The organism is Micromonospora sp. RTBAU3-60 (assembly GCF_054963695.1).
This window is the reverse complement of sequence record NZ_JBUEGB010000015.1, coordinates 113,581-171,062: the sequence shown is the minus strand read 5'-3', so window position 1 is coordinate 171,062 and position 57,482 is coordinate 113,581. Positions and strand designations below refer to the sequence as shown.

The window sequence follows — 57,482 nt, the reverse complement described above, 5'->3', positions numbered from 1 at the left end:
TCCGCCCGCTCGGTGTGCTCGATGTCCATGCCGGTGCCAACGCGCCACCGCCGGCGCCCATGCCCCGATCCGCTCACAGCGAACGGTGGTCAGGCGGGGCCCCTCCGCTACCTAAGGCGTTAAGGTGCCCTTCGTTACCTGGGCCGGGCGTAGCGGAGCTGGGGGACCCGGGCGGGGCCGATCCGCTCCTCGCGCCGCTCGCCCGTGGCGGTCCAGCCGCCGCGCTCGTAGAACCGGCGGGCGTGCGCGTTTCGCTCCAGCACCCAGAGCGCCGCCCGGGTCCAGCCCCGCGCCCGCATCGCGGCCAGCGCGTCGACCATCAGCGCCCGCCCGGTGCCCCGGCCCCGCTCGTCCGGCTCGAGGTGGATCGCGTTGAGCAGGCCGGTGGCGGGGTCGCCCGCGTCGTCCGGGCCCAGGTAGCTGAAGCCGACGAGCCGGCCGTCGCGCTCGGCGACGGTCATCCGGTGGTCGGTCCGCTCCCACCGCCAGCGTTCGACCCAGTAGCGGCCCATCGTCTCCGGCGTCGGCTCGGCCAGCGCCTCGGCCGGCAGGAATGACGCGTACGCCGCCACCCGGGAGCGCTGGTGCAGGGCACCGACCGCCATCAGGTCGGCCTCGGTGGCGGGGCGCAGCGAGACGGTCACCGGGTCGACGCTACCCGCCGGGGCGGCACCGGAACGGTCATCAGGTCCTCGGCGATCACCAGCTCGCCGGTGAAGTGGGCGCGGGCCTCGTCGGCGAACCGGCGCGGATCGGCGTACCGCTGGGAGAAGTGGGTGAGCACGAGGGTGCGTACCCCGGACTCGGCCGCCACCCGCGCGGCCTGCGCCGCGGTCAGGTGGCCGACCTCGGCGGCGAGCGCGGCCTCCGACTCCAGGAACGTCGACTCGATGACCAGCAGGTCGGCGTGCTCGGCCAGGGCCCACACCCCGTCGCAGAGGCCGGTGTCCATCACGAAGGCGAACCGCTGGCCCGGGCGGGTCACGCTCACCTCGTCCCGGGTGACGCGGCGTCCGTCCAGGTCCAGGTGGCCGACGCGGAGCAGCTCGCCGACCGCCGGGCCGGCGATGCCGTACGCGGCCAGCTTCTCCGGCAGCATCCGGCAGCCGTCCGGCTCGACGAGCCGGTAGCCGTAGGTCTCGATCGGGTGCCGCAGCCGGCGGGCCTCCAGCGTGCCGGCGCCCAGGCTGATCCGCTGCCCGTCGGTGTGGACCGGCTGCACGGTCAGGTCGGCGGCCTCGTAGAAGCTGGAGGCGTGGCGCAGGCGGGCGAAATACTCGGCGCCGCCAGCCGGGAAGGTGACGGCCACCGGGTGCGGTACCCGGTCCAGGGAGAGCCGCTGGATCACGCCGGGCAGGCCCAGGCAGTGATCGCCGTGGAAGTGGGTGACGCAGATCCGGGTGAGGTCGGTGGCGGAGATCCCGGTGTGCAGCATCTGCCGCTGGGTGCCCTCGCCGGGGTCGAAGAGGAGCACCTCGTCGTCCCAGCGCAGCAGGTAGCCGTTGTGGTTGCGGTGTCGGGTGGGGGCCTGGCTGGCCGTACCGAGCACCACCAGCTCACGCATGGACACCGGAGACCCCCTGGAGCATAAAGCGACCCCCGGGGCTTCCGCGCTCGCGCGCGGGCCGGCTGGACTGGGCCGGCACCCCGGGGGTCGGGTGGCTGTCGTGAATTCGCCGCACCGCTGCCACACGGTCTCGACGATGGTGCCTGTGCCCGCCTCGCGGCGGACGGGATTTACTGTCGAGGACAGCGGCTAGCGGACAGCCACCTCACGAGTCCGATTGCTATACAAGTCTGGACCACCTCCTTTCCCGTGTACCGCCACGCTATCCACTTCCCGGCGACCCCGGCAACGGATTTCGATCACAGCCCCGGCCGGGAATCCGGCGCGCCCGGCGCACGGGGCGATCAGTCCAGGCCGATCGGGCCCTCCCGGGGGCCCTCCGGCGACGCCGGCTGGACGGCCAGCGACGGGAAGTCGGCCAGGTCGCCCGCCGGCTCGGCGTCCCACTCGGGGAAGACCAGCGGGCTCTGCAGGTAGAGGCAGAGCAGCTGGGCCAGGTGGCGCAGCCCGTCGAGGTGGGTGCGCTCGTGCCCGTGGGTGGCGTCCACGCCGAAGCCGAGCAGCGCCACCCGGGCGTGCGCGCCCGCCTCGACCGCGGCCGCCACGTCCGACCGGTAGTAGTCGAACACGTCCCGGACCAGGTCGACGCCGTGTTCCCGGGCGATCGACGCCAGGTTGCGGGTGAGGTGGTAGTCGAACGGACCCACCCCGTCGCCCATGGCCAGGGTGGCCGCGTCCTCCCGGGACTGCTGCCCCGGGGCGACCACCGCCGCGTCCACCGAGACGATCTCCGCCACGTCCGGGTCGAGGCCGTGGCTGGCCCCGTGCCCGAGCTCCTCGGTGACGGTGACCAGCAGGTGCGCGGTCACCGCCGGGGTGACGCCCGCGTCGACCAGCGCCTTGAACGCGGTCAGCACGGCGGCCACGCCGGCCTTGTCGTCCAGGTGGCGGGACTTGACGTAGCCGCTCGGGGTGATCGCCGGGTCGGCCAGGAGCGCGACGAAGTCCCCCGCGTCGATGCCGAGCGCCCGCAGGCCGGCGACGTCGGCGACCGGCTCGTCCACCCGTACCTCGACCAGCTCCCAGCCGACGCCCTGCAGGTCGACCGCCTCGTTGTAGCGGTGCCCGCTGGCCTTCAGCGGCAGCACCTGGCCGGTGATCACCCGGTCGAGGTCGTCGGTGAAGATCCGGACCTGGGCGCCCTCGGCGAACCGGGCGCTGTGCGTCCCGATCGGCTTCAGCTCCAGCCGGCCGTTGCGCTTGAGCCGCTTCACCATGCCGCCGATGGTGTCGGTGTGCACCACGATCGCCCGGTCGGCGCCGGTCGCCCGGGGGCCGGGGAGGCTGGCGCTGAGCGCCCCGCGCCGGGTCAGCGTGGAGCCGATGCCGAGCGCGGCGAGGCGTTCGCCCACGTACTGCTGGATGTGGTCGGTACGTCCCGCCGGGCTGGGGATCTCCAGCAGCTCCACCAGCACCTGGCGCAGGTAGTCGAGGTCGAGCGGCAGCGGCGCCGGGCTCACGGGGCGCCTCCCGTGCCGGGCGGCGACCAGAGCCGCTGCGGCGCCCGGGTGCCGGGGAAGAGCAGGTCCACGAAGCGTTCGGCGGTGGGCTGCGGCTCGTGGTTGGCCAGGCCGGGCCGTTCGTTCGCCTCGATGAACACGTGCTCCGGCTGGTCGGGGGCGGGCACCAGCAGGTCCAGCCCGGTGACCGGGATGTCCAGCGCCCGGCTGGCCGCCACGCACGCCTCGGCGATCGCCGGGTGCAGCTCGGCGGTGACGTCGTGGATGGTGCCGCCGGTGTGCAGGTTGGCGGTCCGGCGAACGGCGAGCACCCGCCCCTCGGGGAGCACGTCGTGCATCCGGTAGCCCGCCTCGGCCACCACCTCCCGGGTCATGCCGTCGACGGGGATGCGGGATTCGCCGCCGGTGGCGGCGGCCCGCCGCCGGCTCTGCCGCTCGATCAGTTCGGTGACGTCGTGCAGCCCGTCCCCGGTGATCTGGGCGGGCCGGCGTAGGGCCGCGGCCACCACCTCGTGGTCGATGACGACCACCCGCAGGTCCTCGCCCTCGCGGAGCTCCTCGATCAGCACGTCCGGGCAGAACCGCCGGGCCAGCGCGACCGCCGCGCTGAGCGCCTCGGGCGTACGCACCCCGACGGTGATGCCGTTGCCCTGCTCGCCACGGGCCGGCTTGACCACCACCGGGCCGGTGTCCGCCAGGAAGGCCAGGTCGTCGGCGTCGCCGGTGGCGGTGCGGCCCCGCGGCACGGAGAGCCCCGCCTGGGTGAGGATCCGCCGGGTCACCCGCTTGTCGTCGCAGCGGCTCATCGCCACCGCCGAGGTCAGCTCGGACAGCGACTCCCGGGTGTGTACGGTCCGGCCGCCGCTGGTCAGCCTCAGCTCACCCCAGCGCGGGTCGGTGACCTCCACCCGGATGCCACGCCGCATCGCCTCGTCGGCCACGATCTTCGCGTACGGGTTGAGGCCGTCGTACCCCTCCGGGGTGGCGGGCAGGAAGAGACGTTCGTTGATCGGGTTCTTCCGCTTCACACAGAGCGTCCCGGTGCGGTGGAAGCCCAGCCGCTCGTAGAGCCGGATCGCCCCCGAGTTCTCGGCCAGCACCGACAGGTCCACGAAGGCCCGGCCCCGCTCGTCGAGCCGGTCGGCCAGCGCGTTGAGCAGGGCCTGGCCGGTGCCGGGCGGCGCGGTGTTGAAGTCCACGGTCAGGCACCAGAGGCTGGCGCCCCGCTCGGGGTCGGCGAAGACCGCGACGTGGTCCACGCCGGTGATGGTGCCGACCACCTCGCCGGTGGCCGCCTCGGCGACCAGGTGCAGGAACCGGTCGCTGGCGGCGTTGGCGACCAGCACCTCGACCGGGGCGGTGACCATGCCGTTGCGGGCGTAGATCCGGTTCACCGCGTCCGCGTCGTCGGCGTCCCGCAGCGGCCGGATGGTCAGGCCGGAGACCTCGCCGCTCGCGGCGGCGGCCGGCCGGCGTTCGCCCAGCGGCAGCCGGTAGGTCAGCGACGGGTCGATGAACAGCTCGTCCGGCAGCCGGGAGACCAGCACGTGCGGGTCGCGCAGGTAGATGCAGATGTCCCGGGCGCCGACCGCCTCGGAACGCAGCACGTCGGCGACGTCGACCTGCTCGCCGAAGGTCTGCCCGAAGACCAGCCGGCCCCAGCCGCAGTCCAGCACCACCCCGTCCGAGCTGGTCTCGTCGCGCGGCTCGGCGGTGCCGGGGGCGACCGGGTCGCCGCCCGGTCCGACGCGTTCCCGGCGGCGACCCAGCATCCGTTCCCGGTCGGTACGGGCCGTGCCGGTGGCGAGGGTGTCGGTCACGGTCAGTCGATTCCGTGGCTCTGGAGCCACATTTCCAGGAGTCCGAGTTGCCACAGCTTGTTTCCGTTCAACGGGGTCAGTTCGGCGTTCGGGTCGGCGAGCAGTGCGTCGACGTACTCCGCGCGGAACAGGTCGCGGCGCCGGGCCTCGGGCGCGGTGAGGGCATCGCGTACCCGGTCGAGGAGCTTGCCCTCGAGATGGGTGAGGCCCGGCACCGGGAAGTAGCCCTTCGGGCGGTCGATGACCTCGTGGGGGAGGAGCCGTCGGCCGATCTCCTTGAGCACGCCCTTGCCGCCCTGGGCCAGCTTCAGCTCCGGCGGGCAGCTCGCGGCCAGCGCCACGAACTCGTGGTCGAGGAACGGCACCCGGGCCTCCAGCCCGTGCGCCATGGTCATGTTGTCCACCCGCTTCACCGGGTCGTCGGTCAGCATGACCTGGGTGTCGATCCGCAGGCCGGCGTCGACCGCGGTCTGCGCGCCGGGCCGGGCCAGGTGCGCGGCGACGAACTCCCGTGCCGGGTCGCCGCCGACCAGCCACGCCGGGGTGAGCACCCGGGCCAGGCCGGCCGCGTCGCGGTCGAAGAAAGCCTTCGCGTACGTCTCGAGTGCCCGCTCGCGGTCGACCCCGGCGAGCGGCGGGTACCAGTGGTAGCCGCCCAGGATCTCGTCCGCGCCCTGGCCGGACTGGACCACCTTGACGTGCCGGGCCACCTCCTGGCTGAGCAGCCAGAACGCCACGCAGTCGTGGCTGACCATGGGTTCGCTCATCGCCGCGACGGCGGCCTCCAGCGGCGGCACCAGGTCACCGGTGGGCACCCTGATCTGGTGGTGATCGGTGTCGAAGGTCCTGGCGACCAGGTCGGAGTAGACGAACTCGTCACCCGCCCGGCCGCCGACCGCGTCGAAGCCGATCGAGAAGGTGGCCAGGCCGGACTGTCCCTGGCCGGCGAGGAGCGCGACCACGAGGCTGGAATCCAGGCCGCCGGAGAGCAGCACGCCCACCGGCACGTCGGCCACCATCCGCCGGCGTACCGCGGTGGTCAGCGACTCCAGCAGCGCGTCCTGCCAGTCCCGCGCCGACCAACCGGCCCACTCGGCGGCCCGGGTGAAGGACGGATCCCAGTAGACCCGCTCGTGGCGGGAGCCGTCCGGCTCGTACACCCGGACGGTGGCCGGGGGCAGCTTGGTGACGCCGCGGAGGATGGTCCGCGGCGGCGGCACGATGCTGTGGAAACTCAGGTAGTGGGCCAGCGCCACCGGGTCGATCGAGGTGTCCACGCCGCCGCCGGCCAGCAGCGCCGGCAGGGTGCTGGCGAAGCGGACCACACCTGGGGCCTCGGCCAGATAGAGCGGCTTGATGCCGAGGCGGTCCCGGGCCAGCACCAGCCGCCCGCTGTCCCGCTCGCTGATCGCCACCGCGAACATGCCGACCAGGTGGTCGACGAAGTCGAGTCCCCACTCGGCGTACGCCTTGACCACGACCTCGCTGTCGCCGGAGGAGAAGAAGCGGTGCCCCCTGGCCTGCAACTCCGCCCGCAGCTCCCGGTAGTTGTAGATGCAGCCGTTGAAGACGCCGGTGAGGCCGGCGGCGGCGTCGACCAGGGGCTGGCCGCTCGCGGCGGACAGGTCGATGATCTTCAGGCGTCGGTGCCCCAGGGCGATCGGGCCCTGCGACCAGATCCCGTTGTCGTCCGGTCCTCGGTCACTCATGGTGGCCGCCATCCGCTCCACCGCCGCGACATCGGCGCGTGAACCGTCATGGCGGAACTCCCCAGCCAGTCCGCACATGCCGGGCAATGCTGCCAGAGGTCGGTCCAGCTCGCCTGTTGAGCTGATGTCCGGGAAGTCTGGTCTTTGCTAGAATGCGCGGCCGCTCCGTGGCGGGGCGCAGGCCATGCCCGTATTTCGCGCCGGGCCCGGTCGGCTGACCGGAATGAGCCGGGCCCACGGTGTGACAAACACCGCAGGCCCGGAAACGGACACCCGGTCGGTCAACCGGCGGTACGGGCCACGCCCACCGGGCAGCTGAGCCCGTTCGGGCCGTGGTTGCAGTACCCGCCCGGGTTCTTGGTCGGCGCCAGGTACTGCTGGTGGTAGTCCTCGGCGAAGTAGTAGTCACCGAGCCGGGCGATCTCCGTGGTGATCTCGCCCTTGCCGGCCCGCGCCACGATCGGCGCGAACGCGTCCCGGGACGCCTGCGCCGTGGCGAGCTGCTCGTCGGTGGTGGCGTAGATCGCCGAACGGTACTGGGTCCCGACGTCGTTGCCCTGGCGCATGCCCTGGGTCGGGTCGTGGTTCTCCCAGAAAACCTTCAGCAGGTCCTCGTAGCTGATCCGGCTGGGGTCGTAGACCACCTGGACCACCTCGGCGTGCCCGGTCATCCCCGAGCAGACCTCCTCGTAGGTCGGGTTCGGGGTGTAGCCACCCGCGTAGCCGGCCGAAGTGGTGATCACGCCCGGGAGGGTCCAGAACAGCCGCTCGGCACCCCAGAAACAACCCATCCCGAACACGGCGACCTGCGCGCCCTCGGGGAACGGGCCCTTGAGCGAGGACGGCAGCACCTCGTGCCGGTCGGAGATCGGCATCGCGATGGCGCGGCCCGGCAGGGCCTGGTCGGGAGAGATCATCTCGGCCTTCATGCGGCGAAGGAACACGGTGGGACTCCTCTCTTGGCTTTCTCAGCCTGTGCAACACCGCCGGGCCCCGCTTCCTTACCCGCCCGTCCCGCGGTCAGGCCAGGGCGACGGCGATCCGGTCGGCGTACTCCTGGGCCTCCGTGTCGTCGGTGTAGCGGGTCCGCGGCCAGAAGAAGCCGCGCAACCCGTCGCCCTTCGTCCGGGGCACCACGTGGGTGTGCAGGTGCGGGACGGACTGGGACACCTTGTTGTTGACCGCCACGAACGTCCCACCGGACCCCAGCCCGGTCTCCACCGCCACGATGAGCCGCTGCACCAGCCGGAAGTAGCCCGGGATCGCCTCGGTCGGCAGCGTGTCAAGGGTGACCAGGTGGGTGCGCGGCACCACCAGCACGTGCCCCTTGAAGACCGGCCGGGTGTCCAGGAAGGCCACCCCGTCCGGCTCGTCGGCGACGGTGAACGCGGGCACCTCGCCCGCCACGATCCCGCAGAACACGCACCCGCTCACCCGGCCAGGGTAGGCGCTCCGGCGGACGGCCGACTCGCGCCCGGCTTCCATCCGATGCGACGGGTGGGCGGACTAACGTCTCGGGAATGAGTCACGGCTTCGAGACGCTCGCCATCCACGCCGGTCAGGACCCGGAGGCCCGCACCGGCGCGGTGATCCCGCCGATCTATCAGACCAGCACCTACGCCCAGGACGCCGTCGGCGCGCCCCGGCAGGGCTACGAATACAGCCGATCCGGCAACCCCACCCGCGACGCGCTCCAGGAGTGCCTGGCCGCGCTGGAGGGCGGGCCGGTGGGGCTCGCCTTCGCCAGCGGCCTGGCCGCCGAGGACACCCTGCTGCGCACGGTCTGCAAGCCGGGCGACCACGTGGTGATCCCGGACGACGCGTACGGCGGCACCTACCGGCTCTTCGCCCGGGTCGCCGAGCGCTGGGGGCTGACGTACACCCCGGCGAAGGTCTCCGACCCGGACGCCGTTCGGGCCGCGATCCGCCCCGGCGCCACGAAGATCATCTGGGTGGAGACGCCCACCAATCCGCTGCTCGGCATCGCCGACATCGCCACCCTGGCCGCCGTCGCGCACGACGCCGACGCGCTGCTGGTGGTCGACAACACCTTCGCGTCGCCGTACCTTCAGCAGCCGATCGCGCACGGAGCCGACGTGGTGGTCCACTCCACCACCAAGTACATCGGCGGACACTCCGACGTGGTCGGTGGCGCGCTGGTCGTCGCCGACAGCGGGCTCGGCGACGAGTTGCGCTACCACCAGAACGCGATGGGCGCGGTCAACGGGCCGTTCGACGCCTGGCTCACCCTGCGCGGCATCAAAACCCTCGGGGTACGCATGGACCGACACTGCGACAACGCCGAGCGGATCGCGGCCTACCTGGACGGTCACGCCAAGGTCGGCCAGGTCATCTACCCCGGCCTGCCCGCACACCCCGGGCACGAGGTGGCCGCCAAGCAGATGCGCCGGTTCGGCGGCATGATCTCCTTCCGCGCCGCGGGCGGCGAGGAGCACGCCGTGGAGATCTGCAACCGGGCCAAGCTCTTCGTGCTCGCCGAGTCGCTCGGCGGCGTCGAGTCCCTGATCGAGCACCCGGGACGGATGACACACGCGAGCGCTGCCGGCTCGCCGCTTGAAGTTCCCGGCGATCTCGTGCGACTGTCTGTCGGCATCGAGACGGTCGACGACCTGCTCGCCGATCTGGAGCAGGCACTGGGCTGACCGCTGGCTGGGGAGGATGGCCGTGCCGGAGATCATGCCGACGACCTGGGTGGGGGCGACCGCCAAGCAGATCGCCCGGGGCGTACGCCGGGGTGACGTCTCCGCCACCCAGGTCGTGGCCGACCACCTCGACCACATCGCCCGCGCCGACGCCGACCTCGCCGCGTTCCGCACGGTACGCGGCGGGGAGGCGATCACCGAGGCGGAGAAGGTCGACGAGCAGGAGGACCTGGCCAACCTCCCGCTGGCCGGGGTGCCGGTCGCGGTCAAGGAGAACACCCCGGTGGCCGGCCTGCCCACCTGGAACGGCTCGGCCGCCGTGCGTACCCCCGTGGCGGAGGCCGACCACGAGGTGGTCCGGCGGCTGCGCGGCGCGGGCGCGGTGATCCTCGGGGTGACCCGGATGCCGGAGCTCGGCCTCTGGGCGGTCACCGACGACGAGACCGGGGTGACCCGGAACCCGTGGGACTTGCGGCGTACCCCGGGCGGCTCGTCCGGCGGCGCCGCCGCCGCGGTCGCCGCCGGCCTGGTGCCGATGGCGCACGGCAACGACGGCCTCGGCTCGATCCGCATCCCGGCCGCGTGCTGCGGCCTGGTCGGGCTCAAGCCCGGCCGGGGCGTGATCCCCTACCAGCTCGGCGCGGACGACTGGTTCGGCCTCGCCGAGCACGGCGTGCTGACCGGCACGGTCGCCGACGCGGTGGTCGGCTTCTCGGTGCTGGCCGGCCGCCGCCCCGACAAGCTGGTGCCGCCGCAGCGGCTGCGGGTGGGCGTCTCGCTGCGCTCGCCGGTCCGCGGCGTCTCGCCGGACGCGCCCAACCGGGACGCGGTGGCCGCCGCCGGCCGGCTGCTGGCCGCCGCCGGGCACGACACCGTCCCCGCCGAACCGGTCTACCCGACCTCGCTCGGCCTCAAGGGACTCGCCACCTGGTTCGCCGCGGCCGCCGCCGACGCACACGCCGCCGGGCTTCAGCGGGGCGGACTCCAGCGGCGCAGCCGCCGGCACATCGCGCTCGGCGAGTGGGCGCAGCGCCGGGGATACGTCCGCGAGGCGGACCGGATCGCCTGGCGCGAGCGTTCGGTGAACTTCTTCGCCGACCACTCGGTCGACCTGCTGCTCACCCCGGCGCTGGCCGGCCCGCCGCCGGAGGCCGAGGGCTGGTCCGGCCGGTCCTGGCTGGCCAACATGAAGGCCAACATCCGGTACGCCCCGTACGCCGCGCCGTGGAACATCGCCGGGCTGCCGGCGATCGTGGTGCCGGTCGGCCGCCGCCCGGACGGCCTGCCCGTCGCCGTGCAGTTCATCGGCCCGCCCGGCTCGGAGCTGCTTCTGCTCGGCGTCGCCGGCCAGTTCGAGATGCAGGCGCCGTGGCAGCGACACGCCCCCGACTACCCCCGGATCGGCACGGGGTCGCCGGCCCACGCTTGATCGTCTAGCGTGTGCGCACCCACGCACCCCTGGACGGTCACCGATGCGCTGCCACACCTGCGGGGACGAGACGTCTCCCAGCGACAACGAGTGCCAGAACTGCCACACCCCACACGGCCAGCCCGCCCTCACCCCGGGCGTGCCGACCTACTCGGTGCGGGGCATCGGCCTGGCCGCCTCGATCGCGGTCGGTGCGACCGCGCTGCTGTACCTGGTGGTGGCGCTCTTTCCGCTGGTCGGTGCCGTGCTGGCCGAGCGCGCGAGGGAGAGCCAGGACCCGGACGTGCTGCTCGGCGCGGTGCTGATCGAGGTGGTGCTCTCGCTGCCGTTCCTGCTGGCCTACCTGACCGCCGCCGTGCTGGTGATCATCTGGACCTGGCGGGCCCGGAAGAACCTGGACGCCTTCCCGGGCGCGCTGCCCCACCTCGGCGCCGGCTGGGCGATCGCCGGCTGGCTGGTGCCGTTCGCCAACTTCGTGGTGCCCGCCCGGGTGGTCGCCAACCTCGCCCGGGACAGCCTCTGGAAGCGGTTCACCCCCGGGCTGGTCTTCGTCTGGTGGGTGGCGTGGCTGGCCTTCAGCTTCGGGGAGCGCCTGGTCAGCCGGCGCGACGACCAGGCGTACGGCCGGCTGCCCGAGCAGCCCATGTTCGACACCGAGTTCAAGTGGTACGCCGACTACTACCGGGAGGCGCTGGGGTGGCACCTGATCCCGCTGGTCGCCTGCCTGGTCGCTGCGGGGTCGCTGATCGTGCTGATCCGGCGGATCTCCACCGCCCAGGAACAGCGGATCGCCCTCGGCCGGCCGGCCTGGCCCGCCCACCCCGGCTGGCCGGTGCCCGGCGCGCCGCAAAGCTACGCCTACCCGGCGCAGCCGGTCACCGGGCCGTCGCCGCAGGGAGTGACCGATCCGACGGTGGCGTCGCCGCAGGTTCCGCCGGGGGTGGGTGGCACGATCGGGGCATGACGGAACTGGTCGGTCTCGCCGACGTACGGGCCGCGCGGGAACTGCTCGCCGGCGTCACCCGCACCACCCCGCTGGAGCCCTCCCGGCCGCTCAGCGCCGCGCTCGGCGGGCCGGCGTGGCTGAAGTGCGAGAACGTGCAACGCGCCGGGTCGTACAAGGTGCGCGGGGCGTACGTGCGGATCTCGCGGCTGTCGGCGGAGGAGCGGGAACGCGGCGTGGTCGCGGCGAGCGCCGGCAACCACGCGCAGGGGGTGGCGCTCGCCGCCGGCCTGGTCGGCACCCACGCCACCGTCTTCATGCCGGTGAACGCGCCGCTGCCCAAGGTGGCCGCCACCAAGGGGTACGGCGCCACGGTCGAGCTGGTCGGCAACACGGTGGACGAGTCGCTGGTGGCGGCGCAGACCTTCGCCGAGCGGACCGGGGCCGTGTTCATCCACCCGTTCGACCATCCGGACGTCATCGCCGGCCAGGGCACGGTGGCGCTGGAGATCCTCGAACAGTGCCCGGACGTGAAGACCATCGTCACCGGGGTGGGTGGTGGCGGTCTGATCTCCGGCATCGCGGTGGTGGCCAAGGCGCTGCGTCCCGATGTACGGGTGATCGGGGTCCAGGCGGCCACCGCCGCCGCCTTCCCGCCCTCGCTCAAGGCCGGTGAGCCGGTCCGCCTGTCGTCGTTCTCGACGATCGCCGACGGCATCGCCGTCGGCCGTCCCGGCGAGCTGACCTTCACCCACGTCCGCAAGCTCGTCGACGACGTCGTCACCGTCTCCGAGGAGGACATCTCCCGGGCCCTGCTGATGCTGCTGGAGCGCGGCAAGCAGGTGGTGGAGCCGGCCGGCGCGGTCGGCGTGGCCGCGCTGCTGGCCGGGGTGGTCCAGGTGGAGGCACCGGTGGTGGCGGTGCTCTCCGGCGGCAACATCGACCCGCTGCTCATGCTCCGGGTGATCGAGCACGGCCTGGCGGCGGCCGGCCGCTACCTGCGCGTGACCGTCCGTTGCACGGATCGGCCGGGTCAGCTCGCCTCGCTGCTGCACGAGATCGCCGAGCACCGGGCCAACGTGGTCGACGTGGAACACCAGCGGGCCAACCCGCACCTGCGTCTCGGCGAGGTGGAGGTGGCGCTGTCGGTGGAGACCCGCGGCGTGGAGCACTCGGACACGCTGATCAGCGCCCTGCGGGCCAGCGGCTACCAGGTGGTGTTCGCCGGCGAGTCGTGATCTCGGTCCTGTCCCGACCGGCGACGGGACCGGCCGGATGAGCCCGCCCGGGGCCTGCTGCCACGGGACGGCCCGGCCGGATGAGCCCGCCTGGGGCCTGAGAAGACGCGACCGCCCCGGCCGGTGGGCCGGGGCGGTCGAAGGTGGCTCGGGTCCGAGGAGCCTGTCAGCCTCGGTCGGGTCGAACCCGAGCCGTCCGGCGCGGGTCCGGTTGGCTCTTAGCCGGAGAACGGCTCGAACTTGACGACAGTCACCTTGATATCGGCGCCGCTCGGCGCCGTGTAGGTGCAGGTCTGGCCCGACTTACCGCCCAGGATCGCCTTGCCGAGCGCGGACTCGGGGCTGTAGACGGTCAGGTCGGTGGTGGAGGCGATCTCCCGGGAGCCGAGCAGGAAGGTCTCGGTGTCGTCGGCGTCGTCGTCGAAGTAGATCGTCACGACCATGCCGGGCGACACGGCGTCGGCCGTCGGCGCCTCGCCGACCTTGGCGGTGCGGAGCAGCTCCTTCAGGTAGAGGATGCGGCCCTCCGCCTTGCCCTGCTCTTCGCGGGCGGCGTGGTAGCCCCCGTTCTCCCGCAGGTCGCCCTCCTCCCGCCGGGCGTTGATCTCGGCGGCGATGACCGGCCGGTTGGCGATCAGCTCATCGAGCTCGGCCTGCAGGCGGTCGAAAGCGTCCTGGGACAGCCAGGTGGCGGGCGCCTCGTTGCCATTGGTGGACACAGGCGTTCTCCTCGGTTGGTGCGGACTGGCTGACAGGTGAACTATCAAGTTACCAGTGCCGGACCGATCCGGGTGTCGACGATCACGACGGGTGCCGGTGGCGGGACCCGTCGTAAGGGTTCGAGCAGGTGGGAGCGGGCGGCTCAGCCGGCCGGCCGGCAGCGCAGGACCTCGCCGATGAACGGGCGGGCGGTGGTGGGCACCTCGTGCCGGGCGGTGACGTGTCGCTCACCGGGACGGGCGGCCACGGTGGCCTCGACGCGACCCACCTCGACCCCGTCGTGTGCGCGGGCTCGCAGCACGCAGGTCGCCGAGCCGCCCGGGGGCACGGTGACCCGGAAGTCGACGACCACCCGCGAGTCGGTGATTCCGGTGTACGTGATCATCTGGGCCCGGTAGTCGGGGTCGCCGTACTGGGCGTAGAGCTTGGTGGCGGCCAGCCCGAGCACCGCCAGCAGGACGGCCGCGGACAGGGCCAGCAGGAGCGGACGGCGGCGCCCCGGCTCCCGGCGACGGCCGTAGCGGCCGGGCGGGAAGACCGGCGTACCCGGTGCGATTGTGGCGTGCGTCTCGCTCACCGGCGGGTATCTCCTGGCGTTGTTGTCGTGGGCATCGGCAAGAATGGCAGAGTCCATCTTCCCAGCCCGGGCACTCAACCAAGGATGGCAGGTCGGCGGGGCCGCCGACCGGCCGGTACGGGGTTTCCGCGGGCACGGGGGGAGATTCCGGCAGGTCAGCCGGTCGACCCCGACGGGTCCGGCCGGTCGGCACAGACGAGGAGCACCGAAGGTGGCAGAGCAGCTGCGTCTGATGGCCGTGCACGCCCATCCCGACGACGAGTCGAGCAAGGGCGCCGCGACCATGGCGAAATACGTCGCCGAGGGGGTGGATGTCCTGGTCGTGACCTGCACCGGCGGCGAGCGCGGCAGCGTGCTCAACCCCAAGATGGACCGGCCGGACGTCTGGGCCAACATCGGCGAGATCCGCCGCGCCGAGATGGACGCGGCCCGGGCGATCCTCGGCGTCGAGCAGGCCTGGCTGGGCTTCGTCGACTCCGGGCTGCCCGAGGGCGACCCGCTGCCGCCGCTGCCGGAAGGCTGCTTCGCCCTCCAGGACGTCGAGGTGGCCGCCGCGCCGCTGGTGCGGCTGATGCGCCAGTTCCGTCCGCACGTCGTCACCACGTACGACGAGGAGGGCGGCTACCCGCACCCCGACCACATCATGACCCACAAGGTGACCGTCGCCGCGTTCGAGGCGGCCGGCGACCCGGATCGCCACCCGGACCTCGGCGAGCCGTGGCAGCCGCTGAAGCTCTACTACGACATCGGCTTCTCCCGCGGCAAGATCATGGCCCTGCACGAGGCGATGCTCGCCGCCGGGCTCGAGTCGCCGTACGAGGACTGGCTCAAGCGCTGGGAGGATCGCCCGGACAAGGGGCCGCGGATCACCACCCGGGTGGAGTGCGCGGAATACTTCCCGGTGCGCGACGACGCCCTGCGCGCCCACGCCACCCAGATCGACCCGGACGGCTTCTGGTTCCACGTGCCGATGGAGCTCCAGCGGCGTGCCTGGCCGACCGAGGACTTCCAGCTCGCCCGCTCCCTGGTCGACAGCCCGCTGCCCGAGTCCGACCTCTTCGCCGGGGTCCGCGAGACGTGCGATGCCCACTGATCTCCCCGCGGGCTACCCTGGTCAGCAACCGCACATCGGAGGAACGCCATGTTGACCACCGCCCAGGTGCTCGCGGAGAACAACTTCGGTGACACCCGCACGGGTGGCCTGGCCGGTCCGATGGGCCTCTTCCTCATCGTGCTGCTGGCCATCGTCACCATCCTGCTGATCCGCAACATGAACGCCCGGCTGCGCCGACTGCCCGACCGCTTCCCGCAGCAGGCCGGTCCGGCCGACCGGGACCGGACCGATGCGACGGTCGCCGATCCGACAGACGGGATCGCCTCGCAGGAATCACCGACGAATGCTCCCAACGGCTCTCAGCAGCGCCGGAACGGGTAGTCGGCACGTGAATCACGCCGAAGCCGGTGGTCGCCCCCTGTTGCGACCACCGGCTTTGGCTTAGCCTTCCGCCGGGGGGACCGAAAGGCCCCAGCCGTGCGCGGAAGGGGGGCGCCGATGTCCTTGGCAGCCGTGGCCGCCCACCGTGCCCTCGGACCGCCCGTGGACGGGGTGGGCCGGTGACCTCCGGCCGGGACGGTCACCCTCCGGATCGGTGGGGCCTGCGCGGCACCCCCTCCGGGGTGCTTCTGCTGACCTGTGCCGTCGCGGTGACCGCCCTGGTGGCCGCCGTGCTCGGCCTCACCGTGCCCGCATCCCTCCCGGCGGGCAACCCGCTGCCGGCCCCCGCCCGGTTCGGCATCGCGGTCGCCGCGTTCGCCGTCGCCCAGCTCGCCCGCCTGCGCTTCCGGACCGCAGCCGGGATGGTCAGCATCACCTGGGGCGAGGCAGCCCTCATCGTCTGCCTCTATCTCGTACCGGCCGGGTGGCTGCCGGCCGCGGCCCTGCTCGGCACCGGGGCCGCCTGGACCGCGATGTCCCTGCTCGCCGACCGCCGGCCGGTGCTGGAACTGGTCCGGATCGCCGGTTCGCTGACCGCCGCCACCGCGCTCGCGGCCGCAGTGGCCAGTGCGCTCGGCCGGCCGCTGCTCGCCGCGCCGACCCCCGAGCTCGCCCTCGCGCTGACCGCCGGCTCGGTCACCTACCTGCTCACCACCGCCTGGCTCGGCGCGGCCACCGTGGCGCTGCGGCACGGGGTGCCGATCGGGCCGCCGCTGCTCGCGGCGCTCCGGGGCAAGCTGCTCATGTTCGTCGGCAACGTGGCCGTCGGCCTGGTGGTGGTCGCGCTGCTGGAGATCGACGCCCGCTGGCTGCTGCTCCTGCCCCCGCCGCTCTGGCTGCTCCAGCAGACCTACCGCCACCGGCTCCGGTCCGACCAGGAACGGCGCACCTGGCGGGCGTTCGCCGAGGCCACCGCCGCGCTGAACCAGCTCGACGAGCGGGGTGTGGCGACCGCCGCGGTGACCGGGGCGCTCACCCTCTTCGGCGCCGAGCTGGTCGAGGTGGACGTGGCCCGGGGCGACGGCCGGTGGCGGCGCTACCGGGCGGACACCGGCGGCCAGGTACGCGACCGCGAGGTGCCGCCCCCGGCGCCTACCGAGTCGAGCGATCACGAGTTGATCCGGCCGCTGACCGTGGGCAGCGCCGCGGTCGGCCAGCTGCGGATCCTGTTTCCCCGGTCGGCCCCGCCCAGCGCCCGGGAGCGGGACGCCGTCGCCGCGTTCGGCGACGCCCTGGCCGCCGCCCTGCACGACGCGGCGACCCACCGCGAGCTGCGGCTGGTCACCGCCCGGTCGTCGTACGAGGCGGTGCACGACCAGCTCACCGGGCTGTTCAACCGGGCCGCCCTGCTCACCAAGGGCGACCAGACGCTGCGGCAGCTCGCCCACGACCACCCGGTGGCGCTGCTGCTGCTCGACGTCAACCAGTTCAAGGAGGTCAACGACACGCTCGGGCACGCGGCCGGGGACCAGCTGCTGCGGCTGACCGCCAACCGGCTGGCCGCCCTGACCCGCCCCGGTGACCTGCTCGGCCGGCTCGGCGGCGACGAGTTCGCCCTGCTGCTGACCGAGGTTCCGGTGGTCGACGACCGGACCGCTCCGCTGGCGTACGCGCTGCGCCAGGCCCGGGAGATCGCCGAGCGGCTCGCCACCCCGACCGAGGTGGCGGGCGTTCGGATGTCCGTCGAGGTGGCGGTCGGTGTGGTGGTCGCCGACGCGGGCACCGCGGACCTGACCGAGCTGCTGCGCCGGGCCGACATCGCCATGTACCAGGCGAAGGAGGGCGGCGGCAGCGTCGCCGCGTACGACAGCTCCCGGGACGCGGCGAGCACCGACCACCTGGCGCTCCTCGCGGAGCTGCGGGAGGCCCTGGAGGCCGACGACCAGCTGGTGCTGGCGTTGCAGCCGGCGGTGGACCTGGCCACCGGCGCCCCGACCGGGGTGGAGGCGTTGATCCGCTGGCGGCACCCGCGGCGGGGGTGGCTCGGGCCGGCCGACTTCATCCGCCCCGTGGAGAACAGCGAGCAGCTGGGCAGCTTCACCCGGTACGTGCTGGACAAGGCGCTGGGGGTGGCCGCCGAGTGGGGCCGGGCGGGCCTGGACGTGCCGATCTCGGTCAACCTGTCGGCGCGCAGCCTGCTCGATCCGCGGCTGCCGGCGGAGATCGGCGAGGCGTTGCGCCGGCACCAGGTTCCGCCGCACCGGCTGGTCCTGGAGATCACCGAGACGGTGGTGATGAGCGAGCTGGAGGTCATCGACGAGGTGCTCGCCATGCTGCGGTCCATGGGGGTGCAGCTTGCCGTCGACGACTTCGGCACCGGCTTCTCGTCGCTGACCTTCCTGACCCGGATCGCCGTCGATGAACTCAAGGTCGACCGCTCCTTCGTGATCCGGATGGCCGACTCGCCGGAGGCGGCGGCGATCGTCCGGACCACCGTCGGGCTCGCCCATGAGCTGGGCCTGCGGGTGGTGGCCGAGGGCGTGGAGACGGCCGAGCAGCGGACCGCGCTGGCCGAGCTGGGCTGCACCGCCGCCCAGGGTTACCACTTCTTCAAGCCGATGCCGGCGGAGAAGATCGGGGCGGTGCTGGGCTCGCTGCTAGACACCGCCCGCGGCAACGTTCTCCCGCTGCGCGCCGACGGCGCCTCCTGACGCCTCGTCGGCTCCCGGGCGGCGTCGCCTGATCGGGCGCCGGTCGGGTCGGGGCCGCATCCCCGGCCCGGCGGTCCGCTCCCGCAGCAACGGCGGGGCGCGCTCGATATGGTCGTCGGGTGAACCGACTCGCCAACGCCACCTCGCCGTACCTGCTCCAGCACGCCGACAACCCGGTCGACTGGTGGCCCTGGTGTGACGAGGCGTTCTCGGAGGCGAAGCGGCGGGACGTCCCGGTGATCATCTCGGTCGGATACGCGGCCTGCCACTGGTGCCACGTGATGGCGCACGAGTCGTTCGAGAACGAGGCCGTCGCCCGGCTCATGAACGAGGACTTCGTCTCGATCAAGGTGGACCGGGAGGAACGCCCCGACGTCGACGCTGTCTACATGACCGCCACCCAGGCGATGACCGGCCAGGGTGGCTGGCCGATGACCGTCTTCGCCGCCCCGGACGGCACGCCCTTCTTCTGCGGCACCTACTTCCCGCGGCCGAACTTCATTCGCCTCCTCGGCTCGGTCGCCACGGCGTGGCGGGACCAGCGGGAAGACGTCCTGCGGCAGGGCGCTGCCGTGGTGGAGGCGATCGGCGGCGCCCAGGCCGTGGGTGGCCTGACCGCCCCGCTCACCGCCGAGCTGCTGGACGCCGCCGCGGACCAGCTCGCCCGGGAGTACGACGAGACGAACGGCGGGTTCGGTGGAGCGCCCAAGTTCCCGCCGCACATGAACCTGCTCTTCCTGCTCCGGCACCACCAGCGCACCGGCTCGGCGCGGAGCCTGGAGATCGTCCGGCACACCGCCGAGGCGATGGCCCGGGGCGGCATCTACGACCAGCTCGCCGGCGGCTTTGCCCGCTACTCTGTGGACGGCCACTGGACGGTGCCGCACTTCGAGAAGATGCTCTACGACAACGCGCTGCTGCTGCGGGTCTACACGCAGCTCTGGCGGCTCACCGGCGACCCGCTGGCCCGCCGGGTGGCCCGGGACACCGCGCGGTTCCTCGCCGACGAGCTGCACCGGCCCGGCGAGGGCTTCGCCTCCGCGCTGGACGCGGACACCCAGGGCGTGGAGGGCCTCACCTACGTCTGGACCCCGGCCCAACTGGTCGAGGTGCTGGGGGAGGAGGACGGCCGCTTCGCCGCCGATCTGTTCGGGGTGACCGAGCAGGGCACCTTTGAGCACGGCACCAGCGTGCTGCGGCTGGCCCGGGACGTGGACGCCGCCGACCCGGAGATCCGGGCCCGCTGGCAGGACGTGGTGGGACGGTTGCTGGCCGCTCGGGACACCCGCCCCCAGCCGGCCCGGGACGACAAGGTGGTGGCCGCCTGGAACGGCCTGGCGATCACCGCGATCGCCGAGTTCCAGCAGGTCGCCGCGCTGTACGCGTCCCCGGACGACGAGGACGCGAACCTGATGGAGGGCGTCACCATCGTGTCCGACGGCGCGATGCGGGACGCCGCCGAGCACCTGGCCACCGTGCACGTCGTAAACGGCCGGCTGCGCCGGGTCTCCCGGGACAAGGTCGTCGGCGAGCCGGCCGGCGTGCTGGAGGACTACGGCTGCGTGGCCGAGGCGTTCTGCGCGCTGCACCAGCTCACCGGTGAGGGGCGCTGGCTGACGCTGGCCGGCCAGCTCCTGGACGTGGCGCTGGCCCGGTTCGCCGCCCCCGACGGCGGCTTCTACGACACCGCCGACGACGCGGAGCGGCTGGTCACCCGGCCGGCCGACCCCACCGACAACGCCACCCCGTCCGGCCGGTCGGCGATCGTCGCGGCGCTCGTGGCGTACGCGGCGTTGAGCGGTGAGACCCGGTACCGGGAGGCCGCCGAGGCCACCCTGTCGACGGTCGCGCCGATCGTCGGGCGGCACGCCCGGTTCACCGGGTACGCGGCCACCGTCGGCGAGGCGCTGCTCTCCGGGCCGTACGAGATCGCGGTGGTGACCGACGACCGGGCGGGCGACCCGCTGGTGGCCGCCGCCCACCGGCACGCCCCGCCCGGTGCGGTGGTGGTGGCCGGCCGCGCCGACCAGCCCGGCGTGCCGCTGCTGGCCGAGCGGCCGGCGGTGGACGGGGGCTCCACCGCGTACGTCTGCCGGGGGTTTGTCTGCGATCGGCCGGTAACCTCCGTCGACGACCTGGTTGCCCAGCTCGGCGGCTGACTCCGGCGGCGGGGCCGGGCAGCCGCCCCGATAGGCTGGTGGCGCTATGGATTCCCGTACCGGACTGCCTGTCGTCGGCATGGTGGGCGGTGGCCAGCTGGCCCGAATGACCCACCAGGCCGCCATCGCCCTCGGCCAGTCGCTGCGCGTGCTGGCTCTCGCCCCGGACGACGGCGCGGCCCTGGTCGCGGCCGACGTCCAGTACGGCGACCACACCGACCTCGCCGCGCTGCGCACCTTCGCCAAGGGCTGCGATGTGGTCACCTTCGACCACGAGCATGTGCCCACCGGGCACATCCGCACCCTCGCCGAGGAGGGGGTGAAGCTCTTCCCGCCGGCCGAGGCGCTGGTGCACGCGCAGGACAAGCGGGTGATGCGCGAGCGGCTCGGCGAGCTGGGCGCGCCGAACCCGGCCTGGCGTCCCGTCGAGGCGCCCGCCGACCTGGTCGCCTTCGGTGAGGAGACCGGCTGGCCGGTGGTGCTGAAGGCGGCCCGGGGCGGTTACGACGGGCGGGGTGTCTGGCTGGTGGACGATGCCGGCCAGGCCGCCGAGCTGGCCACGACCCTGCTCGCCGGGGGCACCCGGCTGATCGTCGAGGAGCGGGTCGCGCTGCGGCGGGAGCTGGCGGTGCAGGTGGCCCGGTCGCCGTTCGGGCAGGTCGCCGTGTACCCGGTGGTGGAGACCGTGCAGCGGGACGGGATCTGCGTCGAGGTGCTCGCCCCGGCACCCGACCTGCCCGAGGAACTGGCGGTCGCGGCCCAGCAGCTCGCCATCGACCTGGCCACCGCGCTCGGCGTGGTCGGGCTGCTCGCCGTGGAGCTGTTCGAGACGCCCGATGGGCTGGTGGTGAACGAGCTGGCCATGCGCCCACACAATTCTGGGCACTGGACCATCGAGGGCGCCCGGACCTCCCAGTTCGAGCAGCACCTGCGGGCCGTGCTCGACTACCCGATGGGGGACACCTCGCTGACCGCGCCCGTCGTGGTGATGGCGAACGTGCTCGGTGGCGAGCCGGGCGGGATGCCCATCGACGAGCGGCTGCACCACCTCTTCGCCGCCGAGCCCGGGGCCAAGGTCCACCTGTACGGCAAGCAGGTCCGGCCCGGCCGCAAGATCGGACACGTCACGGTGCTGGGCAACGACCTGGACGACGTACGGGCCCGGGCCGCGCGAGCCGCCCGCTGGCTGCGGGAGGGGAAACAGTGAGCACGGTCGGGCTGATCATGGGCAGCGACTCGGACTGGCCGACCATGCAGGCCGCCGCCGAGGCACTCGCGGAGTTCGAGGTGCCGTACGAGGTCGGCGTGGTGTCTGCGCACCGCACCCCGGCCAAGATGATCGAGTACGGCCGGACCGCCGCCGAGCGGAGGCTCAAGGTGATCATCGCCGGGGCCGGTGGGGCGGCCCACCTGCCCGGCATGGTCGCCTCGGTCACGCCGTTGCCGGTCATCGGCGTGCCGGTGCCCCTCAAGTACCTCGACGGGATGGACTCGCTGCTCTCCATCGTGCAGATGCCGGCCGGCGTGCCGGTCGCCACGGTGTCGATCGGCAACGCGCGCAACGCCGGGCTGCTCGCCGTGCGGATCCTGGGCGCGTCGGACCCGGTGCTGCGCGAGCGGATGGCCGCGTACCAGGCGAGCCTGGAGGAACTGGTCGCCGAGAAGGAGGCGAACCTCCACGCCTCGCTCGGGTGACCTCGCCGGCGCGGTTGTCGTGCCGAGCCCCGGTACGACAACCGCCACCCGCTCGACGTGATCACGTACGGTAATAACGGGCTGCGTCAGGAGGCGAGCCGGGCCGGCGTAGGCCGTCGGGGCCGGCGAATAGGGGAACGGCCCTGCACCAGCACCTACGGCTCGTCGCCCGGCCGGCCGCCCCAGGCCCGCGCGGGCCTGGCGCGTTGAGCCTGCCCTGACGGTGGACGTCAGCCCCTCCGATTCAGCGCATGCCGCGCAGGGCGGTCTGCAGCCGCTCCTGGGCCCGGCGGCGGCGTTCATTGCTCGCGCCGAGCACCAGCAGGAGGATGCCGACCGGGATCAGCACCAGCCACGGGCCGAGGCTGATCAGCGCGTGCACCGCGGTCACCGCGGTGACCGTGGCGCCCACGATCACCGGTGCCTGCTGCCGGCTGGTCGAGCCGAAGATCAGCACCGCTACGGCGCCGAGCAGCAGCAGCACCTGCCGCAGCATGCTGGTGTCGGTGGCCAGCACGATCGCCAGTGTCGGCAGGAACGCGGCGACCAGCGCCGGCCCGTACGCCACCCAGCTCGACAGGTCGGGCCGGTGACGCAGCTCCAGCACCCCGACCAGCAGGGCGAACAGGGCGAACGGCAGGGTGTACGCCTCGGGCAGCGCCACGTCGGCCACCCGCATGAGGATCCACCAGGCGGTGATCTCGCAGCCCACCACCGACCAGAACAGGATCCGCCGCTCCACCGGCCGGCGGCCCGGGCGGCCGGCCGCCACCCCGAGTACGGCACCCCAGGCGGCCAGCAGCGCCGCGATGTGCCGGGGCGAGTCGTACGCCAGCGCCAGCGCGATGAGCGCGGCCGCGTACCCGCTCCACTCCACCGTGGCCGACTCCCGGTACGCCTCGGGACGGCGTAGCCGGGGCAGCGTGGCGGCAAAGACCTGGAGTGCCGCCCCGACCGCGAGCACCCCGAACGCCGACCAGACGGCGGCGAGCCCGGCGACCAGGCCGAGGGTGAGCACGAACAGCTCGGCCATCAGCGAGGCGAACAGCCAGCCGAGGATGCGGGCCCGCTGGGTGGTGCCGAAGATCGCGGCGACGACGCCCACGCCGACCGCCCCGCCCAGCGTGAAGAGGGTCAGCTCCCGGGTGGCGAGGCTGCCGGCCAGCCCGGCGCCGCCGGCGGCCAGGCCGATGGCGAACACCAGCACCCGGGCGACCCGCAGCGAGCGGGCCGGCTCGACCAGCGGCGGGGGCGGGGTCAGCGCCAGACCGAGCATGGCGATGGTGAAGACCGCCAACCCGGCCAGCGCGGTCTGCGGCCAGCCGTGGCCGAGCGCCACAGGCGTGATCAGCAGGGTGACGGCCGCGCCGGGCAGCACCACCGGCACGGCCCGGGAGCGTCGGCCGCCGCTGAACCCGGTGGCGGCCAGCGCCGCCGTGGCGGTGAGCAGCAGGGCGGTCAGCACGTGCGTGGGGTCCACCGCCGCGGCGGGCGGGGTGAGCAGCTCGGGTGGGGCCCCGTGCCAGATCCGCGGCAGCACCCGGAACGGCTCGACCAGGGCCACCAACAGCGGCGGCGTCAGCGTCACCAGGGCCAGCGCGGTGGGCAGCACCGCCGCCGCGAGGGCGCCGGCGGCCGGGCTCACCCGCCAGCGCAGCTCGGTGCCGTCGTCGGGCAGCCGGCGCAACGCCCCGTCCAGCAGCACCGACCAGCGGCGTACCGGACGGGCCGACCCGACCGGCGGGGTGGTGGCGGCGCGGACCAGCTCGGCGAGCACGCCGAGCAGCGCCGCTGCGGCGGCGTAGACGCCGGAGGGCAGGCGGGCGATCACGGCGGCCACTGCGCTGACGGTGGCACCGCCCACCACGGCCACGCTCGCGTACGGGAGGAACTGCGGGACCTGCCGGCGGGCCGCCGCCACCGCGGCCAGGCCGATGCTGGACGCGGCGAGCGCGGCGGTGAGCACCACCTGTGGGGAGCGGCCGAACTCGGCGGCCAGGGCGGCCACCGCCCCGGGCAGGGCGAGCAGGGCGGCGCCCACTGCCGCGCCGCCCACCTGCACCAGGTGCGGCGGCATCCCCTCGGTCCGGAGGTCCTCGACGAGCGCCGGCGCGAGCACCCGGGCGAGGACGGCCACCACCACGCCGATCAGCGCGATGCTGCCCAGCGCCAGCGCGGTGGTCCACGGGCGGACCAGGCCGGCGCCGGCGGCGTGCAGGGCGACCACGCCCGCCACGGTGGCCCGGGAGAGCGCGGCCCGGGGGTCGAGCGAGGCGACCGCCGCCATCCCGCAGACCGTGGCGACCATGGCACCGACCAGGACCGGCGACCACCACGGCAGGTCGAACGCGGCCGGGGCGCCGATGGTGGCGAGCACGACGGCCGCCCCGGCGACGTCGTACTTCCACGGCGGCGGCAGCAGGATGCCGGCGGCCACCGCCAGCAGCGCCAGCGCGACGGGCGCCTGCCAGGTCGACCCGCCCGTCGGCGCGGCCGGCCAGCCGCTCAGGTCGCCGGCCCAGATCGGGCCGGGCGTGGCCAGCACCCCGACCCCGCCGCGCAGCGCGGTCCAGCCGGCGATGAGACCGATCAGCGTGCCGCCGACCGCGATGCCGAGGACAGGTCCGCGCCGCCACTCCTCGGGCATGGCCCGGGCGGCGACGGCGACCACCAGCACCAGCGCGGCCGCCACCACCAGTTGGCCGCCGGGCGCGAGCACGGCGGCGATCCGGACCAGGGTGGCGATCAAGGCCGCCGTGGTGGCCGCCAGGGCCAGGTCCGACCCGTCCAGCGTCAGGTCGGAACGGCGGCCGGCGTCGATCCGCGGGGCCAGCGCCAGCAGCGCGGCGGCGAGCAGCAGAAGCCCGCCGACCCAGGCGTCGGCGGTGGTGGCGCCCGGCGCTCCGAACGCGGCAGCGGCGACCGCCACCGCGCCCAGCACGGTGCCGATCGCGTGCGGTGCGCTGAGGTGTCGCTGCGCCACCTGGACGAGGGCGGCGTAGCCGAGGCTGACGCAGACGCCGAGGAAGCTTGCCGCCAGGATCGGGACGGTGACCTCGCGCAGGTTCGCCGGGGTGGGCGCCAGGTTGGTCGGCACGGTGGCGGCGACGAACGCGGCCACCGCCCCGGGCAGCGCGAACGCCGCCCCGCCGGCGGCCCAGCCGCAGACCGTGTCCGCCGCGGCCGCGGCGATCCGCACCCGGGGTGCCAGCGAGATCAGCGCGCCGGCCAGGCAGAGGGTGGTCAGCGCGGCGGCGGTGAGGGCCGGCCGGGCGAGCGCCGCTCCGGCGCCGATCACGCCCAGCGCGGCGGCGGTGGCGGCGTGCACCAGGGCCGAGCGCTTGGTGGCCGCGGCCAGTCCCAGGACGCCGATGCCCACGGCGGTCAGCAGCATCGGCCAGCACGCGGCCGCCCAGCCCAGCCCGAGGGAGGCGGGCACGGCGAGGGCGGTCAGCGCCGCCCCGACCACCGCGAAGTCGCGCCGGATCTCCGGCGGCAGGGCGACCACCGCGGCGACGGTGAACAGCAGCGCGCTCGCGGCGAGCTGCCACCCGGTCGGCCCGACCGCCGCCGCCAGCTCGGTGTGCCAGCGGCTCAGATCCGCCGACCAGGCGGGCAGCCCCGCGCGTACCGGCGCCAGCCCGGCGCGCAGCGCGCCGCCGGCCACCACCAGGCCGCTGACCGTCAGCGCCACGGCCGAGGCGAGCTGCGGACCGCGCCGGGCCTGCTCCGGTACGCCCCGGACGGCGAACCCGGCCAGCGCGATCACCGCGGCGATGAGCAGCAGCGACCGGCCGGGGAAGGCGACCGAGGCGACCCGCCCCAGCGCGCCGATCACCGCGAGGGTGACGATGCCGGCACCCAGGTCTGGCAACGGCGGCCGGCGCAGCACCAGGGCCCCGGCCAGCGCGGCCAGCGCGGCGAGCAGCAGCACGGCGCCCGTGGCGGCGGCCATCGGTACGGTGGCGGCGCGCAGCAGCGCGGTGACCGCGTACGCCAGGGCGACGGCGACCGTCCCACCGTGCAGCACCCAGGTCAGCTCCCGCAGCCAGGGCACCGGGCGGGCCGGCGGGAGGATCCCCTCGTCGGCCAGCTCCGCGCCGAGCACCTCGGCCGACTCCTCCGGGTCCGTCTCCGGGCGATCGTCGGCGCTGCGCTGCCGGGGTGGGGTGGGCGTGGGCGCGGGCGCCGGGGTGGGCAGGTCCCGCCGGACCGGCCGTTCGAGGACGACCGCCGAGCGGGCCAGAGCCAGGTCGACGACGGCCACCACGGTCAGCACCAGGGCCCAGCCGGCCGGCCCGGTGATCCGCTCGTACGCCAGCAGGGGCAGCACCGGTTGGGCGGCCAGGACGGTGGCGAAGCGGGATGCGCGTAGCCCGGTCCAGTGCGCGTACCCGAACGCGATCAGGGTGGTGACCAGGAAGATCGACCCGGCGAAGGCCGAGCCGGAGGCGCCGCCGATCCGGTCGACTGCCCACAGCGCGTACCCGGCCAGCGGCAGCAGCAGCAGGCCCACCGAGGCGATCGTCTCGGCGGTCGAGGTGAGCCCCCGGCGGGCCAGCACCGGCGGGGCGAGCAGCATCAGCACCGTCGCCAGCAGCAGCACGCCGAGCCGGGCCAGCGCGTCCAGCGAGCTGGTGGCGACCGCGGCGAAGACCACCGCCGCGACGCCCAGGAGCAGCGCGCCGAGCCCGAGGGGGATGTTCTGCACCTCGCGGGAGGACGCCTCCGGCGGGTGCTCCGGGTTGTCCACGTCGAGCCACTGCGGCCTGCCCCGGGGCGGGTGGTCGTCCGGGCCGGGCGGCGGGGTGCCCTGGCGGGGCACCCGGGGCGGGGCGCCGGTGGTGGCCGTGGGCGGGCGGCGGCCGGGCCGGCGGCGCAGCACCCGGCGGGGCCGGGTGGACTGCCGGACCCGTTCCTCACCGGCGTGGGCGAGGATGTCCCGCTGGAAGAGCGCGGCCTGCAGCTTGGCGGCGATCTGCCGCTGTTCGCGGGCGATCTCGGCGTCGCGGGCCTTCATCTCCGCGATCGAGCGTTCGATGTCGGCCAGGTGCTCGGCCCACTGTGGCTGGTCCGCCCCGCAGTGCGGGCAGATCACGGCCGGCTTGATCTCCCGCCCGCACGAGGCGCACCTGAAGGACTGCACGACACCCCTCCGTCCGGCCGGCCCGCACTGTGGACCCTCACTGTCGCAGCATGCCCTGACCGGGCGCGGATTTCGACAGTTGCCGGCGCGTTCGGGGCAACAAAAAGATCGCCGGGCCGCGACCGTCTCGGGTCGCGGCCCGGCGTCAGAGTGCGGAGCCGGAGGTCGGTCGACTGTTCCGGGTCGTGGCGCGGCGTCAGACGCGCCGAGCCGGAACGGTCGGTGGGGTCAGGGGCGGCCCATGCCGCGGTACTCCCAGCCCGCCTGGGTCCACAGTGTGGAGTCCAGGCAGTTGCGGCCGTCGACGACCTTGCGGCCGTTGACCAGTTCGCCCAGGGCGACCGGGTCGGCGTTGCGGAACTCGGCCCACTCGGTGAGCACGCAGACCAGGTCGGCATCGCGCACCGCGTCGGTCATGCTCGCCTCGTACGTCAGCTCGGGCACGGCCCGGCGCGCGTTGTCCATGCCCTGCGGGTCGAACACGTGCACGTCGGCGCCGGCCTTGCCGAGCAGCGAGGCGACGGCGAGAGCCGGGGCGTCCCGGACGTCGTCGGTGTTCGGCTTGAAGGTGGCGCCGAGCACCGCGATCCGGGTGCCGGAGAGGTCCGGACCGGCCGGACCCGACCGGCGGCCGAGCAGGTCGGCCGCGAGCTGGACCACCCGGGTGCGCCGGCGCAGGTTGATCAGGTCGACCTCGTGCAGGAAGCGCAGCGCCTCGCCGGCGCCGAGCTCCTGGGCGCGGGCCTGGAAGGCGCGGATGTCCTTGGGCAGGCAGGCCCCGCCGAAGCCGAGCCCGGCCTGGAGGAACCGGTTGCCGATGCGGGGGTCGTACCCGATCGAGCGGGCCAGCTGGGTGACGTCGCCGCCGGCGGCCTCGCAGACCTCGGCCATCGCGTTGATGAAGGAGATCTTGGTGGCCAGGAAGGCGTTGGCGGCGACCTTGACCAGCTCGGCGGTGGCGAAGTCGGTGACCACCAGCGGCACTTCGCGGTCCTCGGTGGCGGCCAGGTCGAAGACGCCTTTGTGGGCGGCGTAGAGCATGCCGTTGGCCCACTCGCTCTTGACCCCGACCACGATCCGGTTGGGCCGCAGCACGTCGTCGACGGCGAAGCCCTCCTGGAGGAACTCGGGGCTCCACGCCACCTCGACGCCCAGGTCGGCCGGGGTGTGCTTGCCGACCAGCTGCTCCACCCACTCGGCGGTGCCCACCGGGACGGTGGACTTGCCGACGATCAGCGCCTTGCGGGTCAGGTGCTGGGCCAGGCTGGTCACCGACGCCTCGACGTACGACAGGTCGGCGCCCATGCCGTCGGCCCGCTGCGGGGTGCCCACGCAGATGAAGTGCACGTCGCCGAAGTCGGCGATCTCCTGGATGTCGGTGCTGAACCGCAGCCGGCCGGCGGTCAGGTTGCGCCGGAGCAGCTCGTCCAGGCCGGGCTCGTGGATCGGGACCTCGCCGGCGTTCAGCTTGGCGATCTTGTCCGCGTCGACGTCGTAGCCGAGCACCTCGTAGCCGAGCTCGGCGTAGCAGATGGCGTACGTGGCACCGAGGTAGCCGGTGCCGAGGAAGGTCACCCGAGGTCGGGCCGCACCCGAAGGCGGGGTCACCGCGGCGATGGCCGGCACCGGCTGGGTGTTCGGGTAGGGGATCGTCACGCCTGTCTCTCCGCTCGCACTGGCGGCGCTTCCTTGCGTCGCATTCTGCTGCGGCGCCTGGCCGGGCACCGGTGGGGGACTTTCCTGTGGTTCTGTGGTCGCCGCTCGGCTTCGACGCCCATCATGCACGAGCCTACGCGGCGGTAAGGAGCACCAAATCCTCGGTCGCTATCCTTCACTCTGTGCGGTCGGCGGCACTCAGGGCGCTAGGACTGCGCATCCTAGCGGTGAAGGGGAGGGGCCACATGGCCGCGGAGCAGTTCGACGCCTACCGGCTGCCGGAGGAGCACGAGGCGATCCGGGAGGCGGTGCGGGACGTCTGTGCAGCGAAGGTTGCTCCGCACGCCGCTGAGGCGGATGAGACGGGTGAGTTCCCCAAGGCGTCGTACGACGCGCTGCGGGCGGCGGACTTCCACGCCCCGCACATCCCCGTCGAGTACGGCGGCGCCGGCGCGGACGCGCTGGCCACGGCCATCGTGATCGAGGAGGTGGCCCGCGCCTGCGCCGCGTCCTCGCTGATCCCGGCGGTGAACAAGCTGGGCACCATGCCGCTGATCCTGGCCGGCTCCGAGGAGCTGAAGCGGAAGTACCTGACCCCGGTCGCGGCCGGCGACGCGATGTTCTCCTACTGCCTCTCCGAGCCGGAGGCGGGCAGCGACGCCGCCTCGATGACCACCAAGGCGGTCCGGGACGGCGACCACTGGGTGCTCAACGGCGTGAAGCGGTGGATCACCAACGCGGGCGTCTCCGAGTACTACACCGTCTTCGCTGTGACGGATCCCACAGCCCGGTCGAAGGGCATCTCCGCGTTCGTGGTGGAGAAGTCCGACCCGGGCGTCAGCTTCGGCGCGCCGGAGAAGAAGCTCGGCATCAAGGGCTCGCCCACCCGCGAGGTCTACTTCGACAACGTACGGATCCCGGCGGACCGCATGATCGGCGCGGAGGGCACCGGCTTCGCCACCGCGATGCGGACCCTGGACCACACCCGGGTCACCATCGCCGCGCAGGCGGTCGGCATCGCCCAGGGGGCGCTGGACTACGCCAAGGGGTACGTCCAGGAACGCAAGCAGTTCGGCAAGCCGGTCGCCGACTTCCAGGGCATCCAGTTCATGCTCGCCGACATGGGCATGAAGCTGGAGGCCGCCCGGCAGCTCACCTACGCCGCCGCCGGTAAGTCGGAGCGGGGCGACGCGGACCTCACCTACTTCGGCGCCGCCGCGAAGTGCTTCGCCTCCGACGCCGCCATGGAGATCACCACCGACGCCGTGCAGCTGCTCGGCGGCTACGGCTACACCCGCGACTACCCGGTCGAGCGGATGATGCGGGACGCCAAGATCACTCAGATCTACGAAGGCACCAACCAGGTGCAGCGCATCGTCATGGCGCGCCAGCTGCTCAAGGGCTGACCCCGGCGCGACGATCGGGCGGGCGGGCCGGCAACTCCGGCCCGCCCGCGGTCGTCAACGGGTCTCGGTGGTGCCCTCCGGTCGGCCGGTCGCCCGCGGCGGCGCGGACCACGGCGACTCGCCGGCGGTACGGCGGGGCAGCGGTTCGGTGGGGGTGGGGTCGGGATAGCCCAGCGTCAGCGGGGCGGTGTCCTTGTCCGGGTCGGCCGAGGGCCAGTCGTTGAACGACCGGGTCTGCTCGCTCGCCGGGTCGGCCGGGGTCAGCTCCGCCACGGCCGGCGGCTGCCCGGGCGAGCGCCGCCAGCGCTGCCCGCTGAACACGGCCATCAGCAGCAGCACGCCGATCAGGAACAGGGTGCCGTTCTCCATCGGCTGGCGCAGTGGCAGCGGGTCCCCGAGCATCTTCCAGCCCTCGGGGATCCGGTCACGGACGGTGAACGGCGCGACGAACATCCCGACGTACGGGATGGCCAGCAGCAGCCCGGCCACGAGCGGACCGAGCGGCGAGAAGCGCAGCGTGCCAAGCAGGCCGAGGAGGATGCCGGCGACGCCGAGGTAGACGGCCGGCTCGATCAGGTTGGGCGTGCTGTAGGTACCGATCTCCACCCAGCGGTGCACGGTGCCTGCAGACCCGTCCTGACCGAGGGTGACGAGCACCCAGGTGATGGGCGCCACGCCAACCCGGCGAGGAAGCTCCAGAGATGTCGCATCCGCGCACCGTACCGTTTTCGGCATGACAGATCACCCCTCCACCGGGCCGGTGGGCAAGCCGACCTCGTATTCGCGGGTCACGCTCAGCCGGATCATGACCGCCGTCGATGTCAACCTGTACGGGACCGTGCACGGTGGGGTACTGATGAAGTTCGTCGACGACGTGGCCGGGGCCGCCGCGGCCCGACACAGCGGCGGCACCGCGGTCACCGCCTCGATCGACGAGATCGTCTTCTCCGAGCCGGTCCGGGTGGGCGACCTGGTGCACGCCCACGCCCAGGTCAACTGGACCGGGCACACCTCGATGGAGGTCGGGGTGAAGGTGGTCGCCGAGCGCTGGGACTCGGCCGAGGACGAGCCTGTCCCGGTCGCCACCGCGTACCTGGTCTTCGTCGGGGTGGACGTGGGCGGGGCGCCGCGCCCGGTCCGGCCGGTGCTGCCGGAGACGCCGGAGGACGAGCGCCGCTACCGGGAGGCGGAGATCCGCCGCGCCCACCGGCTGGCCCGCCGCCGGGCGATCCAGGCCCACCGGGCCGGCTGAGTGTAAGGAGGGGCCCTTGACAAACGCCAGGCGTCAACAAGGGCCTTCCTGGCAGCCCGGCCCACACAGGTGGCGGGGTGGAGGTGTGGGCGGGGCACGCCCCCGGATCGGCACCCGGTGCGGAGAATGGCGACGCGAGGTAGGGCAAGATGGCGCCACGGCCCATGCACAGTGCCGTGACGGGCCTCAGGGAGGGTGGAGCAGTGGGTGACGTGCTGTGGACGCCGCCGGCCGACGTGCGCGAGCGGTCCCGGATCGGCGACTACCTGCGCTGGCTGGCCGAGCACCAGGGGCTGGAGTTCGCCGACTACGACGCGCTCTGGCGCTGGTCGGTGACCGACCTCGACGCCTTCTGGCGGTCGATCTGGGACTACTTCGAGGTGGTGGCGCACACTCCGCCGACCGCCACACTCGCCGACCGGGCGATGCCGGGTGCCCGCTGGTTCCCGGGCGCGACACTCAACTACGCGGAGAACGTGCTGCGGATGCCCGGCCGGGGGGACGACGACCCGGTGGTGATCGCTCACGGGCAGACCCGCGCGCCGGAGACGCTGACCGCGGCCGAGCTGCGCGAACGGGTCCGCCGGGTGGCGGCCGGGCTGCGCCGGCTCGGCGTCGGCCCGGGTGACCGGGTGGCGGCGTACGCGCCGAACATCCCGGAGACCTTCGTGCTGCTGCTCGCCACCGCCAGCCTGGGCGCGATCTTCTCCTCCTGCGCGCCCGAGTTCGGCACCCGCAGCGTCACCGACCGCTGGCAGCAGATCGAGCCGAAGGTCCTGGTCGCCGTGGACGGCTACCGGTACGGCGACAAGCCGGTGGACCGGCGCGGCGAGGTGGCCGCCATCCGGGCCGCCCTGCCGTCGCTGCGGCACACCGTCGGCATCCCGTACCTCGACCCGGCCGCCGCGCCGCGGCAGGGCGAGATCTCCTGGGCCGAGCTGGCCGCGCCGACCGACGAGCCGTTGACCTTCACCCCGGTGCCCTTCGACCACCCGCTCTACGTGCTCTACTCCTCCGGCACCACGGGCCTGCCGAAGCCGATCGTGCACGGCCACGGCGGCATCCTGCTGGAGCACCTGAAGATGCTGGCCCTGCACCACGATCTGGGCCCGGCGGACCGGTTCTTCTGGTTCACCACCACCGGCTGGATGATGTGGAACTTCCTGGTCTCCGGTCCGGCGGTGGGCGCGACCATCGTGCTGTTCGACGGCAACCCCGGCCACCCGGACCTGGGCGCGCTCTGGCGGATGGCGGAGCAGACCGGCACCACGTACTTCGGCACCTCCGCGCCGTTCCTGCTGGCCTGCCGCAAGGCCGGCCTGGTCCCGAAGGAGATCGCCGACCTGTCGGCGCTGCGCGGCCTCGGCTCGACCGGCGCGCCGCTGCCCGTCGAGGGCTTCACCTGGGTGTACGAGAACGTCGGCCTCCGCCTCCAGCTCCAGTCGCTCTCCGGCGGCACGGACGTCTGCACCGGCTTCGTGGGGGGCGTGCCGCTGCTGCCGGTGCACGCCGGGGAAATCACCTGCCGGGCGCTCGGCGCGAAGGTGGAGGCGCGCTCCGCCGACGGCACCCCGGTCATCGGCGAGCTGGGCGAGCTGGTGATCACCGAGCCGATGCCGAGCATGCCGGTGGGCTTCTGGAACGACCCGGAGGGCGCCCGCTACCGCGAGGCGTACTTCGAGGTCTATCCGGGCGTCTGGCGGCACGGCGACTGGATCACGGTCAACGAGCGGGGTGGCTGCGTGATCACCGGGCGCTCCGACGCCACCCTGAACCGGGGCGGCGTACGCCTCGGCACCGCCGAGTTCTACTCCGTGGTCGAGGGGCTCGACGAGGTGGTCGACTCGGTGGTGGTGCACCTGGAGGACGACCAGGGCGGGGCCGGCGAGCTGCTGCTCTTCGTGGTGCTCGCCGAGGGGCTGGAGCTGGACGACGAGCTGCGGAAGAAGATCTGCCGGGAGCTGCGGACCGCGCTGTCGCCCCGGCACGTCCCCGACGAGATCCACCAGGTCCGGGCCGTTCCGCGTACCCTCTCGGCGAAGAAGCTGGAGGTGCCGGTCAAGAAGATCCTCACCGGCACCCCCGTCGACAGCGCCGCTGCTAAGGGCGCCCTGGCCAACCCGGAATCGCTGACCGCGTTCGCCGTCTTCGCCCAGCGCCGCGCCCACACCGAGGAGTCCGCACCCGCCTGAGCGCCTGAACGGGCGCCGGCCGGGCCCCGGCCGGCGCCCGTTCAGGCGAGGCTGCGGGTGACCTGCTCCGTCGCGGTGCGCGCGTCGAGGCGCCGGGGGTCGAGGTTGCCGCAGATGACCAGGCTGGCGCCGGCGGTCAGTGGTGCCAGCAGCCAGTCGACCGGGTCGGGGTGCTGCCCCGTGTCGACCAGTAGCCGGTCGCCCGGGGTGAGGCAGAGCTCCGCGGCCCGGGCCTCCGCGCGGGCCAGCAGCTCCGCGTCCGCCTCGCCGGCCTCCGAGTACGGCGTGAAGTGGTCGCCGTGGCCGCGTACCGCCGACACGAAGTCGGCGAACCCCGGCGGCACCTGCCGCATCGGCAGGGCGAACGGGTCGAGCGCGAGCGCGTAACGTTCGCCCGCCGACCAGGCCGCCGCCGCGTCGACCCGCTCCCCGGCGGCGAAGAGCACGTCCACGGTACCCGGGGCATCCACCACGGTCAGCTTCGCCGACCAGCAACCGAGCAGCACGGCGGCGGTCTGCCAGTGCGGGGGCAGCAGCACAGCGGCGGTGTCGCCGGGGGCGAGGGCCACCTCGTCGACGAGCAGGTTGGCCGTCTTGGCCACCCAGTTCGCGCACGTGGCGCCGGACAGTTCGGTGCGCTCGCCGGTGGCGTCGTCGTACCAGGTCAGCAGCGGGCGGGTGGGGTCGGGCGCGATCGCGTCGGCGAACACCCGGGCAATGTTGTCGGCCATCGGCGCGAACGATACGCGCCGGTGGCCCGTACTCGATGGCAAGGACAAGTCGGCGTACCGTCGGGTCGCAGTCACCGCCGGGACCCGGGCCCGGCGTAGGCTTGCCGACAGTGTTGTTCCCCACAGATCGTCTGCCTGAGGAGTCGCCCCGTGACCGCCGGTCGCCCGCCCCGCGTGCTCATCGACGCCACGAGTGTCCCCGCCGACCGTGGCGGCGTCGGTAGATACGTCGACGGCCTGCTCGGCGCCCTCGGCCGGGTCTGCGGCTCCGGCGTGGACCTGGTCGTGGTCAGCCTCCGCACCGACCTGGAGCGCTACACCCGGATGCTGCCGGAGGCCGAGGTCATCCCCGCCCCGGCGGCGGTCGCGCACCGCCCGGCCCGGCTCGCCTGGGAGCAGACCGGCCTGCCGCTGCTGGCCCAGCAGGTGGGCGCGGAGGTGCTGCACTCGCCCTTCTACACCTGCCCGCTGCGGGCCGGCTGCCCGGTGACGGTCACCGTGCACGACGCGACCTTCTTCACCGAGCCGGAGCACTACGACAAGTCCCGCCGGACGTTCTTCCGCAGCGCGATCAAGACGTCGCTGCGCCGCGCCGACCGGGTGATCGTGCCGAGCAAGGCCACCCGGGACGAGTTGATCCGCCTCCTGGACGCCGACCCGACCCGGATCGACGTGGCCTACCACGGGGTCGACCAGGCCGCCTTCCACGCCCCGAGCGAGGAGGAGAAGGCCCGGGTACGCGCCCGCCTGGGGCTGGGCAGCAGCAGCTACATCGCGTTCCTCGGGGCCAAGGAGCCGCGCAAGAACGTACCCAACCTGATCCGCGGCTGGGCCCGTGCGGTGGCCGACCGGAACAACCCGCCGGCCTTGGTCATCGCCGGCGGCCAGGGGCACGACGACGACATCGACCGCGCGGTGGCCGAGGTGCCGTCGCACCTGCGGCTGCTCCGCCCGGGTTACCTCCGCTACGCCGACCTGCCCGGCTTCCTCGGCGGCGCGCTGGTCGCCGCATACCCGTCGTACGGCGAGGGGTTCGGCCTGCCGATCCTGGAGGCGATGGCGTGCGCGGCGCCGGTGCTGACCACGCCGCGGCTCTCCCTGCCCGAGGTGGGTGGCGACGCGGTGGCGTACACCAGCGAGGACCCGGACCAGATCGCCACCGACCTGGCCGCCCTGCTCGACGACGAGCAGCGCCGGCTCTCCCTGGCGAAGGCCGGTTTCGACCGGGCCAAGGAGTTCACCTGGGAGTCCAGCGCGGAGGTGCACATCGCCGCGTGGAGCCGGGCCCGGTCCTGACCTGTCGGACTCCCGTCTGCCCGACGTGGCGTCCGTGCCGTCATGGTTCGGGCATGATGTGCTGATGTTCTATGCCGTCATCCCGGCGGGGGGCAGTGGCACGAGGTTGTGGCCGCTGTCCCGGGCCGGCCATCCCAAGTTCCTCCACCCGCTGACCGGTACGCCGGCGTCGCTGCTCCAGGCGACGGTGGACCGGCTGTCGCCGCTGACCACACCCGAGCGCACGCTGGTGGTCACCGGGGCCGCGCACGTCGCGGCGGTGGCCCGGCAACTGGCTGGCCTGCCGGAGGAGAACATCCTGGTCGAGCCCTCGCCCCGCGACTCCTGCGCGGCGATCGCGCTGGCGGCGGCGGTGATCGCGGAGCGGGCGCCGACGGCGGTGATGGGCTCGTTCGCCGCCGACCACCTGATCGGCGACGCCGCAGCCTGGGCGGAGACGGTACGCCAGGCGATCCGGGGGGCCGAGCAGGGGTTGCTGATGACGGTCGGCATCACCCCAACCCGGCCGGAGACCGGCTACGGCTACCTGGAGACCGGCGAGCCGACGGGCGACGGTCCGCTGCGCCCGGTGATCGAGTTCAAGGAGAAGCCGGCCGCCGAGGTGGCCGAGGGCTACGTCCGCTCCGGGCGGCACCTCTGGAACGCCAGCATGTTCGTCTGGCGGGTGGACGTCTTCCTGGCCGAGCTGGCCCGGCAGCAGCCGGCGCTGCACGCGGGGATCGTGGCGATCGCGACGGCGTGGGGGACCCCGGAGCAGGACGACGTCCTCGGCACCGTGTGGCCGACCCTGCCGAAGATCTCCGTCGACTACGCGGTGATGGAGGGCGCGGCGGCCGCCGGGCGGGTGGCCACCGTACCGGGTGACTTCGGCTGGAACGACGTCGGCGACTTCCACACCCTCGGCGAGGTGCTGCCCGCCGACGCGGACGGCAACGTGGTGCTGGGCGCCGCCGAGGCCAAGCCGGGCGTGCTGCTGCGGGACAGCGCCGGCCTGGTGGTGGTGCCGCACTCGGGCCGGCTGGTGGCCGCGCTCGGGCTGCGCGACCTGATCGTGGTGGACACCCCGGACGCGCTGCTGGTCTGCCCGCGGGACCAGGCCCAGGACGTGAAGAAGCTGGTCGACGAGCTGAAGGAGCGCGGCGAGGAAGGCCTGGTCTGAGCCGACCGCACTGCCCGGCCCGCCCTGGTGGCGGGCCGGCACGGCGGGCGGCTCGGCGCGGCGGCCGGCTCGGCACGACGGGCGGCTCGGCGCGGCGGCCGGCTCGGCACGGCGGCCGGCGAGGGCGGCTCAGCCGGAGGCGCGGCGTGCGAGAGCGGCGAGGGCCGGCGCGACGAGCTGGGCGGTGGCGTCAGCCAGCGGCTCGGGCAGCCGGTCGGGCGGGAACCAGCCGAGCGCCTCGGACTCGGCGCTGACCCGCTCGGTCGCCCCGGGCGGGGCAAGCACGGCGAACCGGACGTCGTAGTGCAGTGAGCCGCCCTGGCAGGCGACCGGGTGGATGTCCACGTCGATCGGCTCCGGGTCGACCACCAGCCCGGCGATTCCGGATTCCTCGCCGGCCTCGCGCAGCGCGGCTTCGGCGAGGGTCCGGTCGCCGGGTTCGCAGTGCCCGCCGAGCTGCACCCACTTGCGGAACTTGCCGTGCAGGCAGAGCAGCACCCGCGCGCCGGTGCCGTCGAGCACCAGGGCGCTCGCGGTGACGTGCCCGGCCCGGTGGCCGCGGCTCATCGCCGCCGGCCCGGCGGCCAGCAGCTCCAGGGTCCGGTCCCGGGCCCGGGCGGCGCCGGGGCTGGTCGGCGTCCAGCGGCTCAGCAGCGCGGTGGCGTCGGCGTGCAGGTCGGCGTACGTGGCGAGGTCGCTGCGGGGGTCGGGCACCCCGACACTCTACGAGCGTGGTCTTCGTACCCTGGCCCGGTGACCCTGCGACTCGTCGAGTTCGTCGTGGCCGGCAACGAGGCCAGCGATCTGCTGCCGGTGCGCTCGCCGGCGCTGCTGGCGCCCACGGCGCGCGCCGGGGCTTCTGGACGGTGCTGGACGAGGGCCCCGTGGAACGTTGCCTGGCCCTGCTGCTGGAACGCCACGACGGCGAGTGGGTGGCGCACCACGTGGCCGCCGACGCCGGCCCGGAGAACGGCCGCACCGAGGACGGCGAGGCGCTCGCCCACCACGACGGCTGGGTGTACGTCTTCGGCTCGCACTTCGGTTCGAAGGCGGGTCCGCTGCGGCCCCGCCGCGCGTTCGTGGCCCGGTTCCGCGAGGCGGACGCCGCCCGCGGGACGTTGCCGGTGCACGTGGTGCGCAACCGGTTCCGGCTGCACCGGGCGGTCAACGACGCCCTGGCCGCGGCGCCGCTGACCCCGCTGCCGCCGGGCGACCTGGTCCGGCACCGGTTCATCGTGGCGACCCTGGCCCGGGGCACCGCCCGGGCCAAGAGCTGGGTGAGCCGGCTGGCCGAGGACGACCTGCCGGTCAACGTCGAGGCCGCCGTGTTCACGCCGGCCGGGACGGTGCTGCTGGGGTTGCGCTTCCCGCTGACCGCCGAGGGGGAGCCGATCCTGGTCGAGCTGGCCGGGGTGGCCGACATGTTCGACGCCGACCCGGGGTGGCCACGGGCCGTGGGGGCGTACGCCCTGACCGGGGTGACCCCGCCGGGCGCGCTGACCGGCTTCCGCGCCGTCACGCCCACCCCCGACGGCGGGTACGCGGCGGTGGTCGGGTCGATCGACGCGCTGGGCAAGGGTTCGGTGCTGCTGGACGACCATCCGCACGGTGGCGAGGTGACCTCGCGGCACGTCCGGTTCCGGTGGGACGTCACGCCGGACTCGCGGGTGGCGGGGAAGCTGGTGGCCGAGCTGGCGCCGTTCCACCACGTGGAGGGGCTGGCCGAGCTGGACGGGCGCTGCTACTACGTCACGGACGAGGACCACCGGGTGGCGCTCTGGATCGACTGAGTCGAGCGGGTGGAGTCGGACGACTGGACGGCACCTCTGCGGAGAACGCGCCGCAGACCCTCGTGGTGTCGTCCGGTCGTCCGTCTCCCCGAATCCCGGGCGGGGGAAGCGTCGTTCCGACCCGGACGGGCAAGGGAAGCATGCCCAACCAGCCCGGTCGGCGTCGAGGTTTTTCAGTCCAGGCTTAAAGATGGAGATTAGTGCCGCCGAGTACAGTGCCAATGGTGGCGGGCTATCCCTCCGTCCGCCCCCGGGAGCGCTCCATGCTGAAGATCATCTTCTCGAGCGAGGACATCCTGCGGACCAGGGTGGCACCCGCCGCGGACCCGGTCTGGGAGCTGGTCCTCAGCCTGCACCTGCTCCAGGGTCGCGTACGTGACCCGTTGCTGACGCCGTGGCGACGCACCGTGGCGCGCACCCTCCGGACGCAGGAGAGCGCCGGGCAACGCTTCCGTCTCCTCTTCGCGCTCAACCCGCCGCGCGGCTACTTCCCCGACTTCCTCACCCCGTACGCGAGCAGGGACGGCATCGAGGCGGGGCTGGAAGCGGTCCGGGGCACCCCGGTCGGCATGCTGCAGCGGGACCTGACCCTGCTCGCCGAGGAGAACGTCCTGCCCGCCCCGGCCGCCGGGCTGGCCCGGGGCGAGCCCGAGGTGCTGCGCCACCTCACCGACTCGATGGCTCGCTACCAGGAGCTCGCGGTCACCCCGTACTGGTCGCGGATCCAGGCCGCGGTGGAGGCGGACCGGGCGCGGCGGGCCCGGGCGATGCTCGACGGCGGGGCCGAAGGGCTGCTGGCCAGCCTGCGGCCCAGCATGCGGTGGGCGGACGGGGTGCTTGAGGTGCTCGACTACCCGGACACCCGCGAGCTGCACCTGGGCGGCCGAGGCCTGCTGCTGGTCCCCTCCTTCTTCTGCGCGCGCATCCCGGTCGCGCTCGTCGACCCCACGCTGCCGCCGGTGCTGGTCTATCCGGTCGACCGGCTCGGCGGGCTCACCCCGGCAGCCGGGCTCGGGGAGCGGACGGACGCCGACGGCGCCAGCCGGGAGGCCCTCGCCGCACTGCTCGGCCGCACCCGCGCCGCCGTGCTGGAAGCCGCCGACGAGGGCTGCACCACCGGGGAGATGGCCCGCCGGCTGCGCATCTCCGCCGCGGCGGCCAGCCAGCACACCAGCGTGCTGCGCAACGCCGGGCTGCTGGTCAGCCACCGCGACCGCAACACCGTGCTGCACACCCTGACCCCGCTCGGCCGCGCCGTCCTCGACGCGTGACGCGACGGCCCCGGCCGGTTCCGCAAGGCGCGAGATCGGCGATCTGGCGGGGTCGCTCGGGCCCGGATCCCACCACCTCGCCGAGGCGGCGAGGCCGGGGCGGGACCCGGGCCCGAGCGCGGGTCAGACGGCCAGTGCGGCGCTGGCGGTGCTGCCGGCCGGTGGCGGGAACACCGCCGAGGAGATGCCCTCCGCGGCCAGCGCGGTCCGCAGGCGTTGCAGGTCGGCACCGAAGCGCACCAGGTCCGCCGGGTCGACCGGGGTCGTCGGCGCGCCGAGGACCAGTCCGCTCGCCTGCTCGGGCCAGCCGGGCACGCCGGCGACCAGGCCAGCGCGTACCTCGGCGTCGGTGACGTGGGTGAAGACCGTGCCGGGCGCGACCACCCCGGCGACCGCGGCGATCGCCCGGTCGACGGCGGCCGGCTCGGCGGGCGCCGGGCCCGGGCCGTCGGGGAGGAGGGCGGCCTCGCGCAGCCCGGCGGCCTTCGCCTCGGCGGTGCCCAGCGAGAAGAGGTCCAGGGCGGCCTCGCGGACCAGCACCCGGGCACCCTCGCCGTCGTCGGACCGCGCCACGCCGAGGTAGCCGCGGACGACCGCGACCGGCACCTGGTCGCACTTGCCCTTGATCAGCTCACCGGCGGCGGCCAGTTCGTCGACCACCGCCATCTGGGTCAGCTGGAGCTCGTTGCCGTACGGGTCGATCTCACCCCGGTGGTCGCGGATCGCCGGCATGCCGGCCACGCCCAGTGCCACGTCGGTCAGGCCGTTGCGCCACGGCCGGCCCATGGTGTCGCTGATGATCACCGCGACGTCCAGGTGGTACTGGTCGCGCAGCGCGGCCCGCAGCGCCCGGGCGGACGCGTCCGGGTCCCGGGGCAGCAGCACGAGCCGGGTCTTGTCCACATTCGAGGCGTCGATGCCGGCGGAGGCCATCACGAAGCCGTGGTGGGTCTGCACGATGCGGGTCGCCCCGCGGGTCGCCACCACCCGCGCGGTCTCACCGGCGAGCACCTCGTCCCGCGCGGCGAGCCGCTCGGGTCCGTCCGCCGGCACGTCGACCAGCCGGCCCTCCGCCTTCGACACGATCTTGCTGGTCACCACCAGCACGTCGCCGTCGCGCAGCCACGGCGCCGCGGTGGCGACCATCGCCGCCAGGTCGTCGCCCTCGGTCACGTCGCCGATGCCCAGCACCGGCAGGATCTCCAGCCTCACACCAGCTCCAACGCGGCCCGGACCATCTCCGCCGTGGCCGCCTCGTCGATCATCCGCAGTGGTGCCGAGCGTACGGTCACCTCCGGCACCAGCGTCCCCTCGTCCTCGGGCGCCACCAGCCAGCCGTTGAGCAGGCCACCCGCCGACCGGCCACCGTAGAGGCCACCCACCCCGGCCGCGCTGCACTCCACCCCGAGCACGGCGAGGCAGCGGTCGGCCATGCCGCGTACCGGTGCGCCGCCGATGATCGGGGAGACGCCGACCACCGGGGCCGGCCCGTCGGTCACCGCCTCGCGCAGCCCTGGTACGGCCAGGATCGGGGCGATGCTCACCACCGGGTTGCTCGGCGCGATCAGCACCACGTCGGCGGAGCCGACCGCCTCCAGCACGCCCGGCGCCGGCGTCGCCGTCTCCGCGCCCACGAAGACGAACCGGTGCGTCGGGATGTCCGCCCGGTACCGCACCCACCACTCCTGGAAATGGATCGCCCGCTGCCCCTGCTCTCCGTCGACGACGACGTGGGTCTCCAGCCGGTCGTCCGTGGCCGGCAGCACGGTCAGCCCCGGCTCCCACCGGGTGGCCAGCGCCGCGGTCACGGCGGACAGCGGGTAGCCGGCGTTGAGCATCGTCGTCCGGACCAGGTGGGTGGCGATGTCCTTGTCACCCAGGCCGAACCAGGTGGGCTCGGCGCCGTACGCGGCCAGCTCGGACTTGACCGTCCAGGTCTCGCCCACCCGGCCCCAGCCCCGCTCCGGATCGGCGCCGCCGCCCAGCGTGTACATCACACTGTCCAGGTCGGGGCAGACCTTCAGCCCGTGCAGCAGCAGATCGTCGCCGACGTTGACCACGGCGGTCACCTCGGCCCCCACCTCCCGGGCGTACGCCCGGACCCCGAGCAGGAACCGGGCTCCGCCGATCCCGCCGGTCAGTACCACGATGCGCATGGGCTCCATCCTTCCGTACGCGCCGCCGTCGCCCGGCCGGTGGCCATGCAGACTAGGCTCACGTCGGCAACTGTCCGTTTTCGTCCCCAGGGGGAGTTCGTGACCAGCCCCGCCGAGCCCGCGTCCGGCGACGCCACGCAGGCCAGCCAGTTGACCAAGCCACTGCGCGAACTGGCCGCGCTCGTCCTGCTCGGCGCCAACGCCGTGCTGCTCTTCGTCGGCCTGCTGCGCCTGCTGGTGCCGACGGACGACTACAGCACCTTCAGCGGTCGGGCGGGGAGCGCGTTCTTCGCCTTCATCGGCGTCGAGTCGGCCGTGCTGCCGGTGCTGGCCGTCCTGCTCGCCACCCACGTGAGCCCGGCGCTGCCCAAGGCCAAGCTGATCACTCAGGCGGCGCTCGGCGAGTACGCCTTCGCCGCGCTCTTCGGCGCGCTGACCTTCCTGGTCTGGCTGGTCGGCCGGCTCGCCGAGGTCGAGGTGCTGGACGCCCTCCTCGGCCTGCTGACCCGGCTGGCCTGGGTGGCGATCTTCGGCGTTGGCGCCTTCGTGGTCGTCAAGGTGTGGCGCACCCTCTACTACGTCCCCCGGCCGAAGCCGCAGCCCGGCCTGTACGGGCAGCCGCAGCCGGGCTGGCCGCAGCAGCCGGCCGGCTACCCGGCACCGGGCCAGCCGGGTGGCTACCCCACTCCGGGCCAGCCCGGCGGTTACCCCGCGCCCGGCCAGCCGGGTGGCTACCCCGTCCCGGGCGGGTACGCGCCCGCCGGCCCGGCCAACCAGCCCGGTGGCTACCCGCCGCTCGCCCAGCCCGGGCAGCCGGGCCAGCCGCAGTCGGTGCCGCCGTTCAACACGGCCCCGCCGCACGCCCCGCAGTCGGCGCCGCCGTTCGGCGCCCCGCACCCGGCACCGCCCTTCGGCCAGCCGCCGTCGGCCGACCCGACCCAGGCCATCCCGCGCCAGCCGGCCGATCCCGGCCAGCCGACCACGCCGGACAGCGACCGCACGCAGCGCTTCGACCGCGACGACCCGAACCACCCGCGCTGACCCTGCGGGGTTCACCTCGTCAGCCAGCACGTTTCCGGAAAGGAGTGGCCGTCCGATGCCGGGCGGCCACTCTTTTCCGCAAGACTGCGTCCACGCCACAGGCCACGGCGCCCACCCGACGCGGGGTGGGGTAGGTGGCCAGCGCATAGGGTGGACGGATGGTTGATCGCAGCGGGTCCGCCCCCACCGAGGCGAGCGTCCGGCGGGCCCTGCGCCGGGCCGCGACCGGTCGGGCGCTGGACGTCGACGAGGCCACCGCACTGCTGGGGGCGCGCGGCGAGGCGCTGGACGAGCTGCTCCGGATCGCCGGCGAGGTACGCGACGCGGGGCTACGGGAGGCGGGCCGCCCGGGCGTGGTCACCTTTTCCAAGAAGGTCTTCATCCCGCTGACCCGGCTCTGCCGGGACCGTTGCCACTACTGCACCTTCGCCACCGTGCCGCACCGGCTTCCGGCCGCGTACCTGGAGCGGGACGAGGTGCTCGCGATCGCCCGGGAGGGGGCGGCGCAGGGTTGCAAGGAGGCGCTGTTCACTCTCGGCGACCGCCCGGAGGAGCGCTGGCCGGCGGCCCGTCGGTGGCTGGACGAGCGTGGCTACGGGTCCACCCTCGACTACCTGCGGGCCTGCGCGGTGGCGGTGCTGGAGGAGACCGGCCTGCTGCCGCACCTCAACCCGGGCGTGCTGTCCTGGTCGGAGCTGCAACGACTCAAGCCGGTCGCGCCGAGCATGGGCATGATGCTGGAGACCACCGCGACCCGGCTCTGGTCGGAGCCGGGTGGCCCGCACTACGGCTCGCCGGACAAGGAGCCGGCCGTCCGGCTCCGGGTGCTCGACGACGCCGGCCGGGTCGGCGTGCCGTTCACCACCGGCATCCTCATCGGCATCGGGGAGACCCTGGCCGAGCGGGTCGACGCGCTCTTCGCGATCCGCCGGAGCATGCGGGAGTACGGCCACCTCCAGGAGGTGATCGTGCAGAACTTCCGCGCCAAGCCGGACACCGCGATGCGCGGCATGCCCGACGCCGAGCTGCACGACCTGGCCGCCACGGTGGCCGTGGCCCGGATCCTGCTCGGCCCGAAGGCGCGCATCCAGGCCCCGCCGAACCTCATCGAGGGCGAGTACGGGCTGCTGCTGCGCGCCGGCATCGACGACTGGGGCGGGGTCTCGCCGGTCACCCCGGACCACGTCAACCCGGAACGCCCCTGGCCGCAGCTCGACGAGTTGGCCCGGCACACCGCCACGGCCGGCTTCACCCTGCGGGAGCGGCTGACCATCTACCCGGAGTACGTCCGGGCCGGCGACCCGTGGCTGGATCCGCGGCTGCTGCCGCACGTCACCGCCCTCGCGGACCCGGCGACCGGGCTCGCGGTCGAAGCAGCCAGCCCGGTCGGCCGCCCCTGGCAGGAGCCGGAGGAGGTCTTCGGTGGGCGTACCGACCTGCACGCCACCATCGACACCACCGGCCGGACCGGGGACCGGCGCGGCGACTTCGACAGCGTCTACGGCGACTGGTCGGCGGTCGCCGGCAAGGTCAGCGTCCCGACGGGCGGGTCGAGCGACCCTGATCTGCGTGCGGGCCTGCGGCTGGCCGCCGACGACCCGGCGGCGCTGCTGGACCCCCGGCACGCCGACCGGGCGCTTGCGCTCTTCGCCGCCGACGGGCCGGCGCTGGACGAGCTGTGCCGGATCGCGGACGACGTCCGGCGGGACGCGGTCGGCGACGACGTCACGTACGTGGTCAACCGCAACATCAACTTCAGCAACGTCTGCTACGTCGGCTGCCGGTTCTGCGCCTTCGCGCAGCGGGAGAGCGACGCGGACGCGTACCGGCTCTCCGTGGACCAGGTCGCCGACCGGGCCGCGGAGGCGTGGGCGGCGGGCGCCACCGAGGTCTGCCTGCAGGGCGGGATCGACCCGAAGCTGCCGGTCACCGGGTACGCCGACCTGGTCCGGGCGATCAAGGCCCGGGTCCCGGGGATGCACGTGCACGCGTTCTCTCCGATGGAGATCGTCACCGCCGCGGCGAAGGCCGGCGTGCCGGTGAAGGAGTGGCTGGGGCAGCTCCGCGAGGCCGGCCTGGACACCATCCCGGGCACCGCCGCGGAGATCCTCGACGACGAGGTGCGCTGGGTGCTCACCAAGGGCAAGCTGCCGGCCGCCGCCTGGGTCGAGGTGGTGACCACCGCCCACGAGCTGGGCATCCGGTCCAGCTCCACGATGATGTACGGCCACGTCGACCACCCGGGCCAGTGGCTCGCCCACTTCCGGGTGCTGGCCGGGGTGCAGGACCGCACCGGCGGCTTCACCGAGTTCGTCGCGCTGCCGTTCGTGCACACCAACGCGCCGATCTACCTGGCCGGCATCGCCCGGCCGGGGCCGACCTGGCGGGAGAACCGGGCGGTGCACGCGATGGCGCGGCTGCTGCTGCACGGCCGGATCGCCAACATCCAGTGCTCCTGGGTGAAGCTGGGCGACGAGGGCACCGTGGCGATGCTCCAGGGTGGCTGCAACGACCTGGGCGGCACGTTGATGGAGGAGACCATCTCCCGGATGGCCGGCTCGGGCAACGGCTCGGCCCGGACCGAGGAGCAGCTCCAGGCGATCGCGGCGACGGCGGGCCGACCGGCCCGCAAGCGGACGACCGCGTACGGCCACGCCGGCGCCTGACGTCGAACCTTTCCCGGCCGGCCGCCGTCCTCTCACCGCGAAGCGCCGGAGATAGCCAAGGATCCGTTCGCCGACAGCTCCGACCTTGTCCGCGTTCGTCAGTCCCGACTGCCCGGACACCGTCACGCTGATCGCCGACTCCGTGCCGGTGCAACTACCTCGGGCGGCCCGAACTTCTTCGAGTTCGGCGACGACGTCCGGTCCGAGATTCACGTCGACAAGTGCGCGGCGGTTATCCGGAGTTCACCTATCGTTTTGAATTCCCCACCGGAGATCACGAATCCGAACAGCCTTCTTTACAACACCAGGCCGATCGGGCGCCAGACGCGCCGAGCTGGAGTTGTCGAAGGGCCGGCGACGAGATGGTGAGCATCCCGCTGCGGGCGGTCGCCGGGCTCACCGTGCCGTTGGCGGGCCGGACGCTCACCCCGGACGCGGCGGCGGCCACGGTCACGCCGGGGCTCAGCGCGGCCGACGTGACCGCACCGTTCCTCGGTGACTTCCCGTTCCTCGGCACGCCCTACGACGGGTTCACCAACCCGCCGGCGGCGGCGAAGTCCTGACGGGTGGGCCGTGCCCGGGCACCAACCCTCGCGGCGACTCCGGCGCGCTGATCGTCCACAGCGGACGTGAGCTGCACGGACGCGAGAAACGAGATCAGCCGGGCCGGCGGGTGAGTACCCATTCGGCGGTGCGGGACTCCGGGACGGGGGGTTCCACAGTGCCGCCGACCCCGCTCGGGAAGCCATACCGCGTGGTGGGACGACCGTACGCCGGCCAGCGCGGTCTCCGTCACGGGCAGCGTGGTCGCCGAGTTCGTCTGGCCGACCAGCGCACCGCGGGGCGCCGGTTGATCGCCCGAACCCCGGTTCGCCGTCGCGCCCCGTCCACAGTGTGGACGGGGCATAGGCGGCGTCTGCCGGTTCGACGGGCGGTACGGCGGGAGTCGCGTTATCTTTGGCCAACCACAATGCTGATCTTGGACGGTGTTCGCGACGGCCGCCCGGGTACGGCCCACCGGAGCCTCCGCCGGGGCCTCCGGTGGAGTCCACCTCGGTACGCCACGGCAGAAAACTTCGGACAACTCGCCGGAGAGGGCGTTACTCGTCCGGGGTCTGAATCGATAGGGCAGGTTGCGAGGCCCGGACGGCTGAGATGGTCGTCCGGAACGTGTCGGGAGGGCGACTCCATTATCAAGTTCGGCTTGACGGCGCACGCATTACACGCGTGTAATTTGAATGGGGTTGTTCGCACGGAACGCAACAAATTGCGACCGGACGGACAAGCACGCCTTTCGCGTGGGGGGTTGCAGCGGCGATGACGCCGGTGCGCGACAAGGAGGCATCTGATGGACGGCCAGCTCGAGGTGGCCGACCTGCTCGGAAACGCGCCGGAGTGGCAGGAGCGGGCGCTCTGCTCGCAGACCGACCCGGAGGCGTTCTTTCCCGAGAAGGGCGGTTCGACCCGCGAGGCGAAGCGGATCTGCTCGCGGTGTGAAGTCAAGACGGAGTGCCTGGAATACGCCCTCGGCCACGACGAGCGGTTCGGGATCTGGGGCGGGCTCTCCGAGCGGGAGCGGCGGAAGCTGAAGCGGCGAGTCGCCGCCTGACGCGTACCGGGCCGGGGCGGTGGGGGCCGCCCGGCTCGGGCCGACAGTTCGGCCGGTGGGGGCTGGCCGAGGTGCGGCGACGCGCGCGTGGTGGCTCAGGCCAGCTCGTCGGGGTCGACCCCGAGCAGGTTCGCCACCTGCTCGATGATCACGTCGTGCACGAGATCCGCGAGGTCCTCGCGATCCATGGCGCGAAACTCCAGCGGCCGCCGGTAGAGCACGATCCGGGGTGGCACCTCCTGCCGGCCGGGGCGCCCGGGCAGCAGCCGGGCCAGCGGCACCTCGCCGTCCTCCAGCACGTCCGAGTCATAGACGTTCAGGTCCGGCGGGACGTCCTCGACCGCGAACTCGACGCCGGCCAGTTCCTTGGCGAAGCGGCGTTCGAGGGTCTCGACCGTGTCCAGCACCAGGTCGTCGAAGACCTCGGCCTTGGTCCGGGCCAGCGGTACGGTGGCCGGCACCAGCCGCCCGCGCAGCCCGCGGCCGTGGCGGTCGCGGTGGGTGCGCCGGCCGGAGCCGGGGCGGCGGTTTTCCGGGCTCGTCATGACGCACAGGGTAGCCCGCATGACCGGGTGGCCGGCCGTTGCGTCGTTGGTGCGGCGTGCCGGTGATCCGATCGGACGAATTGTGATCACCATGACGGGCGTGTCGCAACGCGAAGCGGTGCGCCGGACCCGGTAATGGAGATACCCTGCCGCCGTGAGGTCACCACGGCGCTGCTCCCGTAACGGCTGCCCCCGGCAAGCGGTCGCCACATTGACCTATGTCTACAACGAGTCGACCGCTGTGGTGGGCCCGCTGGCGGCCTTCGCCGAGCCGCACACGTACGACCTCTGCGAGCCGCACGCCCGGAGCCTGACCGCCCCGCGCGGCTGGGACGTGGTCCGGCACGAGGGCGAGTTCGAGCCGCCCCCGCCGACCACCGACGACTTGGTCGCGCTGGCCGAGGCGGTCCGGGAGGCCGCCCGCCCCGCGCCGCCCCGCCCGCCGGAGGACGACCAGATCGCCCCGCAGGGCCCCCAGCAGACCGGCCGCCGCGGCCACCTCCGCGTAATCCCCCCCACCCACTGACCCACCCCCGGCCCGTGCCCGGGGTGGGTTCGGTGCGTTGATCATGAAGTTGTTGCCCTCCGCATCGGCGTGTCGCGACAACAACTTCATGATCAACCCGCTGGTGGGGGTGGGGTGGGGCAGTGGGTGGGGGTTAGTGGCCGAGGAGGCGGGAGAAGGCGGCGGCGCGGCGGGACGGGCGGCCGGTGCGGAGCTCGGCCTCGTCGGCGGAGAACATGAGCTTGAGGCCGGCGTTCACGGCGAGCCACCGCAGCGGCTCGGGCTCCCACCGGGGAGAGCGGTGGTTGACCCAGGGGAGCGCGGTCAGGTCGCTCGCCTCGCCCCGGATCAGGTCTGCCAGGGTACGGCCGGCGAGGTTGCTGGTGCCGACGCCGTCGCCGACGTAGCCGCCGGCCCAGCCGAGACCGGTCGTCCGGTCCAGCCCCACCGAGGCGGTCCAGTCCCGGGCTACGCCGAGCGGCCCGCCCCAGCTGTGGCTGACCGGCACCGCCGGCCCGAGCGCCGGGAAGAGTTCGCCCAGCGCCCGGCGCAGCGCCGCGAAGACCCGCGGCTCCCGGTCGTAGTCGGGGTGGATCCGGGAGCCGAAGTGGTAGGGGGCGCCCCGGCCACCGAAGGCGAGCCGGCCGTCGGCGGTGCGCTGGCCGTAGATGATGACGTGCCGGTAGTCGGAGAAGGTCTCCCGCTCGGCCAGCCCGATCTCCGCCCAGGTCGCCTCGGGCAGCGGCTCGGTGGCCACCATCAACGAGTAGACCGGCGCCACCGCCCGCCGCTGCCCGGGCAGCCCGGGGGTGAACCCCTCCGTCGCCCGGACCACCACCGGCGCCCGGACCACCCCCGCGGGGGTCACCGCCGCGCCGGGCCGCACCGTCGTGACCGGGGTCCGCTCGAAGATCCGTACGCCCCGGCGTTCCACCGCCCGGGCCAGCCCGCGGACCAGCTTCGCCGGGTGCACGGCGGCGCAGTGCGGGGTGTACGTGCCGCCGCGTACCCCGTCGGCCCGGCAGCGGGCGGTGGCCTCGGCGGCGTCGAGCAGCACCAGGTCGTCGTCGGCCAGCCCGTGGTCGCGGGCCTCGGCGACGGCGGCCCGGGCCCGGGCGAGCTGGACGTCGGTGCGGGCCAGCACCACGGTGCCGGCGGCCCGCCAGTCACAGTCGATCCCCTCGGCGGCGATCACCCGGCCGACCTCGCGGACCGTGTCGTGCATGGCCCGTTGCATGGCCAGCGCCCGGTCGCGGCCGTGTCGGCGGGCCAGCGCGGGCAGTGAGGTGGGCAGGAGCGCGGAGCACCAGCCGCCGTTGCGTCCCGAGGCGCCGTACCCGGCGATCTCCTGTTCGAGCACGACGATGCGCAGCGACGGGTCGGCCGCCGCCAGGTAGTACGCCGTCCACAGCCCGGTGTAGCCGGCCCCGACGAGCACCACGTCGGCGTCGGTGTCGCCGGGCAGCCCGGGGCGCGGCGTCAGCGGCTCGTCCAGGCTGGACAGCCAGTACGACAGGTCCTGGTAGCGCATCACCACTCCGGTGGGGGCAGGTCGTGCCGCAGCCGCGGATCGGGCTGCGGGATCCCGTACGCCTCGACGATCGGCACCACCCCGGCCCAGACCGGCCGGTCGAGGTCGTCCTCGGGGTCGTCGGGCGGCCCGGCGCTGATCTTCACCGAGCACTCGTCCAGCGGCAGGGCGAGCACCAGCGTGGCGGCCAGTTCCTTTGCCGAGGGTGGCCGGATCCGCGCCCAGCGGCCGGGCAGCAGGTGCTCGGAGAGCCGTTCCAGGGCGGCCAGCTTCTCGTCGCCGTCGAGCACGGCGAGGCTGCCGAGCACCATGGCGCAGCGGTAGTTCATCGAGGACTCGAAGGCGCTGCGGGCCAGCACGAGCCCGTCGAGCAGGGTGACCGTGAGGCAGGCCGGGGCGCCGGCGGCGAGGTGCCGGAAAAGGCGGCTGCCGGTGGAGCCGTGCACCAGCACCCGCTCCCCGTCCCGGGCGTACGCGATGGGCAGCGCGTACGGCTGGGTGCCGGCGGCGATGGCGAGATGGGCGACCCGGCCGGCGTCGAGGACGGCGTGCAGGGCCGCCCGGTCGTGCACGGCGAGGTCGGGCAGCCGGCGTACCCGGGTCCGGTCGGTCCGGCCGACGTCGGTGCGCTCGGCCCGGTGCTCGCGGTGCTGTTCGGCGGGGGCGAGGGGGCCGTCCGTGCTCCCGGCCCGGTGCTCGCGGTGCTGGTCGGCGGCCGGAGCGATGGAGCGGGGCCGGTCCTCGCGGTCGCGAGTCCCGGCCCCGTCCGACGCGGAGGCCGGGGTCAGAGGCGCGCCCATGCCTCGGTCAGCACGGCGCGCAGGATCTGCTCGATCTCGTCGAACTGCTGCTGCTCGGCGATCAGCGGCGGGGCGAGCTGCACCACCGGGTCGCCCCGGTCGTCGGCGCGGCAGTAGAGCCCGGCCTGGAAGAGCGCGGTGGAGAGGAAGCCGCGCAGCAGCCGCTCCGACTCGGCCTCGTCGAAGGTCTCCCTGGTCGCCTTGTCCTTGACCAGTTCGATCCCGTAGAAGTAGCCGTCACCGCGGACGTCGCCGACGATCGGCAGGTCGTTGAGCTTCTCCAGGGTGGACCGGAACGCGTCCTCGTTGGCCCGGACGTGCCCGATCAGGTCCTCGCGGGCGAAGACCTCCAGGTTGGCCAGGGCCACCGCGCAGGAGACCGGGTGGCCGCCGAAGGTCACCCCGTGGGCGAACATGCCGGTCTCGGTGAGGAACGGCTCCATCAGCCGCTCGCTGGCGATCATCGCGCCGAGCGGGGCGTAGCCCGAGGTGATGCCCTTGGCCGTGGTGATGATGTCGGGCTGGTAGCCGTACCGGGTGGCGCCGAAGTATTCACCCAGCCGGCCCCAGGAGCAGATCACCTCGTCGGAGACGAGCAGCACGTCGTACGCGTCGCAGATCTCCCGGACCCGCTCGAAGTAGCCGGGCGGCGGCGGGAAGCAGCCGCCGGAGTTCTGCACCGGCTCGAGGAAGACCGCGGCGACCGTGTCCGGCCCTTCCCGCTCGATGGCCCGGCCGATCTCCTCGGCGGCCCAGCGGCCGAACGCCTCCGGCGAGTCGCCGTGCTCCGGTGCGCGGTAGAAGTTGGTGTTCGGCACCTTGATGCCGCCGGGAACCAGCGGCTCGAAGTCGGACTTGATGCCGGGCAGGCCGGTGATCGACAGCGCCCCCATCGAGGTGCCGTGGTACGCGATGTAGCGGCTGACCACCTTGTGCTTGTTCGGCTGGCCGGTGCGCTTGAAGTAGGCCCGGGCCAGCTTCCACGCCGCCTCGACGGCCTCCGAGCCGCCGGTGGTGAAGAACACCCGGTTCAGGTCGCCGGGGGTCAGCGTGGCGACCTTCTCGGCCAGCTCGACGGCCTTCGGGTGGGCGTACGACCACAGTGGGAAGTAGGCGAGCTCGGCGGCCTGCTTGGCGGCCGCGTCGGCGAGCTCGGTCCGGCCGTGACCGGCGTTGACGACGAAGAGCCCGGCGAGTCCATCCAGGTAGCGGCGGCCCTGCGAGTCCCAGACGTAGGCGCCCTCGCCGCGCACGATGGTCGGGACCTCGCCGGCGGAGTAGCTGGCCATCCGGGTGAAGTGCATCCAGAGGTGGTCGGTGGCGTTGGCCATGTCAGCCCCATCGGTCTCGGGCCGGTCAAGGGGTGAAACCGGCCGCTCTGCCCACGGTTATCCCACAGCCCTGGCCACGAAAGCAAGTGGGATCGGTAGTCCAGTGGCTTCTAGGCGACGGAATTAGCGAGCTGTTCCCTGGATGGCAACGGATTCCGTAGTTGTCCGGGGTTGCTCAGGCGGTGCCCCAGCTGTAGGTCTGCTTGCGGAGCTTGAGGTAGACGAACGCCTCGGTCGCCAGCACGCCCGAGACGGTGCGCAGCTTCTGGAGGATCTCCAGCAGGTGCTCGTCGTTGCGGCAGACCACCTCGGCCAGCAGGTCGAAGGAGCCGGCCGTGATCACCACGTAGTCGATCTCCTCGAACTCGGCGAGCCGATCGGCCACGGCCTCCAGGTCCCCGTCGGTACGCAGGCCGATCATGGCCTGGCGGGGGAAGCCGAGCTGGAGCGGATCGGTCACCGCGACGATCTGCATGACCCCGGCGTCGAGGAGCCGCTGCACCCGCTGGCGGACCGCCGCCTCGGAGAGGCCGACCGCCTTGCCGATGGTGGCGTACGGGCGGCGGCCGTCCTCCTGGAGCTGCTCGATGATCTGTTTGGCCACGTCGTCGAGCAGAGCGTGACTGGCGCCTTCGCGCACGGTGACACGGCGGGCGCCGTTGCCGTTTTCCACTTGCCGGTTGACCATTGACCGCTCCCCTGTCCGGTTCCTTGGCGCTGAGCGTAATGCTCGCCGAGTCTGGCGTAATTCGTGGCCCTTGGCTAATCCAACAACGGAATCCCTTGTAAGGGAGGTCACATCATGTCAGGATCAGTCGTCCCATCGCCTTGACCCTCCCGTTGGCGCGCCGCCCCCGTCCCGCCGCCGACGATCCCCCTTAGGAGTCGTCACATGCGTAGTCACCTCCGGCCCCTCACCCGGCGTGGTCTGCTCACCGGCACCCTCGGCTCGGCCGCACTGCTCGCCACGGCGGGCACGCTGGCCGGCTGCGGCACGAAGGGCGCCCAGCAGACCGAGGCCGGCTGCAAGAGCGAGGACCTCTCCGCGACGGAGAAGAAGCTGGCCTTCTCCAACTGGCCGCAGTACATCGACGTCGACGAGAAGGACGAGTCCAAGCGGCCCACCGTGGACGCCTTCATCGCCAAGACCGGCATCCAGGTGACCTACACCGAGGACATCAACGACAACAACGAGTTCTTCGGCAAGGTGCAGACCCAGCTCGCCAGCTGCCAGCCCACCGGGCGGGACCTCATGGTGCTCACCGACTGGATGGCCGCCCGGATGATCCGGCTCGGCTGGATCCAGAAGCTGGACAAGGCCAAGCTGCCCAACGTCGAGGCCAACCTGCTGCCCTCACTGCGCAATGTGACCTTCGATGCGGACCGCCAGCTCTCCGTCCCGTGGCAGTCGGGTCTGTCCGGGCTCGCCTACAACGCGAAGGTGACCAAGGAGATCCGCACGGTCGACGAACTGCTCACCCGCCCGGACCTCAAGGGCAAGGTGACCGCGTTGTCGGAGATGCGGGACACCATGGGCCTGCTGCTCCAGTCCAACGGCCACAACCCGGCGGACTTCACCACCGCCCAGTTCGACGACGCGCTGGCCAAGTTGCAGCGGGCCGTCGACTCCGGGCAGATCCGCAAGTTCACCGGCAACGACTACTCGCAGGACCTCAACAAGGGCGACATCGCCGCCTGCATCGCCTGGTCCGGCGACGTGATCCAGCTCGGCTTCGAGAACGACAACATCAAGTTCGTGCCGCCGGAGTCCGGCGTGATGCTCTGGTCGGACAACATGCTGGTGCCGAACAGGTCCAGCCACAAGGCGAACGCCGAAGAGCTGATCAACTACTACTACGACCCGGCGGTGGCGGCGCAGCTCGCCGCGTACGTCAACTACATCTGCCCGGTCAAGGGCGCGCAGGCGGAGATGGAGAAGATCGATCCGGACCTGGCCAAGAACCCGCTCATCTTCCCCGATGAGGCACTGCTGTCAAAGGCCCGGGGCTTCATGGCCCTGGACGAGAAGCAGGAGAAGGAGTACGAGGCCAAGTTCCAGAAGGTCATCGGGGCGTGATCACGATGGGACACGACACACCGGCCGGCGACCTGCGGCTGGCCAACCTGACCAAGCGGTTCGGCGTCTTCACCGCCGTGGACGACCTCAGCCTGACCGTCCCGCAGGGCTCGTTCTTCGCCCTGCTCGGGGCGTCCGGCTGCGGCAAGACCACCACGCTGCGGATGATCGCCGGGCTGGAGGAGCCGACCAGCGGGCAGGTGCTGCTCGGCGACCGCGACATCGCCGGGCTGCGACCGTACAAGCGGCCGGTGAACACCGTGTTCCAGAGCTACGCGCTCTTCCCGCACCTCGACATCCAGGAGAACGTGGCCTTCGGGTTGCGCCGGCGGGGCATCCGCAACGTCACCGACCAGGTCGAGCGGATGCTCGCGCTGGTGCAGCTCGAAGGGTACGACCGGCGCAAGCCGGCCCAGCTCTCCGGCGGGCAGCAGCAGCGGGTCGCGCTGGCCCGCGCGCTGATCAACCACCCGCAGGTGCTGCTGCTCGACGAGCCGCTCGGCGCGCTCGACCTGAAGCTGCGCCGGCAGATGCAGATCGAGCTGAAGCGGATCCAGACCGAGGTCGGCATCACCTTCGTGCACGTCACCCACGACCAGGAGGAGGCCATGACCATGGCCGACACGGTCGCGGTGATGAACGCCGGGCGGATCGAGCAGCTCGGCACCCCGGCGGACCTTTACGAGTATCCGGCCACCGCGTTCGTGGCGAACTTCCTCGGCCAGTCCAACCTGCTGGCCGGCGAGGCCGCCGGGCCGAGCGGGGACGAGGTGCTGGTCACCGCGCACGGCCTGCGCTTCTCGGTGCCCGCCGGGCGGGCCCGCGCCGACCAGGGCCCGGTCTTCCTCGGGGTACGTCCGGAGAAGCTGCACCTGGTCGAGCGCCCCGACCAGGTGCCCGCCGGCCACCAGCACGTCGGCGGCGTGGTGACCGACGCCTCCTACGTCGGCGTGAGCACCCAGTATCTGGTGCGGACGGCGTGGGGCAGCGAGCTGTCCGCGTTCTCGGCCAACAGCGGGGTCGGCGGCCAACTGCCGCTCGGCGCCACGGTGGTGGCGCACTGGGACCCGCGGCACGCGTTCCTGCTGCCTCGTGATTCCGGTGCGGACGACCAGACCACCCCGCTGCTCGACCAGCCACCGGTGGGTGCGCTCTCATGAGCGAGCGCAGCGAGCGAACCGTTCGGCTCAGTCCAGTGCCAGGTCATGGTGACGCCGAGCGCAGCGAGGTGGCGCCATGACCGCCCTGGCCCACGTATCGACCCCGTCGGGACAGGCGGCCCCGCCGCCGCCCCGCCGGGGACGCCACCGGGCGCTGCCGTACCTGCTGCTGCTGCCGGGGGCGGCCTGGCTGCTGATCTTCTTCGCCCTGCCGCTGCTCCAGCTCGCCGCGACCAGCCTCTACGACCCGAGCGGATCCCTCTCCACCGGGTACGCGATGACCGGGGCCGTCGGCAACTACCCGGACGCGTTGCAGGCGTACTGGCCGCAGTTCGTCCGGTCGTTCCTCTACTCGGCGATCGCGCTGGTGCTGGCCCTGCTGATGGGCTACCCGCTGGCGTACGCGATCGCGCAGAAGGCGGGCCGCTGGAAGAACCTGCTGCTGGTCGCCGTGGTCGCGCCGATGTTCACCAGCTTCCTGGTCCGGACGCTGGCCTGGAAGACCATCCTGTCGGACAACGGCTGGGTGGTCGGGCTGCTGCGGGACGTGCACCTGCTCGGGCCGGACGGCCGGCTGCTGGCCACGCCGGTGGCGGTGGTGCTCGGCCTCACGTACAACTTCCTGCCCTTCCTGGTGCTGCCGCTGTACGCGAACCTGGAGCGGCTGGACCCGCGCCTGCTGGAGGCGGCGAGCGACCTGTACGCGAGCCCGCTGCGGGCCTTCCAGAAGGTCACCCTGCCGCTGTCCATGCCCGGCCTGATCGCCGGCACGCTGCTCTTCTTCATCCCGGCGACCGGTGACTACATCAACGCCGAACTGCTCGGCACGCCGAACGAATACATGATCGGCAACGTCATCGACTCGGCGTTCCTGGTCCGGCTGGACTACCCGCAGGGTGCGGCCCTGTCGTTCCTGCTGATGGCGGCGATCCTCGCGATCGTCTTCGTCTACCTGCGCAAGGCCGGCACGGAGGAGGTGCTGTGAGGATCTCGCGTTGGCTGGCCGACCGGTGGGTGATGGGCGTGGCCCTGCTCGTCCTGGCCTACCTCTCGCTGCCGATCATGGTGGTTGCCGGCCTCTCCTTCAACCGCCCGGCGAGCCGGCTCTCCTACGACTTCAACGAGTTCACCCTGGACAACTGGGCGCACCCCTGCGCCACGTCGGACATGTGCGATGCGGTGGTCCGCAGCGTCCAGATCGGCTTCATCGCCACGGTGGTTTCCACCGTGCTCGGCACGCTGATGGCATTCGCGCTGGTCCGGCACCGGTTCCGCGGCCGGTCCGGGATCAACCTGCTGATCTTCCTGCCGATGGCGACCCCCGAGCTGGTGATGGGTACCTCGCTGCTCGCGCTCTTCGTCTGGTCCGACAACCAGCTCCGAGCCATCTTCGGCTTCGGCGTGCCGCAGGGCTTCTGGACCATCGTCATCGCGCACGTGATGTTCTGCGTGTCGTTCGTGGTGGTCACCGTGAAGGCCCGGCTCGCCGGCATGGACCGGCGGTTGGAGGAGGCCGCCATGGACCTGTACGCCAGCGAGTGGCAAACCTTCCGGCGGATCACCCTGCCCCTGGTACTGCCTGGCATCCTGGCCGCCGCGCTGCTCGCGTTCTCGCTCAGCTTCGACGACTTCATCATCACGAACTTCAACGCCGGCACCACCGTCACCTTCCCGATGTACGTCTGGGGTGCCGCCCAGCGGGGCATCCCGCCGCAGGTCAACGTCATCGGTACGGCGATGTTCGTGATCGCGCTGCTGCTCGTCGGGGCCAGCTCGCTGCGCGGCCGGAAGGCCCGGCGGGCGGCCCTCACGGCCCCCGCAGTGGGCGCCGGGACGGCCAAGAGCCGGTCATGAAGCTCCCGCATACCGGCCGGGCGCTGGCCGACGCCGCGCCCGTCCCGTACTGGCTCGACCGACCGGAACGACCCGACCCGCTGCCGCCGCTGACCGGCACGCACGACGCCGACCTGCTGGTG

Annotated in this window: 49 protein-coding genes and 1 pseudogene (2 of these 50 only partly in view); 28 read left to right on the top strand and 22 right to left on the bottom strand. The window is 73.3% G+C overall.

The window, feature by feature from the left end; genetic code table 11:
- From ACY34I_RS17690 to ACY34I_RS17655, 8 genes are all read right to left on the bottom strand, one after another.
- Positions 1-29 carry the beginning of a S1C family serine protease gene (locus tag ACY34I_RS17690; RefSeq protein ID WP_462756093.1) on the bottom strand. 922 nt of this gene lie to the left of the window's left edge, so 29 of the gene's 951 nt are visible here — the first part of the coding sequence; it begins with the start codon at positions 27-29; its stop codon lies beyond the left edge, outside the window.
- A gap of 105 nt (positions 30-134) precedes the next feature.
- Entirely contained in the window at positions 135-644 is a 510-nt protein-coding gene (locus ACY34I_RS17685; protein WP_462756092.1) for an N-acetyltransferase family protein, read from the bottom strand.
- Entirely contained in the window at positions 641-1,570 is a 930-nt protein-coding gene (locus ACY34I_RS17680) for a ribonuclease Z (protein WP_462756091.1), read from the bottom strand. The genes ACY34I_RS17685 and ACY34I_RS17680 overlap by 4 nt, the downstream gene beginning before the upstream one ends.
- 341 nt (positions 1,571-1,911) lie before the next feature.
- Entirely contained in the window at positions 1,912-3,117 is a 1,206-nt protein-coding gene (locus ACY34I_RS17675; RefSeq protein ID WP_462756107.1) for an osmoprotectant NAGGN system M42 family peptidase, read from the bottom strand.
- A complete protein-coding gene (ngg, locus tag ACY34I_RS17670; protein ID WP_462756090.1) occupies positions 3,084-4,907 on the bottom strand; it encodes an N-acetylglutaminylglutamine synthetase in 1,824 nt (607 codons plus the stop codon). Before ngg ends, ACY34I_RS17675 begins: the two co-directional genes overlap by 34 nt.
- Positions 4,908-4,909: 2 nt before the next feature.
- The gene (locus tag ACY34I_RS17665) at positions 4,910-6,694 is read right to left on the bottom strand and encodes an N-acetylglutaminylglutamine amidotransferase (protein WP_462756089.1); all 1,785 of its coding nucleotides are present in this window, start codon (positions 6,692-6,694) and stop codon (positions 4,910-4,912) included.
- Between the two features lie 203 nt (positions 6,695-6,897).
- Complete coding sequence (msrA, locus tag ACY34I_RS17660) at positions 6,898-7,560, bottom strand: peptide-methionine (S)-S-oxide reductase MsrA (protein WP_462756088.1); 663 nt, start codon at positions 7,558-7,560, stop codon at positions 6,898-6,900.
- A gap of 76 nt (positions 7,561-7,636) precedes the next feature.
- Complete coding sequence (locus ACY34I_RS17655; protein ID WP_462756087.1) at positions 7,637-8,050, bottom strand: HIT family protein; 414 nt, start codon at positions 8,048-8,050, stop codon at positions 7,637-7,639.
- An 86-nt stretch (positions 8,051-8,136) separates the two neighbouring features.
- On the opposite strand from ACY34I_RS17655, the gene ACY34I_RS17650 reads away from it, so the two are divergent.
- The 4 genes from ACY34I_RS17650 to ilvA are packed head-to-tail and all read left to right on the top strand — an operon-like array spanning position 8,137 to position 12,889.
- Entirely contained in the window at positions 8,137-9,279 is a 1,143-nt protein-coding gene (locus ACY34I_RS17650) for a cystathionine gamma-synthase (RefSeq protein WP_148798961.1), read from the top strand.
- 16 nt (positions 9,280-9,295) lie between these two features.
- Positions 9,296-10,708, top strand: coding sequence for an amidase (locus ACY34I_RS17645; protein ID WP_462756086.1), 1,413 nt, complete (start codon positions 9,296-9,298; stop codon positions 10,706-10,708).
- A gap of 43 nt (positions 10,709-10,751) precedes the next feature.
- Positions 10,752-11,672: a DUF4328 domain-containing protein gene (locus ACY34I_RS17640; RefSeq protein WP_462756085.1), complete on the top strand. Its 921-nt coding sequence runs from the start codon at positions 10,752-10,754 to the stop codon at positions 11,670-11,672.
- Positions 11,669-12,889 carry a threonine ammonia-lyase gene (gene ilvA / locus ACY34I_RS17635; protein ID WP_148798957.1) on the top strand — a complete coding sequence of 407 codons (1,221 nt, stop codon included), beginning with the start codon at positions 11,669-11,671 and terminating at the stop codon, positions 12,887-12,889. Before ACY34I_RS17640 ends, ilvA begins: the two co-directional genes overlap by 4 nt.
- A gap of 218 nt (positions 12,890-13,107) precedes the next feature.
- On the opposite strand, the gene greA is transcribed toward ilvA, so the two are convergent.
- A complete protein-coding gene (greA, locus tag ACY34I_RS17630) occupies positions 13,108-13,608 on the bottom strand; it encodes a transcription elongation factor GreA (RefSeq protein WP_462756084.1) in 501 nt (166 codons plus the stop codon).
- Positions 13,609-13,751: 143 nt separating this feature from the next.
- Entirely contained in the window at positions 13,752-14,186 is a 435-nt protein-coding gene (locus tag ACY34I_RS17625; RefSeq protein ID WP_462756083.1) for a DUF4307 domain-containing protein, read from the bottom strand.
- A gap of 211 nt (positions 14,187-14,397) precedes the next feature.
- Between ACY34I_RS17625 and mca the strand changes: the two genes are divergently transcribed.
- The 6 genes from mca (at position 14,398) to purE (ending at position 22,186) form a co-directional block, all read left to right on the top strand.
- On the top strand, positions 14,398-15,279 hold the full coding sequence (gene mca / locus ACY34I_RS17620; protein WP_148798951.1) for a mycothiol conjugate amidase Mca: 882 nt from the start codon (positions 14,398-14,400) through the stop codon (positions 15,277-15,279).
- A gap of 48 nt (positions 15,280-15,327) precedes the next feature.
- On the top strand, positions 15,328-15,621 hold the full coding sequence (locus ACY34I_RS17615; protein ID WP_462756082.1) for a hypothetical protein: 294 nt from the start codon (positions 15,328-15,330) through the stop codon (positions 15,619-15,621).
- A 221-nt stretch (positions 15,622-15,842) separates the two neighbouring features.
- The gene (locus ACY34I_RS17610) at positions 15,843-18,332 is read left to right on the top strand and encodes a putative bifunctional diguanylate cyclase/phosphodiesterase (protein WP_462756106.1); all 2,490 of its coding nucleotides are present in this window, start codon (positions 15,843-15,845) and stop codon (positions 18,330-18,332) included.
- 119 nt (positions 18,333-18,451) lie between these two features.
- Entirely contained in the window at positions 18,452-20,491 is a 2,040-nt protein-coding gene (locus ACY34I_RS17605) for a thioredoxin domain-containing protein (protein WP_462756081.1), read from the top strand.
- Positions 20,492-20,537: 46 nt separating this feature from the next.
- Positions 20,538-21,698: a 5-(carboxyamino)imidazole ribonucleotide synthase gene (locus ACY34I_RS17600; protein ID WP_148798940.1), complete on the top strand. Its 1,161-nt coding sequence runs from the start codon at positions 20,538-20,540 to the stop codon at positions 21,696-21,698.
- A complete protein-coding gene (purE, locus tag ACY34I_RS17595) occupies positions 21,695-22,186 on the top strand; it encodes a 5-(carboxyamino)imidazole ribonucleotide mutase (RefSeq protein WP_462756080.1) in 492 nt (163 codons plus the stop codon). Before ACY34I_RS17600 ends, purE begins: the two co-directional genes overlap by 4 nt.
- Positions 22,187-22,430: 244 nt before the next feature.
- On the opposite strand, the gene ACY34I_RS17590 is transcribed toward purE, so the two are convergent.
- Both ACY34I_RS17590 and ACY34I_RS17585 read right to left on the bottom strand, forming a co-directional pair.
- Positions 22,431-27,332: an SCO7613 C-terminal domain-containing membrane protein gene (locus tag ACY34I_RS17590; RefSeq protein WP_462756079.1), complete on the bottom strand. Its 4,902-nt coding sequence runs from the start codon at positions 27,330-27,332 to the stop codon at positions 22,431-22,433.
- A 228-nt stretch (positions 27,333-27,560) separates the two neighbouring features.
- Complete coding sequence (locus ACY34I_RS17585) at positions 27,561-28,988, bottom strand: UDP-glucose dehydrogenase family protein (RefSeq protein ID WP_148798934.1); 1,428 nt, start codon at positions 28,986-28,988, stop codon at positions 27,561-27,563.
- Positions 28,989-29,233: 245 nt separating this feature from the next.
- Here ACY34I_RS17585 and ACY34I_RS17580 point away from each other — a divergent pair, with 245 nt between their 5' ends.
- The gene (locus ACY34I_RS17580) at positions 29,234-30,394 is read left to right on the top strand and encodes an acyl-CoA dehydrogenase family protein (protein ID WP_462756078.1); all 1,161 of its coding nucleotides are present in this window, start codon (positions 29,234-29,236) and stop codon (positions 30,392-30,394) included.
- 54 nt (positions 30,395-30,448) lie between these two features.
- Here ACY34I_RS17580 and ACY34I_RS17575 read toward each other — a convergent pair whose 3' ends face one another.
- On the bottom strand, positions 30,449-31,129 hold the full coding sequence (locus tag ACY34I_RS17575; RefSeq protein ID WP_462756077.1) for a hypothetical protein: 681 nt from the start codon (positions 31,127-31,129) through the stop codon (positions 30,449-30,451).
- Between ACY34I_RS17575 and ACY34I_RS17570 the strand changes: the two genes are divergently transcribed.
- Complete coding sequence (locus ACY34I_RS17570) at positions 31,128-31,646, top strand: acyl-CoA thioesterase (protein WP_073832844.1); 519 nt, start codon at positions 31,128-31,130, stop codon at positions 31,644-31,646. The two genes, ACY34I_RS17575 and ACY34I_RS17570, sit on opposite strands and share 2 nt — an antisense overlap.
- A 203-nt stretch (positions 31,647-31,849) precedes the next feature.
- Positions 31,850-33,838 carry an acetoacetate--CoA ligase gene (locus ACY34I_RS17565; protein WP_462756076.1) on the top strand — a complete coding sequence of 663 codons (1,989 nt, stop codon included), beginning with the start codon at positions 31,850-31,852 and terminating at the stop codon, positions 33,836-33,838.
- Positions 33,839-33,879: 41 nt separating this feature from the next.
- Here the strand turns inward: ACY34I_RS17565 and ACY34I_RS17560 are convergent, their stop codons facing one another.
- The gene (locus tag ACY34I_RS17560) at positions 33,880-34,569 is read right to left on the bottom strand and encodes a TIGR03089 family protein (RefSeq protein WP_462756075.1); all 690 of its coding nucleotides are present in this window, start codon (positions 34,567-34,569) and stop codon (positions 33,880-33,882) included.
- Between the two features lie 150 nt (positions 34,570-34,719).
- On the opposite strand from ACY34I_RS17560, the gene ACY34I_RS17555 reads away from it, so the two are divergent.
- Positions 34,720-35,865 (top strand): glycosyltransferase family 4 protein, encoded by a 1,146-nt coding sequence (locus ACY34I_RS17555; RefSeq protein WP_148798924.1) that lies wholly within the window; start codon positions 34,720-34,722, stop codon positions 35,863-35,865.
- 64 nt (positions 35,866-35,929) lie between these two features.
- A complete protein-coding gene (locus ACY34I_RS17550; protein ID WP_462756074.1) occupies positions 35,930-37,024 on the top strand; it encodes a mannose-1-phosphate guanylyltransferase in 1,095 nt (364 codons plus the stop codon).
- A gap of 129 nt (positions 37,025-37,153) precedes the next feature.
- Here the strand turns inward: ACY34I_RS17550 and ACY34I_RS17545 are convergent, their stop codons facing one another.
- A complete protein-coding gene (locus ACY34I_RS17545; protein ID WP_462756073.1) occupies positions 37,154-37,738 on the bottom strand; it encodes an NUDIX hydrolase in 585 nt (194 codons plus the stop codon).
- A 39-nt stretch (positions 37,739-37,777) separates the two neighbouring features.
- On the opposite strand from ACY34I_RS17545, the pseudogene ACY34I_RS17540 reads away from it, so the two are divergent.
- Together ACY34I_RS17540 and ACY34I_RS17535 are read left to right on the top strand one after the other, a co-directional pair.
- Positions 37,778-38,814, top strand: a pseudogene (locus tag ACY34I_RS17540) (hypothetical protein).
- Between the two features lie 224 nt (positions 38,815-39,038).
- Positions 39,039-40,085, top strand: coding sequence for an ArsR/SmtB family transcription factor (locus tag ACY34I_RS17535; RefSeq protein WP_462756072.1), 1,047 nt, complete (start codon positions 39,039-39,041; stop codon positions 40,083-40,085).
- Positions 40,086-40,208: 123 nt separating this feature from the next.
- On the opposite strand, the gene ACY34I_RS17530 is transcribed toward ACY34I_RS17535, so the two are convergent.
- Both ACY34I_RS17530 and cofD read right to left on the bottom strand, forming a co-directional pair.
- Complete coding sequence (locus tag ACY34I_RS17530) at positions 40,209-41,297, bottom strand: coenzyme F420-0:L-glutamate ligase (protein ID WP_462756071.1); 1,089 nt, start codon at positions 41,295-41,297, stop codon at positions 40,209-40,211.
- On the bottom strand, positions 41,294-42,241 hold the full coding sequence (gene cofD / locus ACY34I_RS17525) for a 2-phospho-L-lactate transferase (protein ID WP_462756070.1): 948 nt from the start codon (positions 42,239-42,241) through the stop codon (positions 41,294-41,296). The genes ACY34I_RS17530 and cofD overlap by 4 nt, the downstream gene beginning before the upstream one ends.
- A gap of 99 nt (positions 42,242-42,340) precedes the next feature.
- Between cofD and ACY34I_RS17520 the strand changes: the two genes are divergently transcribed.
- The 5 genes from ACY34I_RS17520 to ACY34I_RS17500 all read left to right on the top strand — a co-directional run bounded on the left by ACY34I_RS17520 (position 42,341) and on the right by ACY34I_RS17500 (position 47,557).
- On the top strand, positions 42,341-43,282 hold the full coding sequence (locus ACY34I_RS17520; protein WP_462756069.1) for a hypothetical protein: 942 nt from the start codon (positions 42,341-42,343) through the stop codon (positions 43,280-43,282).
- A 158-nt stretch (positions 43,283-43,440) separates the two neighbouring features.
- Positions 43,441-45,948, top strand: coding sequence for a bifunctional FO biosynthesis protein CofGH (locus ACY34I_RS17515; RefSeq protein WP_462756068.1), 2,508 nt, complete (start codon positions 43,441-43,443; stop codon positions 45,946-45,948).
- A 51-nt stretch (positions 45,949-45,999) separates the two neighbouring features.
- Entirely contained in the window at positions 46,000-46,317 is a 318-nt protein-coding gene (locus tag ACY34I_RS17510; RefSeq protein ID WP_462756105.1) for a hypothetical protein, read from the top strand.
- Positions 46,311-46,511, top strand: a complete 201-nt coding sequence (locus ACY34I_RS17505) for a hypothetical protein (protein WP_462756067.1) — start codon at positions 46,311-46,313, stop codon at positions 46,509-46,511. Before ACY34I_RS17510 ends, ACY34I_RS17505 begins: the two co-directional genes overlap by 7 nt.
- Before the next feature lie 785 nt (positions 46,512-47,296).
- Positions 47,297-47,557, top strand: a complete 261-nt coding sequence (locus ACY34I_RS17500; RefSeq protein WP_013284161.1) for a WhiB family transcriptional regulator — start codon at positions 47,297-47,299, stop codon at positions 47,555-47,557.
- A gap of 95 nt (positions 47,558-47,652) precedes the next feature.
- Here ACY34I_RS17500 and ACY34I_RS17495 read toward each other — a convergent pair whose 3' ends face one another.
- Positions 47,653-48,102 (bottom strand): metallopeptidase family protein, encoded by a 450-nt coding sequence (locus ACY34I_RS17495; protein WP_091260118.1) that lies wholly within the window; start codon positions 48,100-48,102, stop codon positions 47,653-47,655.
- Positions 48,103-48,256: 154 nt separating this feature from the next.
- Between ACY34I_RS17495 and ACY34I_RS17490 the strand changes: the two genes are divergently transcribed.
- Positions 48,257-48,628 (top strand): DUF3499 domain-containing protein, encoded by a 372-nt coding sequence (locus ACY34I_RS17490; RefSeq protein ID WP_462756066.1) that lies wholly within the window; start codon positions 48,257-48,259, stop codon positions 48,626-48,628.
- A 133-nt stretch (positions 48,629-48,761) separates the two neighbouring features.
- Here the strand turns inward: ACY34I_RS17490 and ACY34I_RS17485 are convergent, their stop codons facing one another.
- The 4 genes from ACY34I_RS17485 to ACY34I_RS17470 all read right to left on the bottom strand — a co-directional run bounded on the left by ACY34I_RS17485 (position 48,762) and on the right by ACY34I_RS17470 (position 52,957).
- On the bottom strand, positions 48,762-50,138 hold the full coding sequence (locus tag ACY34I_RS17485) for an NAD(P)/FAD-dependent oxidoreductase (protein WP_462756065.1): 1,377 nt from the start codon (positions 50,136-50,138) through the stop codon (positions 48,762-48,764).
- The gene (locus ACY34I_RS17480; protein WP_462756064.1) at positions 50,138-50,938 is read right to left on the bottom strand and encodes a pyridoxamine 5'-phosphate oxidase family protein; all 801 of its coding nucleotides are present in this window, start codon (positions 50,936-50,938) and stop codon (positions 50,138-50,140) included. Before ACY34I_RS17480 ends, ACY34I_RS17485 begins: the two co-directional genes overlap by 1 nt.
- Positions 50,923-52,269: an aspartate aminotransferase family protein gene (locus tag ACY34I_RS17475; protein ID WP_462756063.1), complete on the bottom strand. Its 1,347-nt coding sequence runs from the start codon at positions 52,267-52,269 to the stop codon at positions 50,923-50,925. Before ACY34I_RS17475 ends, ACY34I_RS17480 begins: the two co-directional genes overlap by 16 nt.
- 175 nt (positions 52,270-52,444) lie before the next feature.
- On the bottom strand, positions 52,445-52,957 hold the full coding sequence (locus tag ACY34I_RS17470; RefSeq protein ID WP_462756062.1) for an Lrp/AsnC family transcriptional regulator: 513 nt from the start codon (positions 52,955-52,957) through the stop codon (positions 52,445-52,447).
- 204 nt (positions 52,958-53,161) lie between these two features.
- Between ACY34I_RS17470 and ACY34I_RS17465 the strand changes: the two genes are divergently transcribed.
- From ACY34I_RS17465 to ACY34I_RS17445, 5 genes are all read left to right on the top strand, one after another.
- The gene (locus ACY34I_RS17465) at positions 53,162-54,346 is read left to right on the top strand and encodes an ABC transporter substrate-binding protein (RefSeq protein ID WP_462756061.1); all 1,185 of its coding nucleotides are present in this window, start codon (positions 53,162-53,164) and stop codon (positions 54,344-54,346) included.
- Positions 54,347-54,351: 5 nt separating this feature from the next.
- Entirely contained in the window at positions 54,352-55,506 is a 1,155-nt protein-coding gene (locus ACY34I_RS17460; protein ID WP_462756104.1) for an ABC transporter ATP-binding protein, read from the top strand.
- Between the two features lie 76 nt (positions 55,507-55,582).
- A complete protein-coding gene (locus ACY34I_RS17455; RefSeq protein WP_462756060.1) occupies positions 55,583-56,491 on the top strand; it encodes an ABC transporter permease in 909 nt (302 codons plus the stop codon).
- Positions 56,488-57,360 carry an ABC transporter permease gene (locus tag ACY34I_RS17450; protein WP_462756059.1) on the top strand — a complete coding sequence of 291 codons (873 nt, stop codon included), beginning with the start codon at positions 56,488-56,490 and terminating at the stop codon, positions 57,358-57,360. Before ACY34I_RS17455 ends, ACY34I_RS17450 begins: the two co-directional genes overlap by 4 nt.
- Positions 57,357-57,482: the beginning of an NAD(P)/FAD-dependent oxidoreductase gene (locus ACY34I_RS17445; protein WP_462756058.1), read on the top strand. 1,296 nt of this gene lie beyond the right edge of the window; the window shows 126 of its 1,422 coding nt (coding positions 1-126); its start codon is at positions 57,357-57,359; the stop codon falls past the right edge of the window. The genes ACY34I_RS17450 and ACY34I_RS17445 overlap by 4 nt, the downstream gene beginning before the upstream one ends.

Excerpts from the sequence above, each read along its gene's own strand:
- ACY34I_RS17650 (WP_148798961.1), top strand. The coding sequence starts at position 8,137 with ATGAGTCACGGCTTCGAGACGCTCGCCATCCACGCCGGTCAGGACCCG.
- ACY34I_RS17615 (WP_462756082.1), top strand. The coding sequence starts at position 15,328 with ATGTTGACCACCGCCCAGGTGCTCGCGGAGAACAACTTCGGTGACACC.
- ACY34I_RS17460 (WP_462756104.1), top strand. The coding sequence starts at position 54,352 with ATGGGACACGACACACCGGCCGGCGACCTGCGGCTGGCCAACCTGACC.
- ACY34I_RS17475 (WP_462756063.1), bottom strand. The coding sequence starts at position 52,269 with ATGGCCAACGCCACCGACCACCTCTGGATGCACTTCACCCGGATGGCC.
- ACY34I_RS17480 (WP_462756064.1), bottom strand. The coding sequence starts at position 50,938 with ATGGGCGCGCCTCTGACCCCGGCCTCCGCGTCGGACGGGGCCGGGACT.
- ACY34I_RS17640 (WP_462756085.1), top strand. The coding sequence starts at position 10,752 with ATGCGCTGCCACACCTGCGGGGACGAGACGTCTCCCAGCGACAACGAG.
- cofD (WP_462756070.1), bottom strand. The coding sequence starts at position 42,241 with ATGCGCATCGTGGTACTGACCGGCGGGATCGGCGGAGCCCGGTTCCTG.
- ACY34I_RS17550 (WP_462756074.1), top strand. The coding sequence starts at position 35,930 with ATGTTCTATGCCGTCATCCCGGCGGGGGGCAGTGGCACGAGGTTGTGG.
- ACY34I_RS17465 (WP_462756061.1), top strand. The coding sequence starts at position 53,162 with ATGCGTAGTCACCTCCGGCCCCTCACCCGGCGTGGTCTGCTCACCGGC.
- ACY34I_RS17560 (WP_462756075.1), bottom strand. The coding sequence starts at position 34,569 with ATGGCCGACAACATTGCCCGGGTGTTCGCCGACGCGATCGCGCCCGAC.
- ilvA (WP_148798957.1), top strand. The coding sequence starts at position 11,669 with ATGACGGAACTGGTCGGTCTCGCCGACGTACGGGCCGCGCGGGAACTG.
- ACY34I_RS17575 (WP_462756077.1), bottom strand. The coding sequence starts at position 31,129 with ATGCCGAAAACGGTACGGTGCGCGGATGCGACATCTCTGGAGCTTCCT.
- ACY34I_RS17515 (WP_462756068.1), top strand. The coding sequence starts at position 43,441 with ATGGTTGATCGCAGCGGGTCCGCCCCCACCGAGGCGAGCGTCCGGCGG.
- ACY34I_RS17665 (WP_462756089.1), bottom strand. The coding sequence starts at position 6,694 with ATGTGCGGACTGGCTGGGGAGTTCCGCCATGACGGTTCACGCGCCGAT.
- ACY34I_RS17485 (WP_462756065.1), bottom strand. The coding sequence starts at position 50,138 with ATGCGCTACCAGGACCTGTCGTACTGGCTGTCCAGCCTGGACGAGCCG.
- ACY34I_RS17570 (WP_073832844.1), top strand. The coding sequence starts at position 31,128 with ATGACAGATCACCCCTCCACCGGGCCGGTGGGCAAGCCGACCTCGTAT.
- ACY34I_RS17600 (WP_148798940.1), top strand. The coding sequence starts at position 20,538 with ATGGATTCCCGTACCGGACTGCCTGTCGTCGGCATGGTGGGCGGTGGC.
- ACY34I_RS17455 (WP_462756060.1), top strand. The coding sequence starts at position 55,583 with ATGACCGCCCTGGCCCACGTATCGACCCCGTCGGGACAGGCGGCCCCG.
- ACY34I_RS17645 (WP_462756086.1), top strand. The coding sequence starts at position 9,296 with ATGGCCGTGCCGGAGATCATGCCGACGACCTGGGTGGGGGCGACCGCC.
- ACY34I_RS17500 (WP_013284161.1), top strand. The coding sequence starts at position 47,297 with ATGGACGGCCAGCTCGAGGTGGCCGACCTGCTCGGAAACGCGCCGGAG.
- ACY34I_RS17505 (WP_462756067.1), top strand. The coding sequence starts at position 46,311 with ATGGTGAGCATCCCGCTGCGGGCGGTCGCCGGGCTCACCGTGCCGTTG.
- ACY34I_RS17470 (WP_462756062.1), bottom strand. The coding sequence starts at position 52,957 with ATGGTCAACCGGCAAGTGGAAAACGGCAACGGCGCCCGCCGTGTCACC.
- ACY34I_RS17495 (WP_091260118.1), bottom strand. The coding sequence starts at position 48,102 with ATGACGAGCCCGGAAAACCGCCGCCCCGGCTCCGGCCGGCGCACCCAC.
- ACY34I_RS17580 (WP_462756078.1), top strand. The coding sequence starts at position 29,234 with ATGGCCGCGGAGCAGTTCGACGCCTACCGGCTGCCGGAGGAGCACGAG.